This is a genomic window from Pseudomonas sp. GM25 (assembly GCF_000282255.1).
GTDB classification, from domain to species: domain Bacteria; phylum Pseudomonadota; class Gammaproteobacteria; order Pseudomonadales; family Pseudomonadaceae; genus Aquipseudomonas; species Aquipseudomonas aphyarum.
Genome location: NZ_AKJQ01000075.1, coordinates 1 through 41,133, shown reverse-complemented (window position 1 = coordinate 41,133; position 41,133 = coordinate 1). Strand labels below are relative to the sequence as shown.

At 61.8% G+C, this 41,133-nt stretch carries 43 protein-coding genes; 18 read left to right on the top strand and 25 right to left on the bottom strand.

The window, feature by feature from the left end:
* Positions 1 to 273: 273 nt before the first annotated feature.
* The 3 genes from PMI24_RS25725 to PMI24_RS25715 form a co-directional block, all read right to left on the bottom strand.
* Positions 274 to 1,932: a cation acetate symporter gene (locus PMI24_RS25725; RefSeq protein ID WP_007959309.1), complete on the bottom strand. Its 1,659-nt coding sequence runs from the start codon at positions 1,930 to 1,932 to the stop codon at positions 274 to 276.
* Complete coding sequence (locus tag PMI24_RS25720) at positions 1,929 to 2,240, bottom strand: DUF485 domain-containing protein (RefSeq protein WP_007959307.1); 312 nt, start codon at positions 2,238 to 2,240, stop codon at positions 1,929 to 1,931. Before PMI24_RS25720 ends, PMI24_RS25725 begins: the two co-directional genes overlap by 4 nt.
* Before the next feature lie 230 nt (positions 2,241 to 2,470).
* Complete coding sequence (locus PMI24_RS25715) at positions 2,471 to 3,322, bottom strand: glycine betaine ABC transporter substrate-binding protein (RefSeq protein ID WP_007959306.1); 852 nt, start codon at positions 3,320 to 3,322, stop codon at positions 2,471 to 2,473.
* 300 nt (positions 3,323 to 3,622) lie between these two features.
* Between PMI24_RS25715 and PMI24_RS25705 the strand changes: the two genes are divergently transcribed.
* Positions 3,623 to 5,218, top strand: a complete 1,596-nt coding sequence (locus PMI24_RS25705; protein ID WP_045121898.1) for a glycoside hydrolase family 17 protein — start codon at positions 3,623 to 3,625, stop codon at positions 5,216 to 5,218.
* Positions 5,219 to 5,248: 30 nt separating this feature from the next.
* On the opposite strand, the gene PMI24_RS25700 is transcribed toward PMI24_RS25705, so the two are convergent.
* Positions 5,249 to 5,617: a hypothetical protein gene (locus PMI24_RS25700; protein ID WP_007959296.1), complete on the bottom strand. Its 369-nt coding sequence runs from the start codon at positions 5,615 to 5,617 to the stop codon at positions 5,249 to 5,251.
* Between the two features lie 223 nt (positions 5,618 to 5,840).
* Here PMI24_RS25700 and PMI24_RS25695 point away from each other — a divergent pair, with 223 nt between their 5' ends.
* Both PMI24_RS25695 and PMI24_RS25690 read left to right on the top strand, forming a co-directional pair.
* Positions 5,841 to 7,139 (top strand): serine protein kinase PrkA, encoded by a 1,299-nt coding sequence (locus tag PMI24_RS25695; RefSeq protein ID WP_007959293.1) that lies wholly within the window; start codon positions 5,841 to 5,843, stop codon positions 7,137 to 7,139.
* On the top strand, positions 7,132 to 7,920 hold the full coding sequence (locus PMI24_RS25690) for an MlaA family lipoprotein (protein ID WP_007959292.1): 789 nt from the start codon (positions 7,132 to 7,134) through the stop codon (positions 7,918 to 7,920). The genes PMI24_RS25695 and PMI24_RS25690 overlap by 8 nt, the downstream gene beginning before the upstream one ends.
* 65 nt (positions 7,921 to 7,985) lie before the next feature.
* On the opposite strand, the gene PMI24_RS25685 is transcribed toward PMI24_RS25690, so the two are convergent.
* The gene (locus tag PMI24_RS25685; protein ID WP_007959291.1) at positions 7,986 to 8,900 is read right to left on the bottom strand and encodes a DUF808 domain-containing protein; all 915 of its coding nucleotides are present in this window, start codon (positions 8,898 to 8,900) and stop codon (positions 7,986 to 7,988) included.
* Between the two features lie 134 nt (positions 8,901 to 9,034).
* Here PMI24_RS25685 and PMI24_RS25680 point away from each other — a divergent pair, with 134 nt between their 5' ends.
* Positions 9,035 to 9,640 carry a TetR/AcrR family transcriptional regulator gene (locus PMI24_RS25680; RefSeq protein WP_007959290.1) on the top strand — a complete coding sequence of 202 codons (606 nt, stop codon included), beginning with the start codon at positions 9,035 to 9,037 and terminating at the stop codon, positions 9,638 to 9,640.
* A gap of 91 nt (positions 9,641 to 9,731) precedes the next feature.
* Here the strand turns inward: PMI24_RS25680 and PMI24_RS25675 are convergent, their stop codons facing one another.
* Complete coding sequence (locus PMI24_RS25675) at positions 9,732 to 10,172, bottom strand: GlcG/HbpS family heme-binding protein (protein ID WP_007959289.1); 441 nt, start codon at positions 10,170 to 10,172, stop codon at positions 9,732 to 9,734.
* Between the two features lie 268 nt (positions 10,173 to 10,440).
* Between PMI24_RS25675 and gcl the strand changes: the two genes are divergently transcribed.
* The 8 genes from gcl to PMI24_RS25635 all read left to right on the top strand — a co-directional run bounded on the left by gcl (position 10,441) and on the right by PMI24_RS25635 (position 20,039).
* Positions 10,441 to 12,216: a glyoxylate carboligase gene (gene gcl / locus PMI24_RS25670; protein ID WP_007959288.1), complete on the top strand. Its 1,776-nt coding sequence runs from the start codon at positions 10,441 to 10,443 to the stop codon at positions 12,214 to 12,216.
* Between the two features lie 138 nt (positions 12,217 to 12,354).
* Positions 12,355 to 13,137 carry a hydroxypyruvate isomerase gene (hyi, locus tag PMI24_RS25665; protein ID WP_007959286.1) on the top strand — a complete coding sequence of 261 codons (783 nt, stop codon included), beginning with the start codon at positions 12,355 to 12,357 and terminating at the stop codon, positions 13,135 to 13,137.
* Positions 13,138 to 13,294: 157 nt separating this feature from the next.
* Positions 13,295 to 14,188, top strand: coding sequence for a 2-hydroxy-3-oxopropionate reductase (locus PMI24_RS25660; protein ID WP_007959284.1), 894 nt, complete (start codon positions 13,295 to 13,297; stop codon positions 14,186 to 14,188).
* Between the two features lie 162 nt (positions 14,189 to 14,350).
* A complete protein-coding gene (locus PMI24_RS25655) occupies positions 14,351 to 15,625 on the top strand; it encodes a glycerate kinase type-2 family protein (RefSeq protein ID WP_007959282.1) in 1,275 nt (424 codons plus the stop codon).
* Positions 15,622 to 17,037: a pyruvate kinase gene (gene pyk / locus PMI24_RS25650; RefSeq protein WP_007959279.1), complete on the top strand. Its 1,416-nt coding sequence runs from the start codon at positions 15,622 to 15,624 to the stop codon at positions 17,035 to 17,037. Before PMI24_RS25655 ends, pyk begins: the two co-directional genes overlap by 4 nt.
* Before the next feature lie 136 nt (positions 17,038 to 17,173).
* The gene (locus PMI24_RS25645) at positions 17,174 to 18,088 is read left to right on the top strand and encodes an urea transporter (RefSeq protein WP_007959273.1); all 915 of its coding nucleotides are present in this window, start codon (positions 17,174 to 17,176) and stop codon (positions 18,086 to 18,088) included.
* A 21-nt stretch (positions 18,089 to 18,109) separates the two neighbouring features.
* Positions 18,110 to 18,934 carry an ion transporter gene (locus PMI24_RS25640; protein ID WP_045121897.1) on the top strand — a complete coding sequence of 275 codons (825 nt, stop codon included), beginning with the start codon at positions 18,110 to 18,112 and terminating at the stop codon, positions 18,932 to 18,934.
* A 106-nt stretch (positions 18,935 to 19,040) separates the two neighbouring features.
* Positions 19,041 to 20,039 carry a sulfate ABC transporter substrate-binding protein gene (locus tag PMI24_RS25635; protein WP_007959271.1) on the top strand — a complete coding sequence of 333 codons (999 nt, stop codon included), beginning with the start codon at positions 19,041 to 19,043 and terminating at the stop codon, positions 20,037 to 20,039.
* A 55-nt stretch (positions 20,040 to 20,094) separates the two neighbouring features.
* Here the strand turns inward: PMI24_RS25635 and PMI24_RS25630 are convergent, their stop codons facing one another.
* On the bottom strand, positions 20,095 to 20,715 hold the full coding sequence (locus PMI24_RS25630) for a DUF5666 domain-containing protein (RefSeq protein WP_007959260.1): 621 nt from the start codon (positions 20,713 to 20,715) through the stop codon (positions 20,095 to 20,097).
* Positions 20,716 to 20,956: 241 nt separating this feature from the next.
* Between PMI24_RS25630 and PMI24_RS25625 the strand changes: the two genes are divergently transcribed.
* The 4 genes from PMI24_RS25625 (at position 20,957) to PMI24_RS25610 (ending at position 24,226) form a co-directional block, all read left to right on the top strand.
* Entirely contained in the window at positions 20,957 to 22,144 is a 1,188-nt protein-coding gene (locus tag PMI24_RS25625; RefSeq protein ID WP_007959258.1) for an MFS transporter, read from the top strand.
* Positions 22,145 to 22,214: 70 nt separating this feature from the next.
* Entirely contained in the window at positions 22,215 to 23,102 is an 888-nt protein-coding gene (locus PMI24_RS25620; protein WP_007959256.1) for a LysR family transcriptional regulator, read from the top strand.
* Between the two features lie 84 nt (positions 23,103 to 23,186).
* The gene (locus PMI24_RS25615; RefSeq protein ID WP_007959254.1) at positions 23,187 to 23,654 is read left to right on the top strand and encodes a helix-turn-helix domain-containing protein; all 468 of its coding nucleotides are present in this window, start codon (positions 23,187 to 23,189) and stop codon (positions 23,652 to 23,654) included.
* Positions 23,651 to 24,226, top strand: coding sequence for a PIN domain-containing protein (locus PMI24_RS25610; protein WP_045121896.1), 576 nt, complete (start codon positions 23,651 to 23,653; stop codon positions 24,224 to 24,226). The genes PMI24_RS25615 and PMI24_RS25610 overlap by 4 nt, the downstream gene beginning before the upstream one ends.
* 52 nt (positions 24,227 to 24,278) lie before the next feature.
* Here the strand turns inward: PMI24_RS25610 and PMI24_RS25605 are convergent, their stop codons facing one another.
* From PMI24_RS25605 to ccmA, 10 genes are all read right to left on the bottom strand, one after another.
* A complete protein-coding gene (locus PMI24_RS25605) occupies positions 24,279 to 24,686 on the bottom strand; it encodes a hypothetical protein (RefSeq protein ID WP_007959250.1) in 408 nt (135 codons plus the stop codon).
* Between the two features lie 25 nt (positions 24,687 to 24,711).
* Positions 24,712 to 25,914 (bottom strand): c-type cytochrome biogenesis protein CcmI, encoded by a 1,203-nt coding sequence (gene ccmI / locus PMI24_RS25600; protein ID WP_007959249.1) that lies wholly within the window; start codon positions 25,912 to 25,914, stop codon positions 24,712 to 24,714.
* Positions 25,911 to 26,381: a cytochrome c-type biogenesis protein gene (locus tag PMI24_RS25595; protein ID WP_007959248.1), complete on the bottom strand. Its 471-nt coding sequence runs from the start codon at positions 26,379 to 26,381 to the stop codon at positions 25,911 to 25,913. Before PMI24_RS25595 ends, ccmI begins: the two co-directional genes overlap by 4 nt.
* On the bottom strand, positions 26,378 to 26,914 hold the full coding sequence (locus PMI24_RS25590; RefSeq protein WP_007959246.1) for a DsbE family thiol:disulfide interchange protein: 537 nt from the start codon (positions 26,912 to 26,914) through the stop codon (positions 26,378 to 26,380). Before PMI24_RS25590 ends, PMI24_RS25595 begins: the two co-directional genes overlap by 4 nt.
* Positions 26,911 to 28,899 (bottom strand): heme lyase CcmF/NrfE family subunit, encoded by a 1,989-nt coding sequence (locus PMI24_RS25585; protein WP_007959244.1) that lies wholly within the window; start codon positions 28,897 to 28,899, stop codon positions 26,911 to 26,913. Before PMI24_RS25585 ends, PMI24_RS25590 begins: the two co-directional genes overlap by 4 nt.
* A 3-nt stretch (positions 28,900 to 28,902) precedes the next feature.
* Complete coding sequence (gene ccmE / locus PMI24_RS25580; protein ID WP_007959241.1) at positions 28,903 to 29,358, bottom strand: cytochrome c maturation protein CcmE; 456 nt, start codon at positions 29,356 to 29,358, stop codon at positions 28,903 to 28,905.
* Complete coding sequence (gene ccmD / locus PMI24_RS25575) at positions 29,355 to 29,531, bottom strand: heme exporter protein CcmD (protein WP_007959239.1); 177 nt, start codon at positions 29,529 to 29,531, stop codon at positions 29,355 to 29,357. Before ccmD ends, ccmE begins: the two co-directional genes overlap by 4 nt.
* Positions 29,528 to 30,283, bottom strand: a complete 756-nt coding sequence (locus PMI24_RS25570) for a heme ABC transporter permease (RefSeq protein WP_007959237.1) — start codon at positions 30,281 to 30,283, stop codon at positions 29,528 to 29,530. The genes ccmD and PMI24_RS25570 overlap by 4 nt, the downstream gene beginning before the upstream one ends.
* A 78-nt stretch (positions 30,284 to 30,361) precedes the next feature.
* A complete protein-coding gene (ccmB, locus tag PMI24_RS25565) occupies positions 30,362 to 31,030 on the bottom strand; it encodes a heme exporter protein CcmB (protein ID WP_007959235.1) in 669 nt (222 codons plus the stop codon).
* Positions 31,027 to 31,662, bottom strand: a complete 636-nt coding sequence (ccmA, locus tag PMI24_RS25560) for a cytochrome c biogenesis heme-transporting ATPase CcmA (protein WP_007959232.1) — start codon at positions 31,660 to 31,662, stop codon at positions 31,027 to 31,029. Before ccmA ends, ccmB begins: the two co-directional genes overlap by 4 nt.
* 197 nt (positions 31,663 to 31,859) lie before the next feature.
* Between ccmA and fliK the strand changes: the two genes are divergently transcribed.
* The gene (gene fliK, locus PMI24_RS25555) at positions 31,860 to 33,434 is read left to right on the top strand and encodes a flagellar hook-length control protein FliK (RefSeq protein WP_007959230.1); all 1,575 of its coding nucleotides are present in this window, start codon (positions 31,860 to 31,862) and stop codon (positions 33,432 to 33,434) included.
* Positions 33,431 to 33,760 (top strand): EscU/YscU/HrcU family type III secretion system export apparatus switch protein, encoded by a 330-nt coding sequence (locus tag PMI24_RS25550; RefSeq protein ID WP_007959228.1) that lies wholly within the window; start codon positions 33,431 to 33,433, stop codon positions 33,758 to 33,760. The genes fliK and PMI24_RS25550 overlap by 4 nt, the downstream gene beginning before the upstream one ends.
* Positions 33,761 to 33,816: 56 nt before the next feature.
* On the opposite strand, the gene PMI24_RS25545 is transcribed toward PMI24_RS25550, so the two are convergent.
* From PMI24_RS25545 to PMI24_RS25510, 8 genes are all read right to left on the bottom strand, one after another.
* A complete protein-coding gene (locus tag PMI24_RS25545) occupies positions 33,817 to 34,212 on the bottom strand; it encodes a DUF2802 domain-containing protein (RefSeq protein ID WP_007959226.1) in 396 nt (131 codons plus the stop codon).
* On the bottom strand, positions 34,213 to 34,698 hold the full coding sequence (locus PMI24_RS25540) for a chemotaxis protein CheW (RefSeq protein ID WP_007959223.1): 486 nt from the start codon (positions 34,696 to 34,698) through the stop codon (positions 34,213 to 34,215).
* Between the two features lie 74 nt (positions 34,699 to 34,772).
* Positions 34,773 to 35,726 carry a CheW domain-containing protein gene (locus PMI24_RS25535; RefSeq protein ID WP_007959222.1) on the bottom strand — a complete coding sequence of 318 codons (954 nt, stop codon included), beginning with the start codon at positions 35,724 to 35,726 and terminating at the stop codon, positions 34,773 to 34,775.
* A 2-nt stretch (positions 35,727 to 35,728) separates the two neighbouring features.
* Positions 35,729 to 36,517 (bottom strand): ParA family protein, encoded by a 789-nt coding sequence (locus tag PMI24_RS25530; protein ID WP_007959220.1) that lies wholly within the window; start codon positions 36,515 to 36,517, stop codon positions 35,729 to 35,731.
* 43 nt (positions 36,518 to 36,560) lie between these two features.
* Complete coding sequence (gene motD, locus PMI24_RS25525) at positions 36,561 to 37,451, bottom strand: flagellar motor protein MotD (RefSeq protein WP_007959218.1); 891 nt, start codon at positions 37,449 to 37,451, stop codon at positions 36,561 to 36,563.
* A 12-nt stretch (positions 37,452 to 37,463) separates the two neighbouring features.
* The gene (locus PMI24_RS25520) at positions 37,464 to 38,204 is read right to left on the bottom strand and encodes a flagellar motor protein (RefSeq protein WP_007959217.1); all 741 of its coding nucleotides are present in this window, start codon (positions 38,202 to 38,204) and stop codon (positions 37,464 to 37,466) included.
* Positions 38,204 to 39,340 (bottom strand): protein-glutamate methylesterase/protein-glutamine glutaminase, encoded by a 1,137-nt coding sequence (locus PMI24_RS25515; protein ID WP_007959216.1) that lies wholly within the window; start codon positions 39,338 to 39,340, stop codon positions 38,204 to 38,206. The genes PMI24_RS25520 and PMI24_RS25515 overlap by 1 nt, the downstream gene beginning before the upstream one ends.
* A gap of 49 nt (positions 39,341 to 39,389) precedes the next feature.
* Positions 39,390 to 41,133, bottom strand: a 1,744-nt coding sequence (locus tag PMI24_RS25510) for a chemotaxis protein CheA (protein WP_007959215.1), incomplete at its 5' end; no start/stop codon positions are given.

Sequence of the window (41,133 nt, the reverse complement as noted above, 5' to 3'; positions counted from 1 at the left end):
AAACCGTAGGCGATGCCCCCGGATCAATCCCGGAGCGAAGGAACCCGAGCCACAGCGAGGGCCGTACGTCAGGGTAAAGCCTTTTTGGTTACTTTTTCGGCGTTTGGAAAAAGTGACCCGCCGTAAGGGCGGAACCCCAAGAAGCCGTTACCGCAGCAACGGATATACACCCACCCCCCAAGAACATCCGATAACCGCCCACAAAAAAAATGCCCCAATCTCTCGACCAGGGCATTTCCATTCAACTCAACCTACATATTCAACCTGAAAGCCTCAGTGCGAAACCGCCCCACTAGCCCCCAACCCAGTCTGCGAACGCACAAACTGCGGGAAGAACGCCGCACGCTCGTTCTCAGCCGCCGCCGACTTGTCGGTAACGGAGAAGAACCAGATCCCGATAAACGCAATGATCATCGAGAACAGCGCCGGATACTCGTAAGGGAAGATCGCCTTCTCATGATGCAGAATCTGCACCCAGATGGTCGGGCCAAGAATCATCAGACCCACCGCACTCACCAGACCCAGCCAGCCGCCAATCATGGCGCCACGGGTAGTCAGCTTCTTCCAGTACATCGAAAGCAGCAGCACCGGGAAGTTGCAGCTCGCTGCGATGGAGAACGCCAGGCCAACCATGAACGCAATGTTCTGGCTTTCGAACAGGATGCCCAAGCCGATGGCCAGAACGCCCAGTGCGATGGTGGTGATCTTCGAAACGCGGATCTCATCCTTCTCGTTGGCCTTGCCCTTCTTGATCACGCTGGCGTACAGGTCATGAGACACCGCCGAAGCACCGGCCAGGGTCAGGCCGGCCACTACTGCCAGAATGGTCGCGAACGCCACCGCCGAGATGAAGCCGAGGAACACGCTGCCACCCACGGCGTTGGCCAGGTGCACCGCCGCCATGTTGTTGCCGCCGAGCAGAGCGCCCGCCGCATCTTTGAAGGCCGGGTTGGTGCTGACCAGCAGAATCGCGCCGAAGCCGATGATGAAGGTCAGGATGTAGAAGTAGCCGATGAAACCAGTCGCGTACAGCACGCTCTTACGAGCTTCTTTCGCATCGCTGACAGTGAAGAAGCGCATCAGGATGTGCGGCAGGCCAGCGGTACCGAACATCAGCGCCAGACCCAGGGAGAACGCCGAGATCGGATCTTTTACCAGACCGCCCGGGCTCATGATCGCTTCGCCCTTGGCGTGGACCTTGATGGCTTCGGAGAACAGGGTGTTGAAGTCGAAGTTGACGTGCTTCATCACCATCAGCGCCATGAACGAGGCACCGGACAGCAACAGCACCGCTTTGATGATCTGTACCCAGGTGGTCGCCAGCATGCCGCCGAACAGCACGTACAGGCACATCAGGATACCGACCAGAATCACCGCAACGTGGTAGTCGAGACCGAACAGCAGTTGGATCAGCTTGCCGGCACCGACCATTTGCGCGATCAGGTAGAACGCCACCACCACCAGCGAACCGCAGGCAGACAGGGTGCGAATCTGGGTTTGCCCGAGGCGGTAGGACGCCACGTCGGCAAAGGTGTATTTGCCCAGGTTGCGCAAGCGCTCGGCGATCAGGAACAGAATGATCGGCCAGCCCACCAGGAAACCGATCGAGTAGATCAGGCCGTCATAGCCGGAGGTGAACACCAGCGCGGAAATCCCCAGGAAGGACGCCGCCGACATGTAGTCACCGGCAATCGCCAGACCGTTCTGGAAACCGGTGATCTTGCCGCCCGCCGCATAGTAGTCGGCCGCCGAGTTGTTGCGCTTGGACGCCCAGTAAGTGATGCACAGGGTCGCGCCAACGAACGCCACGAACATGACGATCGCGGAAACGTTGAGTGGTTGTTTGTGGACTTCGCCGGTCAGGGCGTCAGCGGCCCAGACGGCCGGAGCAAATGCTGCGATGCTCAAAAGAGCCAGTAGACGCCGGATCATTGCTGAGCCTCCTTGAGAATCGCGTTGTTCAGGTCGTCGAACTCGCCATTGGCGCGGCGCACGTAAATGCCGGTCAGGATGAAGGCCGAGATAATCAGCCCGACACCGATCGGGATGCCCCAGGTGATGGACGATTCGGGACTGATTTTCGTGCCGAGCACTTGCGGCCCGTACGCGATCAGAAGGATGAAGCCGGAGTAGAGCCCGAGCATGATCGCCGAGAGTATCCAGGCGAACCTTTCTCTTTTCTTGACCAGCTCCTTGAAGCGCGGGCTGTTCTGAATCGAGAGGTAAATGCTGTCGTTCATTGTTTTTATCCTCGCAGCACAGATTTTTATTTTTGGAACATATCCACTGTATGCGGCTGCGAGCCGGGTTCCAGACGACCTTAGTAGTAGAACGCCATGACGTTTTTGCCAATTTCCAGACCCGCCGAAAACGCCTATCCCTGCTTATTAATAGTGGGCAAACAAAAAAGGCCGCCCGACTGTCATGTCGGGCGGCCCTGGGAAGCGCAGATTAGACGCTTCGGCTTAAATCACTTGGTCCAGTCGGCAACACGCTCAGGGTGCTTGGCAACCCAATCCTTGGCCGCTGCGTCAGGTTTTGCACCGTCCTGAATCGCCAGCATGACTTCGCCGATTTCGTCTTTCGAAGCCCACTGGAAGTTCTTCAGGAATTTGGCCACTTCCGGCGCCTTGGTCGCCAGTTCCTTGCTGCCGATGCTGTTCACGGTTTCAGCCGCGCCGTACACGCCTTTCGGGTCGTCGAGGAAGCGCAGTTTCCACTTGGCGAACATCCAGTGCGGTACCCAGCCGGTAACGGCGATGGATTCGTTTTTCTTCTCGGCGCGGGTCAGCTCGGCAATCATGCCGGCGCCGGAACTGGCCTTGAGTTGATAGCCGGTCAGGTCGTAATCCTTGATCGCCTGATCGGTCTTGAGCATCACGCCTGAACCGGCGTCGATGCCGACGATGCGTTTCTTGAAGGAGTCGTCGGTTTTCAGGTCTTCGATGGTCTTGGCCTTGACGTACTCCGGCACGATCAGACCGATTTTCGCGTCCTTGAAGTTCGGGCCGTAATCGACGACCTGATCCTTGTTCTTGGTCCAGTATTCGCCATGGGTCACCGGCAGCCAGGCCGAGAGCATGGCGTCGAGTTTGCCGGTGGCAACGCCCTGCCACATGATGCCGGTGGCGACGGCTTGCAGTTTCACGTCGTAGCCGAGTTTCTGCTTGATCACTTCGGCCGCCACGTGGGTGGTCGCGACGCTGTCGGACCAGCCGTCAACGTAACCAATGTTCAGGGTCTTGGTTTCAGCACTGGCGAGTGTGGAGCCCATCGCAAGCACCAGAGCGGCACCTGCGCCTAAAAGTCGTCGCATCTTCATCGTTACTTCCCCGAAATGCTGCGCCCGACGGATGCCGGGCATCGTCAACGTATTGTTATGGTGCACAGCGCCCCCATCACGCCTGACCGCAAACTCGTTAGTACATCAGCCGGATTATCAATAAGGGTACTGACGGTTTCGATCATCAACCTGACGCCCGATAAGACCTGCTCTGCCAGCGACCTCGAAGCAACGAGAAACGACATCAGAAAGCCATTAACTGCGTCCGGATATTTGGCGCCAGACAATCCGCCCGAACTTTGCATGTCAAAATCGTGCGGGCCACCAACCTGCTTATAAATGCAGGTAACATGCGTCGCTTTGCAGCCACTCGGCCTGACCATGTCCGCGACTTCCCGCTTCCCCTTTCTTCCTTATGTGTTCGCCTGCCTGCTCGGGCTGTTTGCCCTGTGCGGCTTCTGGTACGGCCTTGGCAAACCGGTGATCCTGCCGGACGTCGCCACCCCGACCCACAAGCTGCAATGCGCCTCCTACACCCCGTTCGACAAAGACCAGTCGCCGTTCGACGTGCCGTTCAAACTGCGCCCGGAGCGCATGGACGCCGACCTCGCCCTGCTCGCCACCCGTTTCGAATGCATCCGCACCTACTCCATGACCGGCCTCGAAGCGCTGCCGGATCTGGCGCGCAAGCACGGCTTGAAGTTGATGATCGGCGCGTGGGTCAACAGCAATCCTGTGGACACAGAGAAGGAAGTCGATCTGCTGATCGCCTCGGCCAACGCCAACCCGGACGTGGTCAGCGCCGTAATCGTCGGCAACGAGGCCTTGCTGCGCAAAGAGGTCACCGCGACCCAGCTGGTGAAGCTGATAAACAAGGTCAAGAGCCACATCAAGCAGCCGGTGACCTACGCCGATGTCTGGGAATTCTGGCTCAAGCACCCGGAAGTCGCGCCGGCGGTGAATTTCCTGACCATTCACTTACTGCCGTACTGGGAAGACGATCCGTCGAACATCGACGCCGCGCTGCATCATGTGGCGGAAGTGCGTCAGGTGTTCGGCAACAAATTCGCGCCCAAGGACGTGATGATTGGCGAAACCGGCTGGCCGAGCGAAGGCCGCCAGCGTGAGACCGCGCTGCCGAGCCGGGTCAACGAGGCCAAGTTCATTCGTGGTTTTGTCACCCTCGCCGAACAGGAAGGCTGGCGCTACAACCTGATCGAAGCGTTCGACCAGCCGTGGAAGCGCGGCAGCGAAGGCGCGGTCGGCGGTTACTGGGGGCTGTTCGATGCGGATCGCCAGGACAAGGGCGTGTTGGCCGGTCCGGTGTCGAACGTACCCTACTGGTCGCAGTGGCTGGCGGTCGGCGGGCTGATTTTCCTCGGAACATTACTGCTGGGCGGTCGGGTTCGTACGACGCGTTCGGCACTGATCCTGCCGCTGCTCGGCGCCCTCGCCGCCTGTTCGATCGGCGCCTGGGGAGATCTGGCGCGGGTGACCACGCGGTTTGCCAGCGAATGGCTGTGGGTCGGGTTGCTGACGGCTCTGAATCTGTTGGTGCTGGCCCATGCCGCGCTGACCTTGAGCGCCCGCAATGGCTGGCGTGAACGGGCGTTCAACGCTTTCGAGCGACGGGCCGGCTGGCTGGTCGCGGCAGCGGGGTTCGCTGCTGCGGTGATGATGCTCGAGTTGGTGTTCGATCCGCGCTATCGCAGTTTTCCGAGCGTGGCGTTCATCCTGCCGGCGCTGGTTTACCTGTGCCGCCCGGTGCCCGTGGCCCGGCGGGAGATCGCCCTGCTGACCTTCATCATCGGCGCCGGCATTGCGCCGCAGCTGTTCCGTGAAGGATTGCAGAATCAGCAGGCGTGGGGCTGGGCGCTGGTCAGCGTGTTGATGGTGGCTGCACTTTGGCGCTGCCTGCGGGTTCGCAAGGGCTGATTCACAGGGAATGCCCGCGATGACTGACGATCAGGCCTCGCGGGATTCCCGGACCAGTCGCAACCCGGCAATCACCACCGCAAACACCGCCAGCGTCGTGTTGTACAGCGCCAGCGCCGGCAACCCGAATACCAGCGCCAGCACCGCCAGCCACCACCCTGCCCGTCCCGGCACGACAAAGCCGATCACCGCAGCCGCGACCGCCGCCCAGCCCAGCATCTGGAAATGAATCATCAGGCCCAGGTTCGAGCGCACCGAGCATTCCCAGCGGCTCGCCTCATCCACGCAGATGCCCACCCACTGCGCGTCCTCCATGAAGCCATAACGCGCGCCATAACTGGCGGCCAGCCACAACGGCAACAGAACGAGCAGCAGAATCACGGGCAAGCGGCGGGACATGGAACACTCCAATCGATGAAATCGGCGGCCAGCTTAATCTGCCGCCGCGCATACGCAAGGGCTAACAACTCTTAACTGGTCATTCATTTCGTGCAAAGTGTATCGTCCGGCTACTATTACTCCGAATTCCGTCAGTTTGGTGCCGTGGCATGGCACTTTGGCGCAAACCCGGTGGTCATAGCCTGCGAACCTCATTCGGCACCTTCCTCTAAGGGATCTAGTCATGCTCCGTTCCTTGCGCTTCGCCGCCCTGTTTGGCGGCCTTATTCTGAGTGCGTCCGCGCTGGCGGTGGATATCGACGCCGCCAGCTATGGCTATCCCCTGACCAATCCGTTCGAGGCGACCATCGCCACTACGCCGCCGGACTTGCGCCCTGAACTGCCACTGGACGACGACATCGATCAGACCGATCGCAGCGTCACCCTGCGCCCCGAGCGCGAATTCATCCTGCCGGACAATTTCTGGCCGGTGAAAAAACTGACTTACCGCATCGCCACCCAGGACAAGGCCGCCCCGCTGATCTTCCTGATCGCCGGCACCGGCGCGCGCTACGACAGCACGCTCAACGAGTACTTGAAGAAGCTTTATTACAAGGCCGGCTACCACGTGGTGCAGCTGTCATCGCCGACCAGCTTCGACTTCATGAGCGCCGCCTCGCGTTTCGCCACCCCCGGCGTGACCAAGGAAGACGCCGAAGACATGTACCGGGTGATGCAGGCCGTGCGGGCGCAGAACCCGAAACTGCCGGTCACCGACTATTACCTCAGCGGCTACAGCCTCGGCGCACTGGACGCAGCGTTCGTGGCCCATCTGGATGAAACCCGGCGCAGCTTCAACTTCAAGAAAGTCCTGCTGCTGAATCCGCCGGTCAACCTCTACACCTCGATCACCAACCTCGACAAGCTGGTGCAGACCGAGGTCAAGGGCATCAACAACAGCACCACCTTCTATGAACTGGTGCTGAGCAAACTGACCCGCTACTTCCAGCAAAAGGGCTACATCGACCTCAACGATGCACTGCTCTACGACTTCCAGCAGTCCAAGCAACACCTGAGCAACGAACAGATGGCGATGCTGATCGGCACCTCGTTCCGTTTCTCGGCGGCGGATATCGCATTCACTTCGGACTTGATCAACCGCCGCGGCCTGATCACCCCGCCGAAATTCCCGATCACCGAAGGCACCAGCCTCACGCCGTTCCTCAAGCGTGCGCTGCAATGCGATTTCGACTGCTACCTCACCGAACAGGTGATCCCGATGTGGCGCGCCCGCACCGACGGCGGCAGCCTGCTGCAACTGATCGATCAGGTGAGCCTGTACGCATTGAAGGATTACCTGCACGACAGCCCGAAAATCGCCGTCATGCACAACGCCGACGACGTGATCCTCGGCCCGGGCGACCTCGGTTTCCTGCGCCGGACTTTCGGCGATCGCCTGACCGTTTACCCGCTGGGCGGCCATTGCGGCAACCTTAACTACCGCGTCAACAGCGACGCCATGCTGGAGTTCTTCCGTGGCTAAATATCTCCTGCTGATTGCAGCGCTCCTCAGTGCAGGTATGGCCCAGGCCGACAACAGCAAAGCCAATGCACCGGTGGTCATCGACAGCGACGGCTTCAAGGAGCCGCTGTCCAAACTCAAGTTCAACCCGGGACTGGATCAGCGCGAATTCGAGCGCTCGACCCTCAGCGCGCTGAACGTCTACGACCCGCTGGAAGAGTGGAACCGCCGCGTCTACCACTTCAACTACCGCTTCGACCAATGGGTGTTCCTGCCGGTGGTCGATGGCTATCGCTACATCACTCCGAGCTTCGTGCGCACCGGTGTGAGCAACTTCTTCAACAACATTGGCGACGTGCCGAACCTGGTCAACAGCCTGTTGCAGTTCAAGGGCAAGCGCTCGATGGAAACCACCGCGCGCCTGCTGCTCAACACCACCATCGGCATCGCCGGGCTCTGGGATCCGGCCACCGCAATGGGCCTGCCGCGTCAAAGCGAAGACTTCGGCCAGACCCTGGGCTTCTACGGCGTACCGGGCGGTGCTTACTTCGTGCTGCCGATTCTCGGCCCGTCGAACCTGCGCGACACCGCAGGCCTGGCTGTGGACTACACCGCCGAGTCCGCGATCAACTTCCTCAATGTCTCGGAAGTCAGCTCCAACCACCCCGAAGTGTGGGTACTGCGTGGCGTCGACAAGCGTTACCAGACCAGCTTCCGCTACGGTCAGCTGAACTCACCGTTCGAGTACGAGAAGGTGCGCTACGTCTACACCGAGTCGCGCAAGTTGCAGATCGCCGAGTAAAAACGCCAGCCACAAAAAAAGGCCATTCGATGCGAGTCGAATGGCCTTTTTGTTTGCTTCAGGATTTAGCCTTTCAGGGCTTTCCAGACTTTGCCGATCACGGACACGCCCGCCAGCACCACCGCACCCGCGATGATCCCCGCCACGCCGTTCAACAGCATCGGCACCACAAACCCGGCGCCACCGGCCGCTGCGCCGACGCTTTCGATCCAGTGATGCACCACCGGTACGCCGTGGGTCAGGATGCCGCCACCGACCAGGAACATCGCTGCGGTGCCGATTACCGACAGACTTTTCATCATGTACGGCGCAGCGCGCAAGATGCCGTTGCCGATGCTTTTGGCCATCTGCCCGGGCTTCTGGGTCAGCCACAGGCCGAGGTCATCGAGTTTGACGATACCCGCCACCAGACCGTAAACGCCCACGGTCATGACAATGGCGATGCCCGACATCACGATCACTTGCTGGGTCAGCGAAGCATCGGCCACGGTGCCGAGGGTGATGGCGATGATTTCCGCCGAGAGGATGAAGTCAGTGCGGATTGCGCCTTTGATCTTGTCCTTCTCGTACGCCACCAGATCGGTTGCCGGATCAGCCACGGCTTCAACCAACTGGGCGTGCTCGGCTTCGTCTTCGGCCTTGCTGTGCAGGAACTTGTGCGCGAGTTTTTCGAAACCTTCGAAACACAGGTAGGCGCCACCGACCATCAACAGCGGCGTCACCAGCCACGGCACGAACGCACTGATCGCCAGCGCCGACGGCACCAGGATCAATTTGTTGACGAAAGAACCCTTGGCCACCGCCCAAACGACGGGAATTTCCCGCTCCGCACGTACGCCGGAGACCTGCTGGGCATTGAGCGCCAAGTCGTCGCCGAGCACACCGGCGGTCTTCTTGGCAGCCATTTTGGTCATCAACGCAACGTCGTCCAGAACGGTAGCGATGTCGTCGATCAGCACCAGCAAACTGCTTCCTGCCATGAATCTTGTTTCCTTATGTGAATAATGCCGCGCAGCATACCGCGACTGCAGGCCACACGGGGCATTGTTGAGCGCCGCGCGAGGCCGGTGCTACCATGCGCAACCGCCAGAACAGGCAAGGAACCACCGGGTTTATGAGCACAATCCGCGAGCGCAACAAAGAACTGATCCTGCGTGCAGCCAGTGAAGAGTTTGCCGACAAGGGCTTCGCTGCCACCAAAACCAGCGACATCGCCGCCAAGGCAGGACTGCCCAAGCCCAACGTCTATTACTACTTCAAGTCCAAGGAAAACCTCTACCGCGAGGTGCTGGAAAGTATCATCGTGCCGATCCTGCAGGCCTCGACTCCGTTCAACCCGGACGGCGTACCGAGCGAAGTGCTGAGCGGTTACATCCGCTCGAAGATCCGCATCTCCCGCGACCTGCCCTTCGCCTCCAAGGTGTTCGCCAGCGAAATCATGCACGGCGCCCCGCACCTGAGCGCCGACCTGGTCGAGCAGCTCAACGGCCAGGCCAAGCACAACATCGACTGCATCCAGACCTGGATCGACCGCGGCCAGATCGCCCCGATCGACCCCAACCACCTGATGTTCAGCATCTGGGCCGCGACCCAGACCTACGCCGACTTCGACTGGCAGATCTCCGCCGTCACCGGCAAGGACAAGCTCGACGAAGCCGACTATGAAGCAGCAGCACAAACCATCATCCGGTTGGTGCTCAAGGGCTGCGAGCCGGACTGAAGTCCGCACCTCCAGACACAAACAAGCCCGCCCTCACATCATCCTGTGAGGGCGGGCTTGTACGTTTCAGCGACTATTCGGTTTTAGCCACTCAGGCCGCTACCCCCGCATCCGCCCGCAGGTCCAGGGCCTCTACGGCCTTGATTGCCACCTGCTCATCGATGTCCGACAGATCGCCGCTGATGCCGATCGCGCCCAGCACGTTCCCCGCCTGATCACGAATCAACACACCACCCGGTGCCGGCACGACGCTGCCCTGCCCCATGCTGTTAAGTGCGGCGATGAACGCCGGGCGTTGTTGCGCGTCCAGCGCCAGCAGGCGTGAGCCTTTGCCAAGCGCGATGGCGCCCCAGGCTTTGCCGATGGCGATGTTCGGGCGCAGCAGGCTGGCGCCGTCTTCGCGTTGCAGGGTGACCAGATGGCCGCCGGTATCCAGTACCGCGATGGTCAGCGGCGCAGCGGAGATGGCCCGCCCTGCGCTGATGGCTTCGTTGACCAGCTTGACTGCGACTTTCAAGGTTAAAGCGCTCATGGTGCCGTCCTCATTTTGTTATTGGGAAAGTCGTTGGGCTGCGCTTTTCTGCCGCAGCCCGATGCAACAAATAGAACACAATGAATAATTTTTTTGTATACAATAATTCTCGAAAAGCGCCCCATGCGACGAAAAGCCACAGCAGAACAGGCTTCCGACGAATGAAACAGGCGCTTGAGAAAATGGATTGACCTGCGCCGTCCGCCGTGAATACACTCTGCGCAAAGCCACTTGTATACAATTACAAAACGTAAAGAGGCACAAAACCATGAGCAAAATGAGAGCAATCGAAGCCGCCGTTCTGGTGATGCGCCGTGAAGGGGTTGATACCGCTTTTGGCATTCCAGGCGCTGCAATCAACCCGCTGTACTCCGCCCTGCAGAAAGTCGGTGGCATCGATCACGTCCTCGCTCGCCACGTTGAAGGCGCCTCGCACATGGCCGAGGGCTACACCCGCACCAAGGCCGGCAACATCGGCGTGTGCATCGGTACTTCCGGCCCGGCCGGTACCGACATGGTCACCGGTCTGTACAGCGCCTCCGCGGACTCGATCCCGATCCTCTGCATCACCGGGCAAGCACCCCGCGCCCGTATGCACAAGGAAGACTTCCAGGCCGTCGACATCACCAGCATCGTCAAGCCGGTGACCAAGTGGGCGACCACCGTTCTGGAGCCGGGCCAGGTGCCTTACGCCTTCCAGAAAGCCTTCTACGAAATGCGCTCCGGCCGTCCAGGCCCGGTGCTGATCGACCTGCCGTTCGACGTGCAGATGGCTGAAATCGAATTCGACATCGACGCTTACCAGCCACTGCCGCTGGCCAAGCCGACCGCTACCCGCGTGCAAGTTGAAAAAGCGCTGGCCCTGCTCGATCAGGCCGAGCGTCCATTGCTGGTGGCCGGCGGCGGCATCATCAACGCCGACGCCAGCGAGCTGCTGGTTGAATTCGCCGAGCTGACCGGCATTCCGGTTATCCCGACCCTGATGGGCTGGGGCACCATTCCTGACGATCACCCGTTGATGGTCGGCATGGTCGGTCTGCAGACTTCGCACCGTTACGGCAACGCCACGATGCTGAAATCCGACGTGGTACTGGGCGTCGGCAACCGCTGGGCCAACCGTCACACCGGCTCGGTCGACGTTTACACCGAAGGCCGCAAGTTCATTCACGTCGACATCGAACCGACCCAGATCGGCCGCGTGTTCACCCCGGACCTGGGCATCGTTTCCGACGCCGCAGCCGCGCTGACCGTGTTCATCGAAGTCGCCCGTGAATGGCAAGCCGCCGGCAAGCTGAAAAACCGCTCTGCCTGGCTGCAAGACTGCCAGCAGCGCAAAGCCAGCCTGCATCGCAAGACCCACTTCGACAACGTGCCGGTCAAGCCGCAGCGCGTTTACGAAGAAATGAACCAGGTGTTCGGCAAGGACACCTGCTACGTCAGCACCATCGGTCTGTCGCAGATTGCCGGCGCGCAGTTCCTGCACGTCTACAAGCCGCGTCACTGGATCAACTGCGGCCAGGCCGGCCCGTTGGGCTGGACCATTCCGGCAGCGCTGGGCGTGGTGAAGGCCGATCCGAACCGTAAAGTCGTGGCCCTGTCGGGGGACTATGACTTCCAGTTCATGATCGAAGAACTGGCGGTCGGCGCTCAGTTCAAACTGCCGTACATCCACGTCGTGGTGAACAACTCGTACCTGGGGCTGATCCGTCAGGCCCAGCGCGGGTTCGATATGGACTACTGCGTGCAGCTGTCCTTCGATAACCTGAACGCGCCGGAACTCAACGGTTATGGTGTCGACCACGTCGCAGTCGCCGAAGGCCTGGGCTGCAAGGCACTGCGTGTGTTCGAACCGGCTGACATCGCCCCTGCCCTGCGCAAGGCCGAACAGCTGATCGAAGAGTTCAAGGTGCCGGTGATCGTCGAGATCATTCTGGAGCGTGTGACCAACATCTCCATGGGGACCGAGATCAACGCCGTCAACGAATTCGAAGACCTGGCGCTGGTCGGCAACGATGCGCCTACCGCGATTTCGTTGCTCGATTGATTGCTATTGCTTGATCGTTCCCACGCTCTGCGTGGGAACGCAGCCGGGGACGCTCTGCGTCCCAAAGCGGACGCAGAGCGTCCATAGAGGCATTCCCACGCAGAGCGTGGGAACGAGAATCTAGAACGGGAGACCACCATGCCGCGTTTCGCAGCCAACCTGTCCATGCTGTTCACCGAACAGGATTTCCTTGCCCGTTTCGACGCCGCCGCCAAGGCTGGCTTCAGCGGTGTAGAGTACCTGTTCCCGTACGATTTCAGCTCTGCCGAAATCAAGGCCAAACTCGACGCCAACGGTCTGACCCAAGTGCTGTTCAACCTGCCGGCCGGTGACTGGGCCAAGGGCGAGCGCGGTATCGCGTGCCTGCCGGACCGGGTCGAAGAGTTCCGTGCCGGGGTCGATCTGGCCATCGCTTACGCGCAGGTTCTGGGCAACACCCAGGTCAACTGCCTGGCCGGTATCCGTCCGCAGGGCGTGGACGATGCCACCGTTGAAAAGACCTTCGTCGCCAACCTCAAGTACGCCGCCGACAAGTTGCAAGCCGTCGGTATCAAACTGGTGATGGAAGCGATCAACACCCGCGACATCCCGGGCTTCTACCTGAACAACACGGCGCAGGCCCTGTCGATTCGCGAGCAGGTCGGCAGCGCCAATCTGTTCCTGCAATACGACATCTATCACATGCAAATCATGGAAGGCGATCTGGCCCGCACCCTGCAATCGCACCTGGCCGAGATCAACCATGTGCAGCTGGCCGACAACCCGGGCCGCAACGAGCCGGGCACTGGCGAGATCAACTACCGCTTCCTGTTCGAACACCTTGATCGCATCGGTTATCAGGGCTGGGTCGGCTGCGAGTACAAACCGCTGACCACCACTGAAGCAGGCCTCGGCTGGCTGAAGACCCACAACGCGATTTAAGAACAATGCAAAACCCTGTGGGAGCGAGCCTGCTCCCGAATGCGGTGGTTCAGTCAACACGGATATTGAATGTTCCACCGCATTCGTGAGCAAGCTCACTCCCACAATGAGCTGCCCCCTATTTGCTTGAGCAAGACAAAAACAAGAGGATTTTCTCATGGCTAAAATCGGATTCATCGGCACCGGCATCATGGGCCACCCAATGGCGGCGAACCTGCAGAAAGCCGGTCACAGCCTGTTCCTGTCGGCGCACCACGACGCCGCCCCTGCCGACCTGGTCGCCGCTGGCGCCGTCGCTCTGGCCAACCCACGCGAAGTGGCCCAGGAAGCTGAATTCATCATCGTCATGGTGCCGGATACCCCGCAGGTCGATGACGTGCTGTTCCGTGCCGACGGCGTTGCGGCCGGCATCGGCAAAGGCAAGGTCGTGATCGACATGAGCTCGATCTCGCCCACTGCCACCAAGGCTTTCGCGGCGAAGATCAACGAGAAAGGCGCGCAATACCTCGACGCTCCGGTGTCCGGTGGTGAAGTCGGTGCCAAGGCCGCGACCCTGAGCATCATGGTCGGTGGCGATGCCGATGCCTTCGAACGCGCACTGCCGCTGTTCCAGGCCATGGGCAAGAACATCACCCTGGTCGGCGGCAATGGCGACGGTCAGACCGCCAAGGTGGCGAACCAGATCATCGTTGCCCTGAACATTCAGGCCGTGGCCGAAGCCCTGCTGTTCGCTTCGAAAAACGGTGCCGATCCAGCCAAGGTGCGTGAAGCGCTGATGGGCGGTTTCGCCTCCTCGAAGATCCTCGAAGTGCACGGCGACCGCATGATCAAGGGCACCTTCGATCCGGGCTTCCGCATCAGCCTGCACCAGAAGGACCTGAACCTGGCCCTGCAAGGCGCCAAGGAGCTGAACATCAACCTGCCGAACACCGCCAACGCCCAGCAAGTGTTCAGCACCTGCGCGGCCATCGGTGGCAGTAACTGGGACCACTCGGCGCTGATCAAGGGCCTGGAACACATGGCCAACTTCTCGATTCGCGACAAGAAGTAAGCCCTGCCCCGTCGCTCGTTCCCACGCTCTGCGTGGGAATGCAGCCCGGGACGCTCCGCGTCCCTGCCGAAGCGGACGCAGAGCGTCCATTGAGGCATTCCCACGCAGAGCGTGGGAACGATCACCTGCACTAACCAAGAACAATAAGATTGGGAGCCCGCCATGTCGGTCGATCCGCAACAACTGCTGCGCGAGCTGTTTGCCACAGCCATCGACGCGGCCCATCCGAACCAGGTCCTCGAAGCTCATCTGCCTGCCGATCGCAGCGGTCGCGTGATCGTCATCGGCGCCGGCAAGGCTGCCGCTGCCATGGCGCAAGTGGTCGAGCGCTGCTGGGAAGGTGAAGTCTCGGGCCTTGTGGTGACCCGCTACGGTCACGGCGCCCCGTGCGAAAAAATCGAAGTGGTCGAAGCCGCGCACCCGGTGCCGGACGCTGCCGGTCTGGCCGTGGCCAAACGCGTGCTGGAACTGGTCAGCAACCTGACCGAAGACGACCGCGTGATCTTCCTGTTGTCCGGCGGCGGCTCTGCCCTGCTGGCGCTGCCGGCCGAAGGCATCACCCTGGCCGACAAACAATCGATCAACAAAGCCCTGCTCAAATCCGGCGCGACCATCGGCGAGATGAACTGCGTGCGCAAGCACCTCTCGGCGATCAAGGGCGGACGCCTGGGCAAGGCCTGCTGGCCGGCGACTGTTTATACCTATGCGATTTCCGATGTACCGGGCGACCTCGCCACGGTCATCGCCTCCGGCCCGACCGTGGCCGACCCGAGCACCAGCGCCGAAGCGCTGGCCATCATCAAGCGCTACGGCATCGAGATTCCGGCCTCCGTGCGCACCTGGCTGCAAAGCCCGGAATCGGAAACCGTCAAACCCGGTGATCCGAGCCTGGCCCGCAGTCACTTCCAGTTGATCGCCCGCCCTCAGCAATCGCTGGATGCCGCGGCAGTGAAATGTCGTCAGGCCGGTTTCAGCACGCTGATCCTCGGCGACCTGGAAGGCGAATCCCGCGAAGTGGCGAAAGTCCACGCCGGCATCGCGCGCCAGATCATTCATCACGGCCAGCCGCTGGCGGCGCCGTGCGTGATTCTCTCCGGCGGCGAAACCACGGTGACCGTGCGCGGCAATGGCCGTGGCGGACGCAACGCCGAATTCCTCCTCAGCCTCACCGACAGCCTCAAGGGCCAGCCCGGCGTCTACGCGCTGGCCGGTGACACCGACGGCATCGACGGCTCGGAAGACAACGCCGGCGCAATCATGACCCCGGACAGCTACGCCCGCGCCGCCGCCCTGGGTCTGAGCGCCAGCGACGAGCTGGATAACAACAACGGTTACGGCTACTTCGAGGCGCTCGATGCGCTGATCGTCACCGAGCCGACCCGCACCAACGTCAACGACTTCCGCGCCATCCTGATCCTCGAGAGCTCTAAATCATGACGCCTGATAAAAAGGTCAAAATCCTCGCCACCCTCGGGCCTGCCGTCGACGGCATCGAAGACATCCGCGAGCTGGTCGAGGCCGGGGTCAATATCTTCCGCCTCAACTTCAGCCACGGCGATCACGCCGACCACGCCAAGCGCTATCAGTGGATCCGCGAAGTCGAGCGCCAGCTCAACTACCCGCTCGGGATCCTGATGGACCTGCAAGGGCCGAAACTGCGGGTCGGCAAGTTCGCTGACGGCAAGGTTCAGTTGCATCGCGGTCAGGCCTTCCGCCTCGATCTGGACGCAACACCGGGCGACGAACGCCGGGTGAATCTGCCGCATCCGGAGATCATCGCCGCGCTGGAAGCCGGGATGGATCTGCTGCTGGATGACGGCAAACTGCGCCTGCGGGTCGTGACCAAATACACCGACGCGATCGACACCACCGTGCTCAATGGCGGCGAACTGTCGGATCGCAAAGGCGTGAACGTGCCGCAAGCGGTACTCGACCTGAGCCCGCTGACCACCAAGGATCGTCGCGACCTGAGCTTCGGTCTGGAGCTGGGTGTGGACTGGGTCGCACTGTCGTTCGTGCAGCGTCCGCAAGACATCGTCGAGGCCCGCGCGCTGATCGGCGACAAGGCGTTCCTGATGGCGAAAATCGAGAAGCCATCGGCCGTCGAGCAACTGCGCGAGATCGCCGAACTGAGCGACGCGATCATGGTTGCCCGCGGCGACCTGGGCGTGGAAGTGCCGGCCGAAAGCGTGCCGCAGATCCAGAAAAACATCATCACCACTTGCCGCCAGCTCGGCAAACCGGTGGTGGTGGCGACGCAGATGCTCGAGTCGATGCGCTTCTCCCCGGCGCCGACCCGCGCCGAAGTCACCGACGTTGCCAACGCCGTGGCCGAAGGCGCCGATGCGGTGATGCTGTCGGCAGAAACCGCGTCCGGCGAGTACCCGCTGGAAGCCGTGCAGATGATGAGCAAGATCATCCGCCAGGTGGAGAACGGTCCGGACTACCAGACCCAACTCGACGTCAGCCGGCCGAAAGCCGAAGCGACCGTGTCCGATGCGATCAGCTGCGCGATCCGCCGGATCAGCAACGTGCTGCCGGTGGCGGTGCTGGTCAATTACAGCGAGTCCGGCGCATCGAGTCTGCGTGCAGCACGGGAACGGCCAAAAGCGCCGATCCTCAACCTGACGCCGAACCTGCAGACCGCCCGCCGTCTCAGCGTGGCGTGGGGCATTCATTCGGTGGTCAATGATCGGCTGCGTCAGGTGGATGAGGTGTGCTCGACCGCGCTGGAAATCGCTCAGGCTCAAGGAATGGCCGAGCGCGGCGATACGTTGCTGATCACTGCGGGTGTGCCGTTTGGCCAGCCGGGGTCGACTAATTCGCTGCGGATCGAAACATTGATTTAACCACTGACCAAGATCGTTCCCACGCTCCGCGTGGGAATGCGGCCCGGGACGCTCTGCGTCCCAAGAGCAGACGCAGAGCGTCCTTTGAGGCATTCCCACGCAGAGCGTGGGAACGATCAGTACCGAATGACCTGCCATGCCTGCCAATCATTTCAACACCCACTGCCCTGACTGGGCCGAGGCTTTGCTCAACGGCTTCAGTCAAATCTTCCTCCAGCGTCATCCGCTGTGTGGACTCCTGTGCCTTCTGGCCATTTTATTCACCGCGCCGGTGCTGTTCGCCGGCGCGCTGCTCGGCGCGGTCGCCGGATTGCTCACCGCGCAACGGCGCAACTACGCCAAGGCGGATCGCCAGGCCGGACTGTTCAGCTACAACGGCGTGCTGGTCGGCCTGTTGCTGAGCCTGTATTTCCCTTGGTCGCCGATGCTGCCGCCGCTGATTCTGGCGGCCGGGGGGCTGAGCGCGATGATCACGCAGCAGTGGCTCAAGCGCGCACGCCTCACCGAGTACCTGCCGGCCTACACCGCACCATTCGTGCTGCTGAGCTGGGTGTTCCTGTGTTTCGCCGAGCCTTCGACGCCAGCTCCGGCGCTTGAACTGAATACCGTAAACCTGCTCGGTGCCGCCCTGAAAGGCTTCGGTCAGGTGATGTTCCTCGACCATCCGTTGGCTGGTGGATTGATCGCTGCCGGTTTGCTGATCGCCGATCGACGGGCCTTTGCCTGGGCGCTGCTGGCTTCGGTAATCGGTCTGGGTTCCAGTCTGTTGCACCACGACAGCCAGGTCGCGCTGCTGGGCCTGGGCGGCTACAACGCCGTCCTCGCCGCCCTCGCCTTCAGTGCGCAGCGCCAGCAACCTTGGCTGCCGCTGTTCGGCATCGGCCTGGCGCTGCTGCTGACGCCGCTGTTCAGTGCCCTGGGTCTGGCGACCCTCACGGCACCGTTCATTCTTGCCTGCTGGCTGCTGCGTACCGGCATTCGCCTGATGCGCCAACCGGAGATCAACGTCACGCCTTGCGCTAACGGGGAGAATCAACCTAGGCTGCGCTGATTGATGGCCAAGGCGATATGCATGAACGGCAACAACACGTGGCGTGATCGCCTGTACGTGATCATTTTCCAGACCGATACGGTGGCCGGCCGCCGTTTCGACAAGACCCTGCTGCTGATCATTCTCGCCAGTCTGGTGATCGTGATCCTCGACAGCATCGATGAAGTCCACCAGAACTACGCCAATGTGCTGGCGTACATCGAATGGGGCTTCACGATCATCTTCCTCGGCGAGTACCTGCTGCGCCTGTACTGCTCGCCCAAGCCTTTGCGCTACGCCTTCAGTTTCTATGGGCTGGTGGACTTGCTGGCGATCGTGCCGGGCATCCTCGCGCTGTATTACAGCGATGCCCAGTACCTGCTGATCATCCGGGTGATCCGGATGCTGCGGATCTTCCGCGTACTCAAACTCGGGCCGTACCTGAAACAGGCGCATTACCTGCTCGATGCCCTGCGCGGCAGCAAGCAGAAAATCCTCGTGTTCCTGCTCAGCGTCTGCACCTTGGTCACGGTGTTCGGCACCCTGATGTACGTGGTCGAAGGCCCGGAACATGGCTTCACCAGCATTCCCAAAGGCATCTATTGGGCTATCGTGACGCTGACCACCGTGGGTTACGGCGACATCGTGCCGAGGACCGTACTGGGACAGGTGATTTCGTCGCTGGTGATGGTCACCGGTTATTCGATCATCGCCGTGCCGACCGGGATTTTCACCGCTGAACTGGCCACCGCCATGCGCGGCGGTCAGCGGCAACACGACTGCCCCGTGTGCAAGAAAAGCAGCCATGAACAGGAAGCGTCGTTCTGCTCCCGTTGCGGCAATGCGCTGTTCAAGAAAATGGAATAAGCAAAGTTCTTTTTAATCTTTAAACGACTATGCGCGCCCCGCTATAGTCGCTGGCAATTGGCCTCATCTTTGTAAAAAAACACCCCTACAGAACAAGGAATGCGCAGTGAAAAAACTCTTTGGCGCCTCACTTCTCGCCGCTGGTCTTGCCTTCGGCAGCGTGGCTCAGGCCGCACCGACCCTGCTTAACGTGTCCTACGACGTGATGCGCGATTTCTACAAGGACTACAACACTGCGTTCCAGAAACACTGGCAGGCCGAACACAACGAAAACATCACCGTGCAGATGTCTTTCGGCGGTTCGAGCAAGCAAGCCCGTTCGGTGATCGATGGCCTGCCGGCTGACGTCATCACCATGAACATGGCCACCGACATCAACGCCCTCGCCGATAACGGCCAACTGGTGCCGAAGGACTGGGTCACCCGCCTGCCGAACAACAGCGCGCCGTTCACCTCGGCCACCGTGTTCATCGTGCGCAAAGGCAACCCGAAAGCCCTGAAAGACTGGCCGGACCTGCTCAAGGATGGCGTGCAAGTGATCGTGCCCAACCCGAAAACCTCGGGCAACGGCCGCTACACCTACCTGTCGGCCTGGGGCTACGTGCTGAAAAACGGTGGTGACGAGAACAAGGCGAAAGACTTCGTCGGCAAGCTGTTCAAGCAGGCACCGGTGCTGGATACCGGTGGCCGCGCCGCGACGACCACGTTCATGACCAACCAGATCGGTGACGTGCTGGTGACCTTCGAAAACGAAGCCGAAATGATCGCCCGCGAGTTCGGCCGCGACCAGTTCGAAGTCATCTACCCAAGCGTCTCCGCCGAAGCCGAGCCGCCAGTGTCGGTGGTCGACAAAGTGGTCGAGAAGAAAGGCTCCCGCGCCGCTGCCGAGGAATACCTGAAATTCCTGTGGTCGCCGCAAGGTCAGGAAATCGCGGCCGCCAACTACTTGCGTCCACGTGACCCGGCGGTACTGGCCAAGTACACCGACCGTTTCCCGAAAGTCGACTTCCTGTCGGTCGAGAAGACCTTCGGCGACTGGCGCACCGTGCAGAAGACCCACTTCAACGATGGCGGGATCTTCGACCAGATCTACTCGGGCCAGTAAGGCTTGAGCTGAAATGAAAAAGGCGACCTGAACAGGTCGCCTTTTTTGTGGCCGGCTACATGGGCGGCTTCACGCCATCCTTGCCGGCGGAGATGGACTGCGCCGTCAGCGTGCCGTCCGCGCTCTGGGTCACGAAGGTGACGATCTTCACCCCGACCTTGAGCAGGCTGCGATCGCCCGGCGTCAGGTTGACGATCGGCACGTCCTCCGGCACCAGGATCTTCTGCTGGCCGCCCTTGTAGTTGACGGTCAGCACCCGGCCGTTGCTCACCACCAGATCGCCGACGCTGCCATTGGTCATGCTGCTGCCCTTGGCCAGGTCGAACGGCCGATGACCATCGCCGCTGCCGGCCAGCTCCGGCGGAAACACGTGAACCTCCAGCGCCTTGAGCGTGCCATCCTCCTGGGGAATGGCGGCCGAACCGATGTAGCTGCCGGGCTTGATGTCTTCGATGTTGGCCAGCGTGACCGCGCGGACCTTGGTGTCCGGGGTCAACTGGACCACCACGTTTTCACCCGTGTTGACGTGGACCTTGAGCGAGTCGGAACTGACCCCGGTGATCTCGCCGCGCACGCCCATGCGCATGCCGGGCGCTTCGGCGGCCTGTGCGGCAGTGGCGCCGAGCAGGCTGATCAGGGCAATGGTTGTGGTGTGGCGAAGCAACTGACGAAACATCGCAATCCTCCGTTGATGAACGCTGAAACCCGGTCACAACATAAGCACGCTATCGAACAAGATGTAAGTGAATGTATCATCGACGCTCAACGGTCGGACGCAAGGTTCGCCGATGAACAATGGATTGTTCGGCGCCACCTATTCCGCAACGGAATAACTGATATCGATCAGAAGCCTCTACTGCCGGCTCGGCCCGTCCCTTAGCCTCACCGCATTCCTTTTCGCTGGATCGAGAAACCCTATGACCGCCACAACTCACGCAATGACCCGAGGCATGGTGCTGCTGTTCGCTTTCTGCTGCGGCGCCATCGTTGCCAACATCTACTACGCCCAGCCGATCATCGGCCTGATCGCGCCGGACATCGGCCTGACCGACACCATGGCCAGTTTCATCGTGTCGCTGACCCAGATCGGTTATGCGCTGGGCCTGTTCTTCCTGGTGCCGCTGGCGGACCTGCTGGAAAATCGCCGCCTGATGATCATCACCACCGTGGTGGCGATTGCCAGCCTGCTCGGCGCGGCGTTTACCGATCAACCGAATGTGTTCCTGCTGATTTCGTTGCTGGTAGGTTTCAGCTCGGTGTCGGTGCAAGTGCTGATTCCATTGGCGGCGCACCTGGCGCCGGAAGAATCCCGTGGCCGAGTGGTCGGCGGGATCATGGGCGGTTTGCTGCTGGGGATTCTGCTGGCGCGTCCGGTGTCGAGCGTGGTCGCCGACCATCTCGGCTGGCGGGCGATGTTCATGATCGCCGCAGCCTTGATGGCGGCGATCAGCGTGGTGCTGGCGTTGACCGTGCCCAAGCGCCAGCCGGATCACAGTGCCTCATACGGCCAGTTGCTGGGTTCGTTGTGGACGCTGCTGCGCAAACAACCGGTGCTGCGTCAGCGGGCGTTTTACCAGGCCTGCATGTTCGCCACATTCAGCCTGTTCTGGACCGCCGTGCCGCTGGAACTGGCGCGTAACCATGGCTTGTCCCAGAGTGAAATCGCGATCTTCGCCCTGGTCGGCGCCATCGGTGCCATCGCCGCGCCGATCAGCGGACGCCTGGCCGACGCCGGTCACACCCGCATCGCCTCGCTGCTGGCTATGCTGTTCGCCAGCCTGAGCTTCCTGCCCGCCTTCATCCACCCGGCCTACAGCGTGATCGGCCTGGCCGTGACCGGCGTGGTGCTCGACTTCTGCGTGCAGATGAACATGGTGCTCGGCCAGCGCGCGGTCTACTCCCTCGACGCCAAAAGCCGCGGCCGCCTCAACGCGCTGTACATGACCAGCATCTTCGTCGGCGGCGCCTTCGGCTCCTCGGTGGCCAGTGCGGTGTACGAGCATGGCGGCTGGTTGTGGATCGTGATTGTTGGCAGCGCGTTCCCGCTGCTGGCACTGGTGCGGTTTTTGAGTGCTTCGCAGAAGCCTGTTCTGGTGACTGCATAGGATCCGAGACGGCTGTGATGAGATCATCACAACCGTCATACCCTGCCACAACGCTTGCACAGGACCGCCGATGGACCGCCTCGCCGCCATGGAAACCTTCGTCTACGTCGTGGAAACCGGCTCGTTTTCTGCCGCTGCCCGGCGGTTGAATGTCGGTCAGCCTGCCGTGTCGAAAACCATTGCCCAGCTCGAAACCCGCCTCGCCGTGCGCCTGCTGTTGCGCTCGACCCGTGGCCTGACGCCGACCGAAGCCGGGCTGGCGTTTTTCGAGCGGGCCAAGCGTGCGCTTGAAGAAGCCGACGAGGCCGACAACGCTGCCCGTGGCGTGGCCGGCGGCCTGAGCGGCAATTTGCGGGTCAGCACCGCCGTCACCTTTGGACGCATGCATGTGGTGCCGCACCTGGGGCCGTTCCTCGATCAGCACCCGCAACTCAACGTCGACCTGTTGCTCGACGACCAGAACATCAATCTGGTGGAAGAAGGCATCGACATCGCCCTGCGCCTGGGCCCGCTCAGCGACTCCGGCCTGACGGTCCGCAAGATCGCTGAATGCCGGCGCGTCGTGCTGGGCACCCCCGCCTACTTCGCCAGTCACAGTGAGCCCGTCTGCCCTGCCGAACTCGCTCAACACCGCGCCGTCATCTACAACCGTGGCGGAGGCGCCACCTGGCACTTCACCAAGGCTGATGAAGAACAGTCGGTGACCGTCAACGGCCGCCTGCGCGTGAGCGCTGCCGAAGGTTTGCGCGAGGCGGTGCTGGCCCATCAGGGCCTGGCGCTTGGCTCGGAATGGATGTTCGCGCCGGAACTGGCCAGCGGAGCGGTCAAGACCGTCATTAACGACTGGGTCTTGCCGAAGCAGGAATTGTGGGCGGTGTTTCCGACGGGCAGGCTGGCCAGTGTCAAGGCGCGGGCGTTTGTTGAATATGTGCAGGGGTTGTTGGCGAAAAAACCATAAAACCCCTACTCGTTTCGTTTATTGCGATTTTCGCTTATTTCGAATAACGTTCCGGCATTCCTCATTTCCTGAGCCGGACTCGCCATGTCGACCGTTATTCACCCCTCCATCAGCCTCCCCGTAGAACGCGAAGTAAAAGCCGCCATTGAAGGGCAGCGTGCCCTGGCGGCATACCTCGCGACCCATTTCGAGACTCAGCACATCCAGATTTTCGACGAGCAGAACGAAGCTCATCGCGTCGAACTGCCCACCTCGGCCCTGCGCTTGCTGATCGACATTCTGGCGGAGCTGGCAGCCGGCAACGCGGTGCAGGTCGTCCCGGTGCATGCCGAATTGACGACCCAGGAAGCCGCCGACCTGCTCAACGTCTCACGTCCACACCTCATAAAACTGCTGGAAAGCGGCGAGTTGTCCTACCACAAAACAGGCAAGCACCGACGTGTGCGTTTTGCCGATCTGATGGACTATAAGACCCGGCGCACCACCGCCAGCGAGCAGGCAATGGCGCTTCTCGCAGAGCAAGCTCAGGCGTTAAGGACAGGATACGAGTGAGGCATTCCTCTTTCACCGCTTTATATGACGCATGCGTCTTGTACCCCGCCCCCTTGAGAGATTTTCTGATGTGGCTTGCGCTCTCGGGACGATTTCGGGCGCGATGGACCCAGGAGATTCACTGCGAATGGAAACGCAATCTGCTGAAGAACCGACCTGACCTGACGATGGAACAGCTGGATCGTACGTCCGGCCTGATGGATCAAGCGATACCCGACGCCTGTGTCCATGACTATGAAGACCTGATTGCCGGACTCACGTTGCCTGACTGCGATGATCGTCATGTTCTGGCAGCGGCCATCCGTTGCGGCGCCAGTGTGATAGTGACCTTCAACCAGAAAGACTTTCCCTGCAAAACGCTAGAGCCTTTCGGCATCGAGGCGCAGCATCCGGACGAGTTCGTCGACAACCTCTTGGGGCTTGATCCGGCAGCTGTGGTTGCTGCGGCCCAAAAGCAGCGTCGGCAGCTGAAAATGCCTGCCATGGACGTCGAACCCTTTCTTGATCTACTGCAACGACAAGGCCTGATTAAATCGGTCCAGGCACTCAGCGGCTATCCCGCGATCCTTTAAAAACTCATCACCCCAGACAGCAAAACGGCGATCCAAAGATCGCCGTTTTCCATTACTCCCCGAACTGCTTGCCCAGTCCCGCCGGTACGCCGTGGATGTTGGTTTCTTCCCACGGGCCGCTGGGGCTGATCGAGCGGCTCCAGCCGTTGTTCCAGCGGTAGTAGGTGCGCTGGCGGTAGAAGGTGTTGGTCTGGTCGTCGAGTACATACACGCCCAGTTTCTGGTCCCAGTGGCTGTTGCCGCCGGGTGGCGGGGCGAAGCTGGCGGAGGTGCGCGGGACCGGTTTGGCGGGTTTGGCCGGAATGCCCGGTTTGCTTGGCGTCGGGGTGGTCGACGGGGTCGGGCTGGGTTGTGACGGCGGGATCGGCGGCAGCCGTGTGGTGGGCTCCGGTCGTTGCACCGCACATGCGCTCAAGCCCAGGGCCAGTGTGAGTACTGTGATTCGGGCGATGGCGTTCATGGCGGTGCGTTCCTGTTGTGTCCGGCTATTTGTCCGGGCTGTCGATGGTCAGTGTCTGCGGCGCGGTGGTGCTGCTGGCCAGAGGCCCGCTGCGACCGACCCACTCACCGGCGGTCGGCTGTCCGGCACGGGAGATGCGCGCAACCAGTTGGACTTCGGGGAAGTTCGACAGTTTCAATTGCGGCATCATCGCGTCGGCATCGCCCAGTTCGACGGTCACCGGCAGATCGGCGACGGTTAGACGCTTGGCCGCCAGCGGTGCCGGTGGGCCCGAGGTAGCGCGGGCGAAAATGAACACGCTGTCGCCCGGTTGCACCTTGGCTTTGAGCTCGCTGGCCAGATCCACACGCACTTTCAACAACGCCGCCGCTTTCGCCGCCGGTGCCTGGGCGACCTTGCCGCCGCTGGCTTGCAGCTTTTCGGTGGCGCGGGTGATGCCGCCTTGCAGGGCCTCGCGGGATTTGTCCTGCGGCGGCAGTTGCGCCAGCAGACGGTTCCAGTAGTCGATCGCCTCCTGATAACGCTCGCCTTCGAACGCGGCGATGCCCAACAGGCCGAGGCTGGTGACTTCCTTCGGATCGGCTTTCAGCGCTTCATCGGTCAGGGCCTGAACCTTGTCCGACCATTTTTTGTTGTCGGCGAAGTACTGGGCCTGCGCCCACTGGCCGAGCAGCTCCGGCTGACGACCGGCGAGATTGACGGCACGCTCGAACATCTTCGCCGCGTCCGCCGGGCGATCCTGGGCCATGTAGGTGCGACCGAGGAAATACACGCCTTCAGCCGAATCCGGTTGCGCAGCGACTGCGCGCTCCAGACGCTGAGTCATCTCTTCCATCGACTGCGGCGCCTGGGCGAACTCGCGAGTCAGTTCGACCTTGTCGCTCGCGCCAAAGTGCAGGTACAGACCGAGGCCCAACACCGGCACCAGCACGGCTGCCAGCAATGGCAGTGGTTTACCCAAACGCGACACCCGCGCCGGCGCCACACCTTCGGTGTCGGCCAGCAACTCACGGGCTGCTTCGGCACGACCGCTGTCCATTTGCGCGGCGTCGAGGACGCCTTCGGCCTGCTGCGATTGCAGTTCGGCGACGCGCTCCTGATACAGGGCGACGTTGAGAGCGGTTCGATCCTCTTCACGCTGGGCGCGACGTTCACGCAAAACGGGGATCAACAGAAAACTCAGGGCGACCAGAAGCAACAGCCCTGCGGCAAGCCAGAAATCAATCATTCTTGGTTTTTATCCAACAGTTGGTCGAGGCGCTGACGCTCTTCAGGGGACAGCGATTGCGGCGTCTCGGCGCGTTGCCCGCGACGGCGGCGGACGATCACGGCAATCACCACGAACCCACCCAGCAACAGGCCGGCCGGGCCGAACCAGAGCAACGCGGTCTTGGCATTGAGCGCCGGTTTGTAGCGGACGAAATCACCGTAGCGATCGACCATGAAGTCGATGATCTGCTGATTGTCCTTGCCCTCGCCGAGCATGCGGAAAATTTCTTTGCGCAGGTCGGCGGCAATCGGCGCGTTGGAATCGGCGATGTCCTGGTTCTGGCACTTGGGGCAGCGCAGCTCCTTGGTCAGCTCGCGGAAGCGCTCGCGATCGCCTTCTTTGGCGAACTCGTAAGTATCGATGGCGGCGTGGGCCACACCGACCAGGCTCAATCCCAGCACCATGGCAGCTAAAAAGCGCTTCATGGCTTGGCCTCATCAACCAGCGCCTGATACTTGGCCGCCAGTTTTTCCCGCCAGACCTGCTCGTCGATCACGCCGACGTACTTGTCGCGGATGATGCCCTTGGCGTCGATGAAGAAGGTTTCCGGCGCGCCATAGACACCGAGGTTCAGGCCCAGGGAGCCTTCGTCGTCGCGGATGTCCAGTTGATACGGATTGTGGAACTCGGCCAGCCACTTCAACGCATCGGCGTTGGTGTCCTTGTAGTTGATGCCGTAGATCACCACGCCGCGCTCGGCGAGTTTGTTCAGCACCGGGTGCTCGACCCGGCAGGAAATGCACCAGGTGCCCCAGACGTTGACCAGTGCCGGTTTGCCGAGAATGTCGGCCTTGGTCAGGGTCTTGTCGCCCTGCACCGCTGGCAGCGAAAACTCCGGGAACGGCTTGTTGATCATCGCCGACGGCAGCTCCGCCGGATCCAGATACAGACCGCGATAAAGGAATACGGCCACCAGCAGGAAAATCGCCAATGGCACCAGCATCAACCAACGTCTCATGCAGCGGCTCCTTCCATGCCCAGCGCTTCACGCACTTTGGCTTTGACCTTCACTCGATAACGCCGATCCAGCGCCGCCAGCAAACCACCGAAACCGGTCAGCAGACCGCCGAACCAGATCCAGCGCACGAACGGTTTGACGTGAACCCGCACCGCCCAGGCGCCATCGCCCAGCGGTTCGCCCAGGGCGACGTAGAGGTCGCGGGTGAAACCGGCGTCGATCCCGGCCTCGGTCATCACCGAGTTCTGCACGGTGTACAGGCGCTTTTCCGGGTGCAGCACGCTGACTTCCTGACCGTTGCGGATCACCCGGACGGTGCCCTTGTCGGAGGTGAAGTTCGGGCCTTCGAAGTGCTTGGCACCCTCGAACACGAACTGATAACCGGCCAGATCCATCGACTCGCCCGGCGCCAGGCGCAGGTCACGTTCGGCACTGTTCTGGCTCGACAACACCACGCCCAGCGCGCAGACGGCGATGCCCAGATGCGCGATCTGCATGCCCCAGTAGCTGCGGGTCAGGGTCGGCAGGCCTTTGATCAGTCCTTTGTGGCGGGTCTTGTCGAAGATGTCGCGCACACCGGCCAGCAACACCCAGGCCGCGAGCAGGAATGTCGCGATCACCGCCCAGTTGAAATCGCCGTAAGCGACGCCGGCCACCACCGCCAGCGCAACACTGCCCAGCAGCACCGGAGTGAGCATGCTGGCCAGCCATTTCACCGGGGTGTCTTTCCAGCGCACGATCACACCGACCGCCATCACCAGCATCAACAGCGCCATCAACGGAATGAACAGCGCGTTGAAGTACGGCGGGCCGACCGACAGCTTGGCGCCGCTGATCGCATCAAGAATCAGCGGATACAGGGTGCCGAGCAGGATCATCGACGCGGCCACCACCAGCACCAGGTTGTTGCCCAGCAGCAGGGTTTCTCGCGACCACAGATTGAAACCGACCTGGCTCTTGACCACTGGCGCACGCAGCGCAAACAGGGTCAGCGAACCACCGACGACAAACAGCAGGAAGATCAGGATAAACACGCCGCGCTCGGGATCCGAGGCAAACGCGTGCACCGAGGTCAGCACGCCGGAACGCACGAGGAAGGTGCCGAGCAGGCTCAGGGAGAACGCGGCAATTGCCAGCAACACCGTCCAGCTCTTGAACACGCCGCGTTTCTCGGTGACCGCCAGCGAGTGAATCAGCGCCGTGCCCACCAGCCATGGCATGAAGGAGGCGTTTTCCACCGGGTCCCAGAACCACCAGCCGCCCCAGCCGAGTTCGTAGTAGGCCCACCATGAACCGAGGGTGATGCCGATGCCGAGGAAGGCCCAGGCGACGATGGTCCATGGACGCGACCAGCGTGCCCATGCCGCATCGAGACGACCGCCGAGCAGTGCGGCGATGGCGAACGCGAAGGCCACGGAGAAACCGACGTAGCCCATGTACAGCATCGGCGGATGCACGATCAGGCCGATGTCCTGCAGCAACGGATTGAGGTCACGACCGTCGGCCGGGATCTGCGGCAGGATCCGCGAAAACGGGTTCGAGGTCAGAATCAGGAACAGCAGGAAACCGGTGCTGATCATGCCCATCACCGCCAGCACGCGGGCGAGCATGACTTGCGGCAGTTGCCGGGAGAACACCGAAACCGCGAAGGTCCAGCCGCCGAGGATCAACGCCCATAGCAGCAACGAGCCTTCGTGGGCGCCCCACACCGCGCTGAACTTGTAGTACCACGGCAGCGCGCTGTTGGAGTTCATCGCGACGTAAGCCACGGAGAAATCGTCGGTCATGAACGCATAGGTCAGGCAACCGAAGGCGAACAGTAGAAACGCGAACTGCCCCCACGCCGCCGGTTGGGCGAGCCCCATCCACAGACGATCGCCGCGCCACGCACCGAGCAACGGCACCACGGCCTGCACCAGCGCAAAACACAGCGCCAGGATCATGGCCAGATGGCCGAGCTCGGGAATGAATATGGTGGATGTCATCGATCAACCCTCCTTCGCAGGGGTTGGCGCGGATTGACCGCTGTCCTTCAGGGCTTTGGTCACTTCCGGCGGCATGTATTTCTCGTCGTGCTTGGCCAGTACTTCATCGGCGACCACCACGCCATCGGCGTTGAGCTTGCCGAGGGCGACGATGCCCTGACCTTCGCGGAACAGATCCGGCAGGATCCCGCGATAGGTGATGGTCACGGACTTGTTGAAGTCGGTGACCACGAATTTGACGTCCAGCGAATCCGTGGAGCGCTGCAGCGAGCCCTTCTCGACCATGCCGCCAGCGCGGATGCGGGTCTCCTGCGGCGCTTCGCCGTTGGCGATCTGGGTCGGGGTGTAAAACAGGTTGATGTTCTGCTGCAGGGCACTCAGGGCCAGGCCGACGGCAGCGCCGACCCCGACCAGAATTGCCAGGATGATGATCAGACGCTTTTTACGCAGCGGATTCACTTGCCGTTCTCCCGGCGCAGACGACGCGCCTCTTGTTGCAGATAACGCTTGCGGGCCGCGATCGGCGCCGCCACGTTGAGGACCAGTACCGCCAGACAGATGCCGTAGGCCGACCAGACATACAGGCCGTGATGGCCCATGGCGAGGAAGTCGCCGAATGACGCGAAACTCATCGAGCGGCCTCCAGGCTGTTCTGCACTTCTTCTTTCACCCAACTGGCGCGGGCTTCGCGCTTGAGCACTTCAAGGCGCATGCGCAGCAACAGCACGGCGCCGAAGAAACAGTAGAAACCCAGCACCGTCAGCAGCAGCGGCAGCCACATCTCGACGGGCATCGCCGGTTTTTCGGTGAGGGTGAAGGTCGCGCCCTGGTGCAGGGTGTTCCACCACTCCACCGAGTATTTGATGATCGGAATGTTGATCACACCGACGATGGCCAGCACCGCGCAGGCCTTGGCGGCGCTGTCGCGGTTGCTGATGGCGTTGCCCAGCGCAATGACGCCGAAATACAGGAACAGCAGAATCAGCATCGAGGTCAGCCGTGCGTCCCAGACCCACCACGAACCCCAGGTCGGCTTGCCCCAGATCGCCCCGGTGACCAGCGCCACGGCGGTCATCCACGCGCCGATCGGTGCGGCACATTGCAGGGCGACATCGGCCAGTTTCATCTTCCACACCAACCCGACCACACCGCACACCGCCAGCATCACGTAGATCGACTGAGCGAGCATCGCGGCGGGTACGTGGATATAGATGATGCGAAAGCTGTTGCCTTGCTGATAGTCCGGCGGCGCGAAGGCCAGGCCCCAGATGACGCCAACGGAGATCAGCAACAACGCTGCGATGCTCAACCACGGCAGCAACTTGCTGCTGATGCCGTAGAACCACTTGGGCGAGCCGAGCTTGTGAAACCAGGTCCAGTTCATACTGTTTCCATCACGGGTGCCGCTCATCGGTGTGAGCAGTCTCAGGGTCTTTGCTGGTTAAATTTTAACCAGACCTCATTATTCGCCGACGCTGATCTTCAGGCCAGCAGCTATTGCAAAGGGTGTCAGGGTTATTGCCAGGGCGGTCAGGCTACCAAGCCACAACAGATAACCAATCGCCGGCATCCCCTGCAACGCCGCCTGCAAGGCGCCACTGCCCAGGATCAACACCGGGATGTACAACGGCAGAATCAGCAGCGCCAGCAACAGGCCACCGCGTTTCAGACCGACCGTCAGCGCCGCGCCCACCGCGCCGAGCAAGCTCAGCACCGGTGTTCCCAGCAGCAACGAAAGCAGCAATACCGGCAGACACGCAGCCGGCAACCCGAGCATCAACGCCAGTAACGGCGAGAGCAAAACCAGTGCCAGCCCGGAAAAAAGCCAGTGTGCCAGCACCTTGGCCAATACCAGAAGTGGCAGGGGGTGCGGCGAAAGGACCCACTGTTCAAGGGAGCCATCTTCGAAATCACTGCGGAAGAGCCCGTCCAGCGAGAGCAGGACCGACAAAAGTGCCGCCACCCAGACTAACCCCGGGGACAAGTTTTGCAATACTTGAGTTTCCGGTCCGACGGCCAGCGGGAATAAAGCGATGACGATGGCGAAGAAAATCAGCGGATTGGCCAGCTCCGCCGGGCGGCGGAACAGCAGTCGGGATTCACGGGCAACCAGCAGGCCGAACACACTCATACCGCCCAATTCCCCAGATCGATGTCGCGATAACCGGCCGGCATCCGGCTCAGCGTATGGTGCGTGGTGAGCACCACCAGCCCTCCCCGTTCGCAGTGCCCGGCCAAGTGTTCTTCAAGCTGGGCCACACCCTGCTTGTCGAGCGCGGTGAACGGTTCGTCGAGAATCCACAGCGGCGGGCTGTCCAGATACAACCGCGCCAGTGCCACGCGGCGCTGCTGACCGGCGGACAGACTGTGGCAGGGAACATCCTCGAAACCGCGCAATCCAACCGCCGCCAGTGCCTGCCAGATCGCGTCACGTTCGGCAGGTTGATGCAGGGCGCAGAGCCAGGCGAGGTTTTCTTCCGGCGTGAGCAAATCCTTGATCCCGGCGGCATGGCCGATCCACAGCAGGTTGCGCGCCAGCTCGCTGCGTTGTTCGCCCAGCGGCTTGCCGTTGAGCAGCACCTGACCGTCGGTCGGCTGCATCAGACCGGCCAGCAAACGCAGCAGGCTGGTCTTGCCGCTGCCGTTGGGGCCGCTGATCTGCACCATATCGCCACTGGCCAGTCTCAATTCGAGATTGTCGAAGAGCAGTCGCAGATCACGTTCACACGCGAGGGCAACGGTTTGCAGGACAGGACTGGTCAAGGGATCACGGGCCTTATACGGTTCAAGTCGGCTCTGGCGCGGCCGTTAAAGAGTTGCAGCATAAATGCAATGACGGCTCAATCCAGAGAGCTGCGTCAAACAATTGCTATGTTTTTTGAACGAATGGAAGGACGGGCGGCATTATACATGTCGCCATCCTCTCTCCAGAGTGCATTTTCCTCAGGTTGTGTCCGCGTATGACAGGCGAAATGAACATCCTCCCGCTCCCGCCCACCACCCCGGCGACCGTTCGCCCGCAGGTGGGTGAGCTGCTGAAGTTGCTGACGCCGGTCGACGGGCTGATTGCCGCCGGCCAGAGCGCCAAGGCCGAGGTGTTGTCGCTCAAGCAGGCGGATCAGACCTTTGAGTTGCTGCTCAAGGTGACGCTGGACAGCGGCCGTCAGACCACCGTGCAGGCGACCAGCAATCTGCCGCTGCCTCAAGGCACCAGCCTGGCGATCACCCAGCCGTCGGCGGGCAATCTGGCGATCACCGTGCAACAGGCCATCGCCAGCAGCGTCGCCACCCTCACCCGCATCGATACCGCGCAACTGCCGGTCGGTACGCTGCTGCAAGGCAAGGTGCTGACGGCTCAGGTCTTGCCGCAGGTACCGGGGCAACCGACGGTGTACCGCTCGATGGTCAGCCTGCTCAACACCGCGTTGAGCGGCAGCACCCTGAGCATCGACAGCCCGCAACCGTTGCGCATCGGCACCTTGCTCTCGGCGCTGGTACAGGACTCGCAGACCCTGAAGTTCCTGCCGCTGAGCAATCGCCAGGAACAACTGGCGGTCAGCCAGCAGTTGGTCAGTCAGCAAAGCCGTCAGGGTTCGCTCGACGGCTTGCTGAAAATGCTCCAGAGCCTGCCCCCCGCCACCGATCAGACCTCCCAGGACTTGCGCGCCGCCGTGGACAAACTGCTCGCCAACCTGCCGGACGTGCAGCAACTGAGTACCCCAAAAGGTCTGGCCCAGGCACTGGCCAACAGCGGCGTGTTCCTCGAAACCAAACTGCTGACCGGGCAGACCCCGACACTGGCCCCGGACATGAAAGCCGATCTGCTCAAGCTGATCGCCCAGCTCACCCCCGGCCTGCCCGGCAACACCAACCTGAACGCAATTATCGCCGCCAACACGCTGGCTCAGGCGCTGCCAAGCTTCGTGCGCAACGCCCTCGGCATGCTCGGTCAGGTCAGCGCAAAACCGGTGCCGAGCAGTTTCCCCCTGCCCGACCGGCTGCTGCAAAGTCTGGAAGGCGAAGGCGATCTGGAACATCTGCTGCGCCTGGCCGCAGCCGCCGTGTCGCGCCTGCAAAGCCATCAGCTGTCGAGCCTGGAACAGACCGGCGTGACCGACGATGGGCGCCTGCTCAGCACCTGGCAACTGGAAATCCCGATGCGCAACATGCAAGACATCGTGCCGTTGCAGGTCAAGTTCCAGCGCGAAGAAGCGCCGGAGAAACAGGAAGCGAACGAGCAGCGCCGCGATGAGCGGGAACCGAAACAACAACTGTGGCGCGTCGATCTGGCGTTCGACATGGAACCGCTGGGGCCGATGCAGATTCAGGCACAGTTGATCGGCGGCAGCCTGTCCAGCCAGTTGTGGGCCGAGCGGCCGTATACCGCGAGCCTGATCGAAAGCAACCTGACCGCACTGCGTCAGCGCCTGCTGGATTCCGGGCTGAACGTCGGCGACCTCGACTGCCACCTCGGCACCCCGCCGCAAGGCATCCAAACCCGCCTCGAACACCGCTGGGTCGACGAAACCGCATGAATGACACCACCGCTCCACGCCAGGCCATCGCCCTCAAATACGACGGCAGCCACGCCCCGACCCTCACCGCCAAGGGCGACGAAGAACTGGCCGAAGAAATCCTGCGGATCGCCCGCGACTGTGAAGTGCCGATCTACGAAAACGCCGAGCTGGTGAAACTGCTGGCGCGGATGGAACTGGGCGACAGCATCCCTGAAGAGCTGTACCGCACGATCGCCGAGATCATCGCGTTTGCCTGGAACCTCAAGGGCAAGTTCCCGGCGGGACACAACCCGGATGCACCGATGGTCGAGAAAGACGTCACCGAACGCGGCGACGATTACTGAAGGCAAAAAAAACGCAGTCATCGATGACTGCGTTTTTTCGTTCCCGCCTGAAGCTTTTAGCTGCTTCTGTGCAACTTGCGCATCAACTCCGCCTCAGCCTGGGTCAACCCGCAGGACTGGGTCAGCTCATCGACGCTCGCGCCCATTCCCACCAGTTTAGCCGCCTGGGCGAATGACAGGCTGGAAGGATCGCGCTGTTCGAGCTGGGCGAGTTTGTCCGGGATCGGACCGACCACCGAGCGCAGCTCGTGCAGGGCTTCGCCCATGCGCACGTTGCCGTTCTGGTAATCGTCGACACGCTTGGCCAGGTCCTTGATGCGCTGATCACGCAGCGCATCGCCCTGGGCCTGTTGCGCAGCGATCACGCGCTGCGCCTTGATGTACGCCAGAAACATCGCCAGCGTGCCTGCCCAGAACAGGAACAGGACAATGACCGCTACCTCGAGAATCAATCAGATGTTCTCCAGTTCCGACCATTCTTCTTCGCTCATCATCTTGTCCAGCTCGACCAGGATCAGCAACTCGTTGTTCTTGTTGCACACGCCCTGGATGAACTTGGCCGATTCTTCGTTACCGACGTTCGGTGCGGTCTCGATTTCCGACTGACGCAGGTAAACCACTTCGGCCACGCTATCGACCATGATGCCAACCACTTGTTTGTCGGCTTCGATGATGACGATACGGGTGTTGTCGCTGATCTCACCGCTCATCAGGCCGAAGCGCTGACGGGTATCGATCACGGTCACCACGTTGCCGCGCAGGTTGATGATGCCCAGCACGTAGCTTGGCGCACCCGGAACCGGAGCGATCTCGGTGTAGCGCAGGACTTCCTGAACGCGCATCACGTTGATGCCGTAGGTTTCGTTGTCCAGCTTGAAGGTCACCCATTGCAGGATCGGATCTTCGGAACCCTTTGCCGCCGTAGCCTTGTCGTTCATACCCTAGCCCCTCGAAAAACCGCGCCTGGCGGTGTGTGTTTCGTTCGCCGGCATTTGAATGCCGGTACTGTCTTTTATGTCGGTTTGTGGTTCGGCTTACTGCCGGACATGTGCTTTGCCCCACCGCTGGCGATCAACTCGGCCAGAGCGGAGACATCGAGCAAGGCGCACATGTGTTCAATCACCGTGCCGGCGAGCCATGGCCGCTGACCCCGGTGACTTCTCCATTTGATTTCATTCGGGTCCAGGCGCAACGAGCGACTGACCTGATGCACCGCCAGGCCCCACTCGTAACCCTGCACCGAAATCACGTATTGCAGGCCCTGACGGAAATCATCGCGATATCGATCCGGCATGACCCAGCGTGCGGTGTCCAGCACCTTCAGGTTGCCGGCCTGGCTCGGCAGGATTCCGAGGAACCATTCCGGCTGACCGAACAGCGGCGTCAGCTCATGGCCGGCCAGCGAATAGATCGAACCCAGGCACACCAGCGGCACCGCCAGCGTCAGCCCGGCCACGTCGAACAGCAGGCATTCGAAGGCTTCCGAAGCCCAGGCCGGACGACCGTCGGTTTCTACCGGTGGCGGCGTGTTGCTTGGCGGCAGATGCACTTCGACCAGCGGCGCAACCAGGGTCGGTTCGAGCGGGGCTGGCGCAGGCGCTACAGGCTCGGGCTCTGGCGCCACCGGAACCGCAGGCGTTTGCAGAAGTTGGGTTTGCAATAGCGGCGCCAGCGTCGAAACCACGCGCACCGGCTCAGGCTCTTTGATCAACGTCGCGGGAGCCTTGGCTACCACAGCGGCGGGCGCTGCAACCGGGGCGATCGGCCGGGCGGCTTTTTGCGCATCCCGGGCCTGCTCTTCAAGCACGGCAGCCTGGAATTCATCGAGCGCCGCAGCGGTCTCGACCACCTCGACCGGCGCTGCGATTTCCTGCTCGACCTCGTCCGTCACTTCCTGCAGCAAGCCGTCCAGATAGGACTGCAGCGCCAGTTGCGGCTTGGACGTCAGCTTGATCGGCCGATTCATGCTCAAGCCACCTGCGGAACGAGTTGCTGCGCCAGCAGATGCTTGAGCAGCGCGCGGTAGGCCAGCACGCCACGGCTCTTGCCGTCGAACTGCGAGGGTGTGACACCGGCACGACTGGCGTCGCGCAGACGGGTATCGACCGGGATGTAACCCTGCCAGATCTCGTCGGGGAATTTGTCGCGCAACACGCGCAAGGTGCCCATCGACGCCTGAGTGCGGCGGTCGAACAGGGTCGGCACGATGCTGAACGGCAGCGCCTGTTTGCGCGAGCGGTTGATCATCGCCAGGGTGTTGACCATGCGCTCTAGGCCTTTGACGGCCAGGTGTTCGGTCTGCACCGGGATCACCAGTTGCTGACTCGCGGCCAGGGCGTTGACCATCAGCACGCCGAGCAACGGCGGGCTGTCGATGATCGCGTAATCGAAGTCCTGCCACAGCTGCGCCAGACTCTTGGCGATCACCAAGCCCAGGCCACTCTGCCCCGGCGACTGGCGCTCGAGGGTGGCCAGCGCAGTGCTCGACGGCAACAGGGAAATGCGTTCGTCGCTGGTCGACAGCAGCAACTGGCCCGGCAGGCCTTGCGGCACACTGCCCTTGTGCAGAAACAGGTCGTAGTTGCTGTGTTCCAGGCTGTCGGGGTCGTAACCGAAATAGCTGGTCATCGAGCCGTGCGGGTCGAGATCGACCACGACCACGCGCTTGCCCGCCTCTGCCAGCAAACCGGCTAAAGCGATGGAAGAAGTGGTTTTACCAACACCACCCTTTTGATTGGCGACTGCCCAGACTCTCATTCAGATCGTTCCTCCCGGCCGGGATACTCGGCCGAGACATGGTTCAGCGTATTAATGCGGGCGACGGAGAATTGACGGCACTCTCGCGTCCCGGCGTCTTGACCGGGGTCGGTGCAGTTTGTGTGCCAGCACGCTTCAACGCGGCGTCCGGTTGCGCATGGGCGGTTCCGGTGCCGGTCAGGCTGCGGCGCACATCGAGATTGCGCGACACCACCAGCACCACACGACGGTTCTTCGCCCGGCCTTCGGCGGTGGCGTTATTGGCCACCGGCTGGAATTCGCCGTAGCCCACCGAGGCCATGCGGCCAGGGTTCACGCCCTGCATCGCCAGCATGCGCACGATGCTCGCCGAACGCGCCGAGGACAGTTCCCAGTTGGTCGGATACTGCGCCGTGCGGATCGGTTGATCGTCGGTGAAGCCTTCGACGTGGATCGGGTTGTCGAACGGTTTGAGGATCGCTGCGACCTTGTCGATGATGTTGAACGCGATGTCGCTCGGCATCGCATCACCGCTGCCGAACAACAGGCTGGAGTTGAGTTCGATCTCGACCCACAGCTCGTTGCCGCGCACGGTCATCTGGTTCGAGGAGATCAGGTCGCCGAACGCGGCGCTGATGTCATCGGCGATGCTTTTCAGCGGATCGCTGGCTCCGGCGATGCCGGCGTCGACCTGTTCGGCGTCCTTGACCAGCGGCTTGGCCGGAGTCACGGTCTTCGGTCGTTCTTCACCGATCGGGATCGGCTTGAGCGCGCGGTCGGAGTCGGTGAAGACCCCGATCAGCGCTTCGGAGATGATCTTGTACTTGCCTTCGTTGATCGACGAGATGGAGTACATCACCACGAAAAAGGCAAAGAGCAAGGTGATGAAGTCGGCGTAGGAAACCAGCCAACGTTCATGGTTTACGTGCTCTTCATGCTGGCGACGACGTGCCATGAGGTTAGTCCCTTAATCCATGAAGCCCTGAAGCTTCAACTCGATGGAGCGTGGGTTTTCACCTTCAGCGATCGACAGGATCCCTTCCAACAACATTTCGCGATAACGCGACTGTCGCAACGCGATTGACTTCAGCTTGGCAGCCACCGGCAGCAACACCAGGTTGGCACTGGCCACACCGTAGATGGTGGCGACGAACGCGACCGCGATACCGTTGCCCAGTTGCGACGGATCGGCCAGGTTGCCCATCACGTGGATCAGGCCCATTACCGCACCGATGATGCCGATGGTCGGCGCATAGCCGCCCATGCTTTCAAACACTTTGGCAGCCTCGATGTCACGGGCTTCCTGAGTGTAGAAATCCACTTCGAGGATGCTGCGGATCGCTTCCGGCTCGGCGCCGTCGACCAGCAGTTGCAGGCCCTTGCGCGAGTAGGCATCAGGCTCGGCATCCGCCACGCCTTCCAGACCCAGCAGGCCTTCCTTGCGGGCGGTGAGGCTCCAGTTGACGACGCGGTCGATGCCGCCGGCCAGGTCCACACGCGGCGGGAAAAAGATCCAGGCCAGAATCTGCATGGCGCGCTTGAACGCGCTCATCGGCGATTGCAGCAGCGCGGCACCGACGGTGCCACCGAGCACGATCAGCGCCGCCGGGCCGTTGGCCAGCGCGCCGAGGTGACCACCTTCAAGGTAGTTGCCGCCGATGATGGCGACGAACGCCATGATGATCCCGATAAGGCTTAGAACATCCATCAGACGCATGCCTCGACGATGTGCTTGCCGATATCGTCCAGGCTGTACACCGCGTCGGCGAGGTCAGCTTTGACGATGGCCATCGGCATGCCGTAGATCACGCAACTGGCTTCGTCCTGGGCCCAGACCGTGCTGCCGCCCTGCTTGAGCAGGCGTGCACCTTCACGGCCGTCGGCGCCCATGCCGGTCAGTACGACCGCCAGAACTTTGTCACTGTAGGATTTGGCCGCTGAACCGAAGGTGATGTCCACGCACGGCTTGTAGTTCAGACGCTCGTCGCCCGGCAGGATTTTCACCGCGCCACGGCCGTCGATCATCATCTGCTTGCCACCCGGTGCCAGCAGCGCCAGGCCCGGACGCAGGATGTCGCCATCCTCGGCTTCCTTGACGCTGATGCGGCACAGCTTGTCCAGACGCTCGGCGAAGGCCTTGGTGAAGGCCGCCGGCATGTGCTGGATCAGCACGATCGGCGCCGGGAAGTTGGCCGGCAACTGGGTCAGGACCCGTTGCAGGGCAACCGGGCCACCGGTCGATGTCCCAATCGCCACGAGCTTGTAGTTTTTGCGTTTCGGGGCCGGCGACGAAGCGCTGGCCGCTGGCGCGCGAGTCGGTGCAGGCGCAGGGGCCGGACGGGCCGGAGCACTGTGGCTGCCAAAGCTCGACGGCGCCGCTGCCGGAGTCGGCGCAGGTGCAGGTGCAGCGGCTGGTGCCGGCGCACTGTAGGCACTGAAACGACGGTTGCTGCGCGAGATGCTGTGAACCTTCTCGCACAGCAGTTGCTTGACCTTCTCCGGATTGCGGGAGATGTCTTCGAAATTCTTCGGCAGGAAATCCACCGCGCCGGCATCCAGCGCATCCAGGGTGACCCGGGCGCCTTCGTGCGTCAGCGAGGAGAACATCAACACCGGTGTCGGGCAGCGCTGCATGATGTGCCGCACGGCCGTGATGCCATCCATCATCGGCATCTCGTAGTCCATGGTGATCACGTCCGGCTTGAGGGCCAGGGCCTGATCGATCGCCTCTTTACCGTTGGTTGCCGTGCCGACAACCTGGATGCTCGGATCCGCTGAAAGAATTTCCGAGACGCGGCGGCGGAAAAAACCCGAATCGTCCACCACCAGGACTTTGACTGCCATAAACACTCCATTAGGTGCGGCGGGACGTTGTCGCCCCGCCGCCCCGGATTCAAATACGCCGTGCGGCGTAACGCTTGAGCATGCTCGGAACATCGAGAATCAGTGCAATGCGGCCGTCACCGGTGATGGTGGCGCCGGACATGCCCGGAGTTCCCTGGAGCATCTTGCCCAATGGCTTGATGACCACTTCTTCCTGGCCGACCAGTTGATCGACGACGAAGCCGATCCGCTGGGTGCCCACCGAAAGGATCACCACATGGCCTTCGCGCTGCTCTTCGTGAGCGGCGGAGCTGACCAGCCAGCGCTTGAGGTAGAACAATGGCAGCGCCTTGTCCCGCACGATCACCACTTCCTGGCCATCCACCACGTTGGTGGTCGACAGGTCGAGGTGGAAGATTTCGTTGACGTTCACCAGCGGGAACGCGAACGCCTGGTTGCCGAGCATCACCATCAGGGTCGGCATGATCGCCAGCGTCAGCGGCACCTTGATGACGATCTTCGAGCCCTGGCCCTTGGTCGAGTAGATGTTGATCGAACCGTTGAGCTGGGAAATCTTGGTCTTCACCACGTCCATGCCCACACCGCGGCCGGACACGTCGGAGATCTCGGTCTTGGTCGAGAAACCCGGGGCGAAAATCAGGTTGTAGCACTCGGTGTCGCTCAGGCGATCGGCGGCATCCTTGTCCATCACACCGCGTTTCACGGCGATGGCGCGCAGGACGTTCGGGTCCATGCCTTTGCCGTCGTCGGAGATCGACAGCAGGATGTGGTCGCCTTCCTGCTCGGCCGCCAGGATCACCTTGCCGCCACGGGCCTTGCCCGAAGCTTCACGTTCTTCCGGCGACTCGATGCCGTGGTCGACCGCGTTGCGCACCAAGTGGACCAGCGGGTCGGCCAGTGCCTCGACGAGGTTCTTGTCGAGATCGGTCTCTTCGCCCACCAGTTCCAGGTTGATCTCTTTCTTGAGCTGGCGTGCCAGGTCGCGAACCAGACGCGGGAAGCGGCCGAAGACTTTCTTGATCGGTTGCATCCGGGTCTTCATGACGGCGGTCTGCAAGTCGGCGGTGACCACGTCGAGGTTCGACACGGCCTTCTGCATCGACTCGTCGCCGCTGTTCAGGCCCAGGCGCACCAGACGGTTACGCACCAGTACCAGCTCGCCGACCATGTTCATGATTTCGTCGAGACGCGCGGTGTCCACACGCACGGTGGTCTCGGCTTCGCTCGCCGGTTTTTCCGGTGGCGGAGTCGCCGGTGCACGGGCCGGAGCCGGTGCCGCAGCGGCAGCCGGTTTGGCCGGTTCGGCTTTCGGCTCAGGCGCTTTTGCAGCAGGTTTTGCCGCAGCGGCCGGAGCCTTCGCAGCAGGCGCTGCAACCGCCGAAGCATTGCCGGCCGTCACGACGGCACCGGTGGCGACGTCAGTGAACTTGCCTTTGCCATGCAGATCGTCGAGCAGCGATTCGAACTCGTGGTCGGTGATCAGATCGCTACCGGCCGCAGCGGCTGCCGGAGCAGCAGGTGCAGGAACCGAAGCAATCGCCGACTCCAGCGCATCGACGGCAAAGTTGCCCTTGCCGTGCAACTGATCGAGCAAGGCTTCGAATTCGTCGTCGGTGATGTCCGAGCTGTCGCCCGCCGCCGGGGCAGCCGGTGCAGCGGCCGCCGGAGCTACGGCGTCGGCCGCGAACTGGCCTTTGCCATGCAACTGGTCGAGCAGCGACTCGAACTCGGCGTCGGTGATTTCATCGCTGGCCGCTTCACCGGAAGCAGGCGCAGCGGCAGCCGCCGGGGCT

Coding starts and splice junctions, on each gene's coding strand:
- PMI24_RS25595 (WP_007959248.1), bottom strand. CDS start 26,381: ATGAAGCGCTTTTTAGCTGCCATGGTGCTGGGATTGAGCCTGGTCGGT.
- ccmB (WP_007959235.1), bottom strand. CDS start 31,030: ATGAGTGTGTTCGGCCTGCTGGTTGCCCGTGAATCCCGACTGCTGTTC.
- PMI24_RS25590 (WP_007959246.1), bottom strand. CDS start 26,914: ATGAGACGTTGGTTGATGCTGGTGCCATTGGCGATTTTCCTGCTGGTG.
- PMI24_RS25680 (WP_007959290.1), top strand. CDS start 9,035: ATGAGCACAATCCGCGAGCGCAACAAAGAACTGATCCTGCGTGCAGCC.
- PMI24_RS25675 (WP_007959289.1), bottom strand. CDS start 10,172: ATGAGCGCTTTAACCTTGAAAGTCGCAGTCAAGCTGGTCAACGAAGCC.
- PMI24_RS25630 (WP_007959260.1), bottom strand. CDS start 20,715: ATGTTTCGTCAGTTGCTTCGCCACACCACAACCATTGCCCTGATCAGC.
- PMI24_RS25645 (WP_007959273.1), top strand. CDS start 17,174: ATGCCTGCCAATCATTTCAACACCCACTGCCCTGACTGGGCCGAGGCT.
- PMI24_RS25725 (WP_007959309.1), bottom strand. CDS start 1,932: ATGATCCGGCGTCTACTGGCTCTTTTGAGCATCGCAGCATTTGCTCCG.
- PMI24_RS25625 (WP_007959258.1), top strand. CDS start 20,957: ATGACCGCCACAACTCACGCAATGACCCGAGGCATGGTGCTGCTGTTC.
- gcl (WP_007959288.1), top strand. CDS start 10,441: ATGAGCAAAATGAGAGCAATCGAAGCCGCCGTTCTGGTGATGCGCCGT.
- PMI24_RS25585 (WP_007959244.1), bottom strand. CDS start 28,899: ATGACATCCACCATATTCATTCCCGAGCTCGGCCATCTGGCCATGATC.
- PMI24_RS25535 (WP_007959222.1), bottom strand. CDS start 35,726: ATGAATCGGCCGATCAAGCTGACGTCCAAGCCGCAACTGGCGCTGCAG.
- PMI24_RS25685 (WP_007959291.1), bottom strand. CDS start 8,900: ATGGCAGGAAGCAGTTTGCTGGTGCTGATCGACGACATCGCTACCGTT.
- PMI24_RS25715 (WP_007959306.1), bottom strand. CDS start 3,322: ATGAAGATGCGACGACTTTTAGGCGCAGGTGCCGCTCTGGTGCTTGCG.
- ccmI (WP_007959249.1), bottom strand. CDS start 25,914: ATGATTGATTTCTGGCTTGCCGCAGGGCTGTTGCTTCTGGTCGCCCTG.
- PMI24_RS25655 (WP_007959282.1), top strand. CDS start 14,351: ATGTCGGTCGATCCGCAACAACTGCTGCGCGAGCTGTTTGCCACAGCC.
- PMI24_RS25540 (WP_007959223.1), bottom strand. CDS start 34,698: ATGAACGACAAGGCTACGGCGGCAAAGGGTTCCGAAGATCCGATCCTG.
- motD (WP_007959218.1), bottom strand. CDS start 37,451: ATGGCACGTCGTCGCCAGCATGAAGAGCACGTAAACCATGAACGTTGG.
- PMI24_RS25570 (WP_007959237.1), bottom strand. CDS start 30,283: ATGAACTGGACCTGGTTTCACAAGCTCGGCTCGCCCAAGTGGTTCTAC.
- PMI24_RS25705 (WP_045121898.1), top strand. CDS start 3,623: ATGCAGGTAACATGCGTCGCTTTGCAGCCACTCGGCCTGACCATGTCC.
- PMI24_RS25695 (WP_007959293.1), top strand. CDS start 5,841: ATGCTCCGTTCCTTGCGCTTCGCCGCCCTGTTTGGCGGCCTTATTCTG.
- PMI24_RS25615 (WP_007959254.1), top strand. CDS start 23,187: ATGTCGACCGTTATTCACCCCTCCATCAGCCTCCCCGTAGAACGCGAA.
- PMI24_RS25700 (WP_007959296.1), bottom strand. CDS start 5,617: ATGTCCCGCCGCTTGCCCGTGATTCTGCTGCTCGTTCTGTTGCCGTTG.
- hyi (WP_007959286.1), top strand. CDS start 12,355: ATGCCGCGTTTCGCAGCCAACCTGTCCATGCTGTTCACCGAACAGGAT.
- PMI24_RS25640 (WP_045121897.1), top strand. CDS start 18,110: ATGAACGGCAACAACACGTGGCGTGATCGCCTGTACGTGATCATTTTC.
- PMI24_RS25605 (WP_007959250.1), bottom strand. CDS start 24,686: ATGAACGCCATCGCCCGAATCACAGTACTCACACTGGCCCTGGGCTTG.
- PMI24_RS25520 (WP_007959217.1), bottom strand. CDS start 38,204: ATGGATGTTCTAAGCCTTATCGGGATCATCATGGCGTTCGTCGCCATC.
- PMI24_RS25660 (WP_007959284.1), top strand. CDS start 13,295: ATGGCTAAAATCGGATTCATCGGCACCGGCATCATGGGCCACCCAATG.
- PMI24_RS25530 (WP_007959220.1), bottom strand. CDS start 36,517: ATGAGAGTCTGGGCAGTCGCCAATCAAAAGGGTGGTGTTGGTAAAACC.
- ccmD (WP_007959239.1), bottom strand. CDS start 29,531: ATGAGTTTCGCGTCATTCGGCGACTTCCTCGCCATGGGCCATCACGGC.
- PMI24_RS25720 (WP_007959307.1), bottom strand. CDS start 2,240: ATGAACGACAGCATTTACCTCTCGATTCAGAACAGCCCGCGCTTCAAG.
- PMI24_RS25550 (WP_007959228.1), top strand. CDS start 33,431: ATGAATGACACCACCGCTCCACGCCAGGCCATCGCCCTCAAATACGAC.
- PMI24_RS25515 (WP_007959216.1), bottom strand. CDS start 39,340: ATGGCAGTCAAAGTCCTGGTGGTGGACGATTCGGGTTTTTTCCGCCGC.
- fliK (WP_007959230.1), top strand. CDS start 31,860: ATGACAGGCGAAATGAACATCCTCCCGCTCCCGCCCACCACCCCGGCG.
- pyk (WP_007959279.1), top strand. CDS start 15,622: ATGACGCCTGATAAAAAGGTCAAAATCCTCGCCACCCTCGGGCCTGCC.
- PMI24_RS25620 (WP_007959256.1), top strand. CDS start 22,215: ATGGACCGCCTCGCCGCCATGGAAACCTTCGTCTACGTCGTGGAAACC.